General features: G+C 71.3%; 40 protein-coding genes. 29 read left to right on the top strand and 11 right to left on the bottom strand.

Translation table 11 applies throughout. From position 1 onward, the window contains the following. Positions 1–152: 152 nt before the first annotated feature. On the bottom strand, positions 153–434 hold the full coding sequence (locus ACFWZH_RS33660) for an HPr family phosphocarrier protein (RefSeq protein WP_384440104.1): 282 nt from the start codon (positions 432–434) through the stop codon (positions 153–155). 135 nt (positions 435–569) lie between these two features. Between ACFWZH_RS33660 and ACFWZH_RS33655 the strand changes: the two genes are divergently transcribed. The 4 genes from ACFWZH_RS33655 to ACFWZH_RS33640 all read left to right on the top strand — a co-directional run bounded on the left by ACFWZH_RS33655 (position 570) and on the right by ACFWZH_RS33640 (position 6,269). Next, positions 570–3,629, top strand: a complete 3,060-nt coding sequence (locus ACFWZH_RS33655) for a GNAT family N-acetyltransferase (protein ID WP_384440101.1) — start codon at positions 570–572, stop codon at positions 3,627–3,629. 59 nt (positions 3,630–3,688) lie between these two features. After that, positions 3,689–4,282, top strand: coding sequence for a DUF5998 family protein (locus ACFWZH_RS33650; RefSeq protein WP_384440098.1), 594 nt, complete (start codon positions 3,689–3,691; stop codon positions 4,280–4,282). Next, entirely contained in the window at positions 4,282–5,472 is a 1,191-nt protein-coding gene (locus ACFWZH_RS33645; RefSeq protein WP_384440095.1) for an alkaline phosphatase family protein, read from the top strand. Before ACFWZH_RS33650 ends, ACFWZH_RS33645 begins: the two co-directional genes overlap by 1 nt. Positions 5,473–5,609: 137 nt before the next feature. Next, positions 5,610–6,269 (top strand): thymidine kinase, encoded by a 660-nt coding sequence (locus ACFWZH_RS33640; protein ID WP_384440092.1) that lies wholly within the window; start codon positions 5,610–5,612, stop codon positions 6,267–6,269. Positions 6,270–6,353: 84 nt separating this feature from the next. On the opposite strand, the gene ACFWZH_RS33635 is transcribed toward ACFWZH_RS33640, so the two are convergent. Beyond that, positions 6,354–7,427: a ScbA/BarX family gamma-butyrolactone biosynthesis protein gene (locus tag ACFWZH_RS33635; RefSeq protein WP_384440090.1), complete on the bottom strand. Its 1,074-nt coding sequence runs from the start codon at positions 7,425–7,427 to the stop codon at positions 6,354–6,356. Between the two features lie 31 nt (positions 7,428–7,458). Here ACFWZH_RS33635 and ACFWZH_RS33630 point away from each other — a divergent pair, with 31 nt between their 5' ends. Then, positions 7,459–8,103: a ScbR family autoregulator-binding transcription factor gene (locus ACFWZH_RS33630; RefSeq protein WP_384440087.1), complete on the top strand. Its 645-nt coding sequence runs from the start codon at positions 7,459–7,461 to the stop codon at positions 8,101–8,103. 350 nt (positions 8,104–8,453) lie between these two features. Here the strand turns inward: ACFWZH_RS33630 and ACFWZH_RS33625 are convergent, their stop codons facing one another. Beyond that, positions 8,454–9,239, bottom strand: coding sequence for a VOC family protein (locus ACFWZH_RS33625; protein ID WP_384440084.1), 786 nt, complete (start codon positions 9,237–9,239; stop codon positions 8,454–8,456). A gap of 259 nt (positions 9,240–9,498) precedes the next feature. On the opposite strand from ACFWZH_RS33625, the gene ACFWZH_RS33620 reads away from it, so the two are divergent. Then, the gene (locus ACFWZH_RS33620) at positions 9,499–10,338 is read left to right on the top strand and encodes a sulfurtransferase (protein ID WP_384440081.1); all 840 of its coding nucleotides are present in this window, start codon (positions 9,499–9,501) and stop codon (positions 10,336–10,338) included. Positions 10,339–10,425: 87 nt separating this feature from the next. On the opposite strand, the gene sepH is transcribed toward ACFWZH_RS33620, so the two are convergent. Continuing rightward, entirely contained in the window at positions 10,426–11,478 is a 1,053-nt protein-coding gene (sepH, locus tag ACFWZH_RS33615) for a septation protein SepH (RefSeq protein ID WP_384440078.1), read from the bottom strand. 497 nt (positions 11,479–11,975) lie between these two features. Here sepH and ACFWZH_RS33610 point away from each other — a divergent pair, with 497 nt between their 5' ends. Next, positions 11,976–13,076: a hypothetical protein gene (locus tag ACFWZH_RS33610; RefSeq protein ID WP_384440075.1), complete on the top strand. Its 1,101-nt coding sequence runs from the start codon at positions 11,976–11,978 to the stop codon at positions 13,074–13,076. A 65-nt stretch (positions 13,077–13,141) separates the two neighbouring features. On the opposite strand, the gene ACFWZH_RS33605 is transcribed toward ACFWZH_RS33610, so the two are convergent. Together ACFWZH_RS33605 and ACFWZH_RS33600 are read right to left on the bottom strand one after the other, a co-directional pair. Further along, complete coding sequence (locus ACFWZH_RS33605) at positions 13,142–14,485, bottom strand: D-arabinono-1,4-lactone oxidase (RefSeq protein WP_384440072.1); 1,344 nt, start codon at positions 14,483–14,485, stop codon at positions 13,142–13,144. Between the two features lie 179 nt (positions 14,486–14,664). Further along, positions 14,665–15,930, bottom strand: coding sequence for an MFS transporter (locus ACFWZH_RS33600; RefSeq protein ID WP_384440069.1), 1,266 nt, complete (start codon positions 15,928–15,930; stop codon positions 14,665–14,667). A gap of 181 nt (positions 15,931–16,111) precedes the next feature. Between ACFWZH_RS33600 and ACFWZH_RS33595 the strand changes: the two genes are divergently transcribed. Together ACFWZH_RS33595 and ACFWZH_RS33590 are read left to right on the top strand one after the other, a co-directional pair. Then, positions 16,112–17,266 (top strand): ferrochelatase, encoded by a 1,155-nt coding sequence (locus tag ACFWZH_RS33595; RefSeq protein ID WP_384440066.1) that lies wholly within the window; start codon positions 16,112–16,114, stop codon positions 17,264–17,266. A gap of 80 nt (positions 17,267–17,346) precedes the next feature. Beyond that, positions 17,347–18,177, top strand: a complete 831-nt coding sequence (locus ACFWZH_RS33590; protein ID WP_384440063.1) for an inositol monophosphatase family protein — start codon at positions 17,347–17,349, stop codon at positions 18,175–18,177. An 81-nt stretch (positions 18,178–18,258) separates the two neighbouring features. Here ACFWZH_RS33590 and ACFWZH_RS33585 read toward each other — a convergent pair whose 3' ends face one another. Further along, positions 18,259–18,435: a hypothetical protein gene (locus ACFWZH_RS33585; RefSeq protein WP_384440060.1), complete on the bottom strand. Its 177-nt coding sequence runs from the start codon at positions 18,433–18,435 to the stop codon at positions 18,259–18,261. A 321-nt stretch (positions 18,436–18,756) separates the two neighbouring features. Here ACFWZH_RS33585 and ACFWZH_RS33580 point away from each other — a divergent pair, with 321 nt between their 5' ends. The 4 genes from ACFWZH_RS33580 (at position 18,757) to ACFWZH_RS33565 (ending at position 22,328) form a co-directional block, all read left to right on the top strand. Next, positions 18,757–19,410, top strand: coding sequence for a response regulator transcription factor (locus tag ACFWZH_RS33580; RefSeq protein WP_006602630.1), 654 nt, complete (start codon positions 18,757–18,759; stop codon positions 19,408–19,410). A gap of 6 nt (positions 19,411–19,416) precedes the next feature. Continuing rightward, on the top strand, positions 19,417–20,679 hold the full coding sequence (locus ACFWZH_RS33575; RefSeq protein WP_384440057.1) for a sensor histidine kinase: 1,263 nt from the start codon (positions 19,417–19,419) through the stop codon (positions 20,677–20,679). A gap of 525 nt (positions 20,680–21,204) precedes the next feature. Continuing rightward, on the top strand, positions 21,205–21,507 hold the full coding sequence (locus ACFWZH_RS33570; RefSeq protein WP_003982531.1) for a DUF4193 domain-containing protein: 303 nt from the start codon (positions 21,205–21,207) through the stop codon (positions 21,505–21,507). 14 nt (positions 21,508–21,521) lie between these two features. Continuing rightward, positions 21,522–22,328, top strand: coding sequence for a hypothetical protein (locus ACFWZH_RS33565; protein WP_384440054.1), 807 nt, complete (start codon positions 21,522–21,524; stop codon positions 22,326–22,328). A gap of 21 nt (positions 22,329–22,349) precedes the next feature. Here the strand turns inward: ACFWZH_RS33565 and ACFWZH_RS33560 are convergent, their stop codons facing one another. Further along, positions 22,350–22,793, bottom strand: a complete 444-nt coding sequence (locus ACFWZH_RS33560; protein ID WP_384440051.1) for a DUF3093 domain-containing protein — start codon at positions 22,791–22,793, stop codon at positions 22,350–22,352. 58 nt (positions 22,794–22,851) lie between these two features. On the opposite strand from ACFWZH_RS33560, the gene ACFWZH_RS33555 reads away from it, so the two are divergent. From ACFWZH_RS33555 to ACFWZH_RS33515, 9 genes are all read left to right on the top strand, one after another. Then, positions 22,852–23,454, top strand: a complete 603-nt coding sequence (locus ACFWZH_RS33555; RefSeq protein ID WP_384440048.1) for a PaaI family thioesterase — start codon at positions 22,852–22,854, stop codon at positions 23,452–23,454. Next, entirely contained in the window at positions 23,451–23,972 is a 522-nt protein-coding gene (gene dut / locus ACFWZH_RS33550; protein ID WP_128506666.1) for a dUTP diphosphatase, read from the top strand. The genes ACFWZH_RS33555 and dut overlap by 4 nt, the downstream gene beginning before the upstream one ends. A gap of 1 nt (position 23,973) precedes the next feature. After that, positions 23,974–24,741, top strand: coding sequence for a DUF3710 domain-containing protein (locus ACFWZH_RS33545; protein ID WP_384440044.1), 768 nt, complete (start codon positions 23,974–23,976; stop codon positions 24,739–24,741). 327 nt (positions 24,742–25,068) lie between these two features. After that, complete coding sequence (kdpF, locus tag ACFWZH_RS33540; protein ID WP_016575741.1) at positions 25,069–25,158, top strand: K(+)-transporting ATPase subunit F; 90 nt, start codon at positions 25,069–25,071, stop codon at positions 25,156–25,158. A 31-nt stretch (positions 25,159–25,189) separates the two neighbouring features. Continuing rightward, positions 25,190–26,866 carry a potassium-transporting ATPase subunit KdpA gene (kdpA, locus tag ACFWZH_RS33535; RefSeq protein ID WP_384440122.1) on the top strand — a complete coding sequence of 559 codons (1,677 nt, stop codon included), beginning with the start codon at positions 25,190–25,192 and terminating at the stop codon, positions 26,864–26,866. Between the two features lie 32 nt (positions 26,867–26,898). After that, a complete protein-coding gene (kdpB, locus tag ACFWZH_RS33530; protein WP_384440040.1) occupies positions 26,899–29,004 on the top strand; it encodes a potassium-transporting ATPase subunit KdpB in 2,106 nt (701 codons plus the stop codon). A 20-nt stretch (positions 29,005–29,024) separates the two neighbouring features. Continuing rightward, complete coding sequence (kdpC, locus tag ACFWZH_RS33525) at positions 29,025–29,687, top strand: potassium-transporting ATPase subunit KdpC (protein ID WP_384440119.1); 663 nt, start codon at positions 29,025–29,027, stop codon at positions 29,685–29,687. A gap of 281 nt (positions 29,688–29,968) precedes the next feature. Then, complete coding sequence (locus ACFWZH_RS33520; RefSeq protein WP_384440037.1) at positions 29,969–31,147, top strand: alginate lyase family protein; 1,179 nt, start codon at positions 29,969–29,971, stop codon at positions 31,145–31,147. A gap of 293 nt (positions 31,148–31,440) precedes the next feature. Then, positions 31,441–32,148, top strand: a complete 708-nt coding sequence (locus tag ACFWZH_RS33515) for an ABC transporter ATP-binding protein (protein WP_384440034.1) — start codon at positions 31,441–31,443, stop codon at positions 32,146–32,148. 404 nt (positions 32,149–32,552) lie between these two features. Here ACFWZH_RS33515 and ACFWZH_RS33510 read toward each other — a convergent pair whose 3' ends face one another. After that, entirely contained in the window at positions 32,553–33,125 is a 573-nt protein-coding gene (locus ACFWZH_RS33510; RefSeq protein WP_384440031.1) for a GNAT family N-acetyltransferase, read from the bottom strand. Between the two features lie 868 nt (positions 33,126–33,993). Here ACFWZH_RS33510 and ACFWZH_RS33505 point away from each other — a divergent pair. From ACFWZH_RS33505 to ACFWZH_RS33490, 4 genes are all read left to right on the top strand, one after another. Continuing rightward, entirely contained in the window at positions 33,994–36,549 is a 2,556-nt protein-coding gene (locus ACFWZH_RS33505; RefSeq protein ID WP_384440028.1) for a DUF4118 domain-containing protein, read from the top strand. A 153-nt stretch (positions 36,550–36,702) separates the two neighbouring features. After that, entirely contained in the window at positions 36,703–37,386 is a 684-nt protein-coding gene (locus ACFWZH_RS33500; RefSeq protein ID WP_384440025.1) for a response regulator, read from the top strand. 197 nt (positions 37,387–37,583) lie between these two features. Then, positions 37,584–37,982: an OB-fold nucleic acid binding domain-containing protein gene (locus ACFWZH_RS33495; protein WP_351274426.1), complete on the top strand. Its 399-nt coding sequence runs from the start codon at positions 37,584–37,586 to the stop codon at positions 37,980–37,982. A gap of 3 nt (positions 37,983–37,985) precedes the next feature. Continuing rightward, positions 37,986–38,858 (top strand): DUF3159 domain-containing protein, encoded by an 873-nt coding sequence (locus ACFWZH_RS33490; RefSeq protein ID WP_384440021.1) that lies wholly within the window; start codon positions 37,986–37,988, stop codon positions 38,856–38,858. Positions 38,859–39,001: 143 nt separating this feature from the next. On the opposite strand, the gene ACFWZH_RS33485 is transcribed toward ACFWZH_RS33490, so the two are convergent. Then, a complete protein-coding gene (locus ACFWZH_RS33485; protein WP_238575713.1) occupies positions 39,002–39,673 on the bottom strand; it encodes a TrkA family potassium uptake protein in 672 nt (223 codons plus the stop codon). Then, positions 39,670–40,338 carry a potassium channel family protein gene (locus ACFWZH_RS33480; RefSeq protein ID WP_384440018.1) on the bottom strand — a complete coding sequence of 223 codons (669 nt, stop codon included), beginning with the start codon at positions 40,336–40,338 and terminating at the stop codon, positions 39,670–39,672. Before ACFWZH_RS33480 ends, ACFWZH_RS33485 begins: the two co-directional genes overlap by 4 nt. Before the next feature lie 328 nt (positions 40,339–40,666). On the opposite strand from ACFWZH_RS33480, the gene ACFWZH_RS33475 reads away from it, so the two are divergent. The 3 genes from ACFWZH_RS33475 to ACFWZH_RS33465 all read left to right on the top strand — a co-directional run bounded on the left by ACFWZH_RS33475 (position 40,667) and on the right by ACFWZH_RS33465 (position 46,378). Then, entirely contained in the window at positions 40,667–42,664 is a 1,998-nt protein-coding gene (locus tag ACFWZH_RS33475; RefSeq protein WP_384440116.1) for an NAD-binding protein, read from the top strand. A 188-nt stretch (positions 42,665–42,852) separates the two neighbouring features. Next, complete coding sequence (locus tag ACFWZH_RS33470) at positions 42,853–44,904, top strand: APC family permease (protein WP_384440015.1); 2,052 nt, start codon at positions 42,853–42,855, stop codon at positions 44,902–44,904. A 145-nt stretch (positions 44,905–45,049) separates the two neighbouring features. Next, positions 45,050–46,378: a class I SAM-dependent RNA methyltransferase gene (locus tag ACFWZH_RS33465; protein ID WP_384440011.1), complete on the top strand. Its 1,329-nt coding sequence runs from the start codon at positions 45,050–45,052 to the stop codon at positions 46,376–46,378. Positions 46,379–47,149 lie beyond the last annotated feature (771 nt).

Raw genomic sequence — 47,149 nt, 5'->3', positions numbered from 1 at the left:
CCTGGCGGGGCGGCGCTGGGGGCCGTGTTTGGTAATTCCCGGGGGGACCCGGGCGGGGGTTTTTACCCGCGACCGCCCCACACCGCCCCCGCGGGGGCGACGGTTCCCGGACCCCGGGGGGGGGGCCGCCGCATGCAGAGGGTCCTGGGGACTCAGACGGTCTCGGGGAGCTCCTCGAGACCGTCGGCGACGAGCTTCGCCAGGCGGTCGAGCGCGGCCTCGGCGCCCTCGGCGTCGGAGGCCAGCACGATCTCCTCGCCGCCCTGCGCGCCCAGGCCCAGCACCGCGAGCATGGAGGCCGCGTTGACGGGGTTGCCATCAGCCTTGGCGATCGTCATCGGGACGCCGGAGGCGGTGGCCGCACGGACGAAGATCGACGCGGGGCGGGCGTGCAGGCCCTCGGCCCAACCGACATTGACGCGGCGCTCTGCCATGGTGTTGCCCTTCAAAGTCGTGACAGTTGTCTAGACCAGTCTCTCACGCGGTCGGGAGTGCTCCAGCAGCCCCGAGTCCTGTCCCGAGCGTACGCGCGCGGGCCGGTTGTCAGTGCCCGGCCGTACTCTGTCCGCATGCAGAAGCCGCCGGATCATGCATACCCGACCCACTGGGAAGCCGACGTGGTGCTGCGCGACGGCGGCACGGCGCGGATCCGCCCCATCACCCCCGATGACGCCGAGCGGCTGGTCTCCTTCTACGAACAGGTCTCGGACGAGTCGAAGTACTACCGCTTCTTCGCCCCCTACCCGCGGCTGTCCGACCGCGATGTGCACCGCTTCACCCACCACGACTACGTCGACCGCGTCGGACTGGCCGCCATGGTCGGCGGCGAGTTCATCGCCACCGTCCGCTACGACCGGATCAACGACCAGGGACTGCCCGCCAAGGACCCCGAGGACGACCAGGCCGAGGTCGCCTTCCTCGTCCAGGACGCCCATCAGGGGCGCGGGGTGGCCTCCGCACTCCTGGAGCACATCGCGGCGGTCGCCCGTGAGCGCGGCATCAGGCGGTTCGCCGCCGAGGTGCTGCCCGCCAACTCCAAAATGATCAAGGTCTTCACGGACGCCGGGTACACCCAGAAGCGGACGTTCGAAGACGGCGTGGTCCGGCTGGAGTTCGACCTGGAGCCCACCGAGCAGTCCGTGGCCGTGATGCGCGGCCGCGAGCAGCGCGCCGAAGCCCGCTCGGTGCAGCGGCTGCTGGCCCCCGGCTCGGTCGCCGTCATCGGGACCGGCCGCGCCCCCGGCGGCATCGGCCGCACCGCGCTGCGCAACATCCTCACCTGCGGCTTCACGGGCCGGGTGCACGCCGTCAACCACGCCTTCCCCCAGGACATGCGGCGGCTGGACCCCGAAGGGGTGCCGGCGGTCCGTGCGCTCGCCGAGATCCACGAGCCGGTCGACCTCGCGGTCATCGCCGTCCCCGCCGACAGCGTCCCCGACGTCATCCGGGACTGCGGCGAACACGGCGTCCAAGGGGTGCTGATCCTGTCCTCCGGCTACGCCGAGTCGGGCCCCGAGGGCAGGGAACGGCAGCGCGCCCTGCTCCGGCAGGCCCGCTCGTACGGCATGCGGCTCATCGGGCCGAACGCCTTCGGCCTGATCAACACCGCTGCCGACGTCCGGCTGAACGCCTCCCTCGCCCCCCGGATGCCCGGCTCCGGCCACATCGGCCTGTTCACCCAGTCCGGCGCCATCGGCATCGCCCTGCTCAGCGGACTGCACGCACGCGGCCCCGGTGACGGCGGCATCGCCGGCATCTCCGCCTTCGTCTCGGCCGGCAACCGCGCCGACGTCTCGGGCAACGACCTGCTCCAGTACTGGCACGACGACCCGGACACCGATGTCGTCATCCTCTATCTGGAGTCCATCGGCAACCCCCGCAAGTTCGCCCGGCTCGCCCGCCGCACCGCCGCCGTCAAGCCGGTCGTGGTCGCCAAGGGAGCCCGGCACAACGGCACCGCCCCGCTCGGCCACGCCGTCCCCACCGTCCGCGTCCCCGACAGCACGGTCGCCGCCCTGATGCGCCAGGCCGGGGTGATCCGCGTCGACACGGTCACCGAGCTGATCGACGCCGGGCTGCTGCTGGCCTCCCAGCCGCTGCCGGCCGGCCCGCGCATCGCCATCCTCGGCAACTCCGAGTCGCTGGCGCTGCTGGCCTACGACGCCTGCCTGACCGAGCGGCTGCGTCCGCTGCGCCCCCGCGTGCTGGCCTCCGCGGCCACGCCGGAGGACTTCCGCGTGGCGCTCGCCGAGACGCTCTCCGGCGACGGCTGCGACGCCGTGATCGTCACGGCCATCCCCTGGGTGGGGGAGCAGGACGGCGCCTCCCCGGGCGCCGGCGAGGGCATCGCGCTCGCCGCCGCCCTGCGGAGCGCGGCCGCGGCCCATCCGCACAAGCCCGTCACGGTCGTCCACCTGGCGATGGACGACCTGGCCGAGACGCTGGCGGCACCGGCGGCGTCCCCCGAGCCCCATGAGCCCCCGGCATCCGCCGCCCCCGCCTCCCAGGCTGCCGGCCCCCAGGCCCCGCCCCCGGACGCCGCCCTGGCCGAGCCCCGCCCCGCACCGGCCCCGCCGAACCCGCCAGCCCCACCGATCCCACCGATCCCATCGGCCCCGCCCGCCCCGGCGCACCGGGTGGGCTCCACCCGCCCCCCGATCCCTCCTGGCCCGCCCCCCGCCGCCCGCACCGCGCCTGCGCCGCCCGCCCGCGTCGCCGAGACCGAGGCCGCACGCCGCACCGCCCCGCTCCGCATCCCCGCCTACCCCGCCGCCGAGCGCGCCGTACGCTCCCTCGCCGAGGCCGTGCGCTACGCCGCCTGGCGCCGCGAGGCCGCCGAGCCGGGCCGGGTGCCCGAGTACGACGACATCCAGGAGGCGGCGGCCGGCGCCGACATCGAGCGCCTCCTCGACCGGCTCGCCCCCGACGTCCCCAGCGGCCGTTCGGTCCCGGTGCCGCCCGAGGACGCCGCCGACCTCCTCGCCCGCTACGGCATCCACACCCGCCCCGTCCTGCCGGCCCCCGACCCGGACGCCGCCGTGCGCGCGGCCGCCCGCCTCGGCTACCCGGTGGCCCTCAAGACCACCGCCCCTCATCTACGCCACCGCGCCGACCTCGGCGGGGTCCGCCTGGACATCGCGGGCGAGGCCGAACTCCGCCGCACATACGCCGAGTTGACCGATTTCCTCGGCTCTCCCGAGGAGCTGCGCCCGGTCGTGCAGGCGATGGTGCCGCGCGGTGTCGACACGATCGTCCGCGCCGCCATCGACCCGGCCGCGGGTGCCGTGCTCTCCTTCGGCCTGGCCGGCGCGCCCTCCCAGCTGCTCGGCGACATCGCCCACCGCCTCATCCCCGCCACCGACAAAGAGGTCGCCGAGCAGATCCGCTCGATCCGCGCCGCCCCGCTGCTGTTCGGCTGGCGAGGCTCCCAGCCCGTCGACACCGCCGCGCTGGCGGACCTGCTGCTGCGGGTCTCCCGGCTCGTCGACGACCACCCTGAGGTCGTCGGCGTGGACCTCGAACCGGTCGTGGTCGCCCCGCAGGGCCTCTCCGTCCTGGGAGCCGCCGTCCGCCTGGCCCGGCCCCCCGCCACCACCGACCTGGGCCCGCGCCGTCTGCCCGCGTACTGAGCGGCCCCTCGGCCCCCACTGGGCCCGTGGCGCCCGGCAGGCCCCGTAGGATGGACCCCATGGCGAAGACCGGTACGACGACCCAGGGGCTGCGCGCGGCGATCGAGCGCAGTGGCTACTACCCGACGCTCGTGGCCGAGGCGGTGCAGGCAGCAGTCGGCAGTGAGCCGGTGGTGTCGTACCTCGTCCATCAGGAGACGACCTTCGACGCCAACGAGGTCCGCCGCCATGTCACGGTCCTGGTCCTGACCGGCACCCGCTTCATCGTCAGCCACACCGACGAGCAGGCCGCCGACGCCACCTCCCCCTCGCCGTACGCCACCACCTCCACCGAGTCCGTCAAGCTGGGCCGGATCTCCTCCGTGGTGCTCAGCCGCGTGGTCGCCAACCCCGAGTCCTACACCCCGGGCCAGCTGCCCCGCGAGGTCGTGCTGACCATCGGCTGGGGTGCCGTCGCGCGCCTGGACCTGGAGCCCGCCGCCTGCGGCGACCCCAACTGCGAGGCCGACCACGGCTACACCGGCTCCTCCACCGCCGACGACCTCTCGCTGCGGGTCAGCGAGGCCGGCGACGGTCCGGACTCGGTCCGCGAGACGCTCACCTTCGCCCAGGCGCTCTCCGAGGCCACCGCGGCCACCACGAACCCGCGCTGATGGTCGACATCGCCCCCGTCTGGCCGGAACCCGAACCGCTCGACCCGCTCGGCGCCCCGGTGCCCCTCTACGGCACCGGATCGCTCGCCGATCTGCTGCCCACCGTCGCCGCCGGCCTCGGCGTTCCCGGCCTCGCCTCGACCATGGAGCTGGCCCCCGCCGACCGGGTCTGCGTCTTCCTGATCGACGGCCTGGGCTGGGAGCTGCTGCGGGCCCACCCGGAGGAGGCGCCGTTCCTCACCTCGCTCCTGGGCACGTCGTTCAACGGCAGCGGCCGCCCGCTGACCGCGGGCTTCCCCTCCACCACCGCCACCTCGCTCGCCTCGGTCGGCACCGGCCTGCCGCCGGGCGCCCACGGCCTGCCCGGATACACCTGTGAGGACCCGGCCACCGGCGAGCTGATGAACCAGCTGCGCTGGTACCCGTGGACCGACCCGTATGTCTGGCAGCCGTACCCGACGGTCTTCCAGCTCGCCGACGCCGCCGGCGTCCACACCTGCCAGGTCTCGGCGCCGAACTTCGAGCAGACACCGCTCACCAAGGTCGCGCTCAGCGGCGGCACCTTCCACGGCCGGCTCTCCGGCGAGGACCGGATGGACCTCGCCGCGGAGCAGCTCGCCGCCGGCGACCGCTCGCTGGTCTATACCTACTACTCCGAGGTGGACGGCAAGGGGCACCGCTACGGCGTCGACTCCGACGCCTGGCGCGGCCAGTTGATGTACGTCGACCGGCTCGCCCAGCGGCTGGCCGAGCAGCTGCCGCCGCGCAGCGCCCTCTACGTCACCGCCGACCACGGCATGATCGACATCCCCTTCGACCCCGAGTCCCGGATCGACTTCGACGAGGACTGGGAACTGCGCGCCGGCGTACGCCTGTTGGGCGGCGAGGGCCGGGCCCGGCATGTCTACGCACACCGGGGCGCGGCGGCCGATGTGCTCGCCGTATGGCGCGAGGTGGTCGGCGAGCAGATGTGGGTCGCGAGCCGCGAAGAGGCCATCGCGGCCGGATGGTTCGGGCCGCATGTCGACGACCGGGTGCGGGCCCGGATCGGCGATGTCGTCGCGGCCGCGCACGCCGACATGGTGATCATCGCGAGTGAACGAGAGCCCCGTGAATCGGAGATGGTCGGGATGCACGGCTCGATGACCCCCATGGAGCAGCTGGTACCGCTCCTGGAAGTCCGTACCTGACCCGTACGTCCGCACCCCGTACCGCAAGCACCCCGTACGTCCGCACCCCGTACCCGACCCGCACGCCCGACGGCGCCGCCTGCGGCTCCGTGCCCGCTGCCACGCCTCCGACCGCCACGAAAGGCCACCCCACAGCCGTGTCCGAATTGGTATTTTTCTCCGGAACCATGGATTGCGGGAAGAGCACTCTGGCCCTGCAGATCGGGCACAACCGCTCGGCCCGGGGCCTGCAAGGAGTGATCTTCACCCGCGACGACCGGGCGGGCGAGGGCCGGCTGTCCTCGCGGCTGGGGTTGGTGACCGACGCGGTGGAGGCCGACGAGGGGATGGATCTCTACGCCTACCTCGTCGACCACCTCTCCCAAGGAGGCCGGGCGGACTACGTCATCGTCGACGAGGCCCAGTTCCTCGCCCCCGAGCAGATAGACCAGCTCGCGCGGATCGTCGACGATCTCGACCTGGACGTCTTCGCGTTCGGGATTACCACCGACTTCCGGACACATCTGTTCCCCGGCTCCCGGCGCCTGATCGAGCTGGCCGACCGGATCGAGTCGCTTCAGGTCGAAGCGCTGTGCTGGTGCGGTGCGCGGGCCACGCACAACGCCCGTACGGTGGGCGGGGAGATGGTGGTCGAGGGCGCCCAGGTGGTGGTCGGCGACGTCAACCACGCGATGGGGGAGGTGGGTTACGAGGTGTTGTGCCGGCGCCACCATCTGCGCCGGATGACCAGTGCGACGGCCCACGCCGGTGCGCTGTCGCCGGATGTCCTGCCGGTGTCGGCCGACACCCCCGGGTAGGCGGGGCCGGCGTCAACGCGCGGGCGTTCACCTCACCCCTTCGCGTCATCGCGCCGGCTGTCCGGTGGACGGGGGACCGGTCGATCAGTGACCTTCCGGGGCTTGTTCGCGTCGAACGGCCCCCGGAAGCGGCGCCCCGCTCAGTCCCGCGCGGAAGACGGTCCGCCCGCCCTGGACTCCGGTGACCTGGACCGCGAGCGGTCCGGCCGCGGAACGGGGCAGCAACTCGGTCTCGATCCAGCAGGGTTCGTCGAACTCGACATAGCGCGCGAAACTGCTGGTGAAGACGGCGGGGTCGAACCCCGCGGGCGCGATGGTGGCATGGGCGGCCTGGTAGGCGGCCTCCAGCAGCGCCAGGCCCGGTACATGGTCGACCGGGTGGTCGAAGAGCAGGGTGTTGCCGGTGTCGTTGCGCAGCTGCCAGCGGCGCGGTCGGTCGCTCGCTGCGAGCACCACATCGGCCGCGCTGGACCGTCCGACCAGCTCGGGGGCGACCGGCGCGGGGAGCGTCCAACTTCCCCAGTCCACGCCGAGGTGCGCGCCGCGCAGCCGCCGGTACGCCGCCGGCGAGGACCATGCGCACTGGAAGTCCGCGTGCGCCACGGTGGTCTGGCCCTGGCGGATGTGCAGTTTCATGTCCAGTGCGCTGCCGACGCGTCCGCTGGGTCCGGTGCCCGAGACCGTGACATCGATGTCCAGATCCGTAGGCCGATTCTGCGGAAGGTTGAATTCCGGATTGACGGTGAAGTTGAAGTCATGCAACAACATCTGATGGGACAGCGGCACGCCGTACTCGGCATGGGTGATGACCAGACCGCTCTGCCGGATGGTCTGGGCGAGCACCCGGGGGTCGCACCGTCGCCCGCCGTGGACGGCAGGCCACTGGGCGGTGAGCGAGAATTCGCCGGATCCGCGACTGTTCCAGCCGGTGACGAAGAGCCTGTCCGAGTTCTTGAGGTGAGCGTATTCCTGGAGATTCCCGCCCGGTGAGTCGGGCAGGGCACCGGAAGAGCCATCGGATCGAAGCGGGGACCTGCGGTCATGTTGCGGCGTATCTATGCGTGCGGCGGCTTCGGCCATCAAGTCCCCCTGGGTGCGGCCCATCTGACAGAAGTTGACGCTGATAAAATAAACCGGGTCCGCGGTCTTTTTCAACATAGCCGTAAATACTTGGCACGGGAGACGTGAGTTGGCGAAACAGGAACGGGCGATCCGGACGCGCAGGGCCTGCCTGGTGGCTGCCGCAGAGATTTTCAACGAATGCGGCTACGAGGCCGCCACGATCGCCGCCATCATCGACCGCGCCCAACTCACCCGTGGGGCGCTGTACTTCCACTTCACGTCGAAGGAGGAGCTGGCGCGCGGAGTGCTCGCCGAGGCGGTGACCACCGAAGGTCTGGTGCCGCAACCGCTCAAACTCCAGGAGTGGGCGGACATAGCGCTCCTGTTGGCGCACCGGCTGCCCAGAGAGCCACTGCTCAGCGCCTCCATACGACTGTCCGTCGACTCCAAGGCGCGCCGCATGTTCGGCACCCGCTGGCCCGACTGGATCGAGCTGGTCGGCAAGGTGCTCCTGGAGGCCAAGGAGCGCGGGGAGCTGTTACCGCATGTCGACCCGGCCGACACCGCCCGGCTGTTCGTCGGCGCCTGGACGGGTGTCCAGCTCGTGTCCGAGGTCATGCCGGAGGGGCGGGACCTGTCCCGCGAAATCTCCCGGCTCCTGGAGCTGATACTCCCCAATATCGCCGTTCCCGGTGTGCTGGCGAGGCTGGACACCTCGCCCTTCCGCGCCGAACGCCTCCTGGGAGCGGAACGCTCCACCGCGGTCTCGTAGGCGTCGCGGGCGTCACGTTTCTCCGTGCCGGTGAATGCCGGCGGGTATTACGCGGGCAGCCCCGGCCTGTACCCCACTAACAAGTGGACCGTTCGGTATGTTTTGCCTTGGCGGCACACCTCCCGGCCCCGAAATCCCTTTTCGTCGACGGTTTTGTCGCCGATGTGCACCGAATTCCGCAGAAGCCCCCGCGAGAAACAGGGCGGGTGGTTTCCCGGAGCAATCGGAAAACGCACCAAAAGTGCACCGAACGCACGCCGGGGCCCGCGCCGCAGCGGGATTGCGTCCCGTGCGCCTCGACTTCCGCGGAAATCCGGGGCGCACCCGCGGGGCGGGGTGAGCGGAGGCGCTCAGCCCCGTTCGACGATGCTGAAGACCGCCCCCTCGGTGTCCGCGACCGTCGCCTCGCGGCCGTGGAGCGCATCGTGGGCCGGCTGGAGCACATGGCCGCCCAGATCGGTGACCCGTCGGGCGGCCGCGTCCGCATGGGGCACGGCAAAGTACGTCATCCAGTGCGGGCCCCGGTCACGGGGCAGCGCGCTGCCCACGCCGTGGATGCCGGCCACCGCTTGGCCCTTGAGATGCAGCGTCAGATAGTCGGCGCCGGACGGGTCGGACGAGGGCGGGGCCTCCGCCTCGAAGCCGAAGACATGCTCGTAGAACGGGCCGACGGACTCGGTGTCCTGGGTGACCAACTCGTTCCACACCGGAGTGCCCGGTTCGCCGGTGATCGCGGTGCCCATCATCGACTTGCCCTGCCAGATACCGAAGATCGCGCCCTGCGGGTCGGAGGCGATCGCCATCCGCCCCGCGTCGTCGTCCGCGTCCAGCGGTCCGACGCCCACCGTCCCTCCGCAGCAACGAATCTGCTCCGCGGTCACATCCGCGTCGTCGCTGGCCAGATAGGTCGTCCAGGCGACCGGCAGGTTGCGGTCGGGCGCCAGCTCGCCGAGCCCGGCGACCTCCCGGCCGTCGAGGAAGGCCCGGGAGTACGGACCGAAGTGCTGCGGCCCCGGGCGGAACTCCCAGCCGAACAACGCACCGTAGAACTCCTGCGTCACGGGCAGGCTGTGGGCCAGGAGGCTCACCCAGCAGGGCGCCCCGGGCTTCCGCCGAGTCGCGGCCTCGGTCGTCATTGTCACTCTCTCCTCGGAGCGTCGGTGTGCGGACCCTGTGCGCTGTGTGCGGTACGGGCGCGGGTCCCGAGCAGATGCTCGCACCCGGTGACCTGGTGTGCGCCCCGGCCGCGCCGTCCACGGCGCGTTCGCGAGGGAGAATGCCCGTTTTGATGTTTCTCATCCGTTTCGGCGACGTTGCGGCAGGCAGCAACTGCGCCATACGGAGGGTGGGCACCCGCCTTCTGTACGTAGTCATCGCTACGCAAGGATGAGTCCCATGAATGCCATCATCACCGCTACCGAACTCGCGAGCGAGTTGGCGAAGCCCACCCCTCCGGTGCTCCTGGACGTCCGCTACCAGCTCGGTGGTCCGCCCGGCCGCCCCGAGTACGCGGCCGGCCATCTGCCCGGCGCGGTCTATGTCGACCTCGACAGTGAGCTGGCCGCACCCCCCGGCAAGGCCGGCCGGCACCCGCTCCCCGACCTCACGGTCTTCGCCGAGGCCATGCGGGCCGCCGGCGTACGGACGGACCGCCCCGTGGTCGTCTACGACGGCGGCCAGGGCTGGGCGGCCGCCCGCGCCTGGTGGCTGCTGCGCTGGAGCGGTCACCCGGACGTGCGGGTGCTGGACGGCGGCCTCGCCGCCTGGCGGGCGACCGGCGGCGCCCTGAGCACCGACCAACCACAGCCGCCGGCGGGTGACTTCACTCCGGTGCCCGGCGCACTGCGGCTGCTGACGGCCGACGACGCCGCCGCGCTCGCCCGTCGGGGCGTTCTGCTGGACGCGCGGGCCGGCGAGCGCTACCGGGGCGAGGTCGAGCCCATCGACCCGGTCGCCGGCCATATCCCCGGGGCGGTCTCCGCGCCGACGACCGAGAACGTCGCCGAGGGCGGCACGGTCTTCCGCGCCGCCGGGGAGCTGGCCGAGCGGTTCGCGGCGCTGGGTGCCACGGCGGACGCGGAGGTGGGCGTCTACTGCGGCTCCGGGGTCTCCGCGGCCCATGAGGTGCTGGCCCTCGCGGTCGCGGGCGTCCCCGCCGCGCTCTACGTCGGCTCCTGGAGCGAATGGACCGCCGACCCGTCCCGTCCGGTCGCCACCGGCCCGCAACCCGGCTGAGCCCCCGCCACGGGGCCGTACGACGCCGTCCGCCCGCCCCCTGGGAGCCAGGGAGCGGGCGGACGGATGGTGTGCGTGGCCGGAGCGTTACTCCGGCTTCTTCCTCCGGGTGCCGAAGACGATCTCGTCCCAGCTGGGCACCGCCGCCCGGCGCCCGGGCCGTACGCCGTCCGCCTCGGCCTGCCGGTCCGTCGTCCCGGTCAGCCGGTCGCGGTGGCCGGCCACGGCACGCGGCATCAGCACATCGGCGTACGCGGAACCCGCGCCTGCGCTGGCGGCCGGTGCCGGCGGCTCCTCGACCTCGGCCTCCGGCTCCTCGTCGACCTGCGGTGCCTTGGCGCTCTCGGGGACGACCATGTCGCCGCGGAAGCTGGGCACCGCCTCCAGCAGGCTGGTCAGCGAATCCCGCTCCCGCTCGCCGACGGCCTCCTCGTTGCCGCGCTGCTCGCTGTCCTCACCACCGGACTGCGCGCGCTCGGACGTCTGCCGGTCCAGCGTGCGGTCCAGCGGCCGGTCGCGCGGCAGCCGGGCGATGCGCGGGACGAACGGGAAGCTCGGCTCGGGCGTGTCGTCACTCTCGCCGATCAGCGCACGGGCCTCGTCGTCCACGGCCTGCACCAGGCGCCGCGGCGGGTCGTAGGTCCAGCTCGCCGAGTGCGGCTCGGTCGCGACGCGGTAGACCAGCAGCACCTCCCAGGTGCCGTCGTCCCGGCGCCAGGAGTCCCACTGGACGCTCTCCTTGTCGGCGCCGCGCAGCAGCAGCCGCTCCGCGACCGCCTCGCCGAGCTGCGGACCGGTGTTCTCGCCGGGGCGCCGTACGGGTGTCTTGCGGGCCCGCTCGGCCATGAAGGCGCGCTCGGCGAGGACCGGGCCCTCGAAGCGGCGCACCCGGTCGACGGGGATGCCGGCGAGCTGGGCGACCTCTTCGGCGGAGGCACCTGCTCTTATCCGCGCCTGGATGTCCCGCGGCCGCAGATGGCTCTCGACCTCGATCTCGATCTGGCCGAGCCGTGCGCGGTCATTGCGGACGGCGGCGCGCAGCCGTTCGTCGATCGGAAGCGTGTACTCGGTGCTGTCCGCAGCTTTGAGCACCAGCCGTGTGCCGTCGTTGGAGACGGCCACGACACGCAGTTCGGGCATGGGGACCTCCCGGGTGGTGCCTGCCGACGTCACGTGCGTCGCTGCTTCCGCTAGTCGAGTGTGGCCTGCCCGGGTGCAGCCTGCCACAACATTGCCGAGTTGCCCGGCGTGTCGAGGCTTGGCCCTCAAACGCCGTTATGACACGGTTACCAGTTTGCAACGCTCAGTGACCATGCCGCTTGCCCTGTCGCCGATCACCCGTGCCGAGCGGCGGCGCCCCAGGGTGAGTGCCGCCTTGAAGGCCCCTCCCGCGGGTTCCGGGCAGCCGGACGGGAACCGGGGCCAGGGTTCGCCACAGTACTCCATTCGGGCCACTGAGGTGGACCGCCGCGCCGCTGAACTTCTGGGCGGTCAGCGGAGTTCGGTCGCCTTGTCGATCTCTCTACCTGCCGCGCGGGTGGCGAGTTTCACAGATTCCCCAAATTCGGAACTGTTGACTCCGCCAATTGGTCACTTCTCCATGCAAGATGGATCGAAGGGGCTACCAAAGGTTGGAGATGGACGAAGAAACCGAAACCGCCACGAAGAAGAAGGAGAAGCGGATCGACCTGAGCATCGCTCAGGTGGCCGGCAGCGCACTCGCTGCGGCCGTCGCCGCGTACCTCGCGGGGCAGCTCGGTGTTTACGGAACCATCATCGGCGCGGGTGTGGTCAGTGTCGTGGCCACGACCGGCGGTTCGATATTCCAGCACCTGTTCCGGCGCACCGGCGAACAGATCAAGGAGGCATCGGTCGCCACCCGGCCGAAGCCGCGCCGTTCTTCTCTCCACGCTCGATCCACCACCCAGCAGGCACGGCAGGCCGACCCGACCATGGTGCTGCCGACCTTCGACAAGCAGGGCACGGAGGACAAGGTCACCTCCGTCGCCGCCAGAACCCCCGGGCCCGCCACGGCCCGTACCCAGCTGGTCCCGCGGGCCGAACAGGCCCGGCGCCGCGACCCGGCGAGCGCCCACCCGGCGGAGCGGACCCAGCTCGTACCGCGGCTGGAGCAGCCGACCATGGCGCCGGGCCGGGTGGACGCCCGCCCCGCCGAGGCCCCTTTCGCGGCACCCCGCCCGGCCGGGCGGCCCGAGGAAGTCAGCAGCACGACGTACGGCACCCGGCTGCGCGGCTGGAAGCGGCCGGCGCTGGGCGCGCTCGTGGTCTTCGTGCTCGCCATGGGCGGGGTCACCGCCACCGAGCTGCTGGCCGGGCAGACGGCGAGCGGCGACAAGGGCACCACGCTGGGCAACATCACCCACACCGGTGGCGCGAGCCGGCACCGGCCCGATACCCCGCAGTCGCCCGGGACCGGCCACTCACCCGGTGACGGCGGCCAGAAGGGCGGCGACGAGCCGACCCCGCCTCCGGGGAAGTCCGACGAGGACCGCACCGGCGAGGGCGCGGACAACGGCACCCCCGCGCCGACCCCGAGCCCGTCCGACGGCGGCCAGACCTCGCCGGACCCGGACACGTCACCGTCCACGAAGCCGTCTCCCGACGGCTCCACCGGCAGCGACGGCGACACCGGCTCCGGTGACGGCTCGACCGGTGGTGAACACCAGGAGAGCGGGCAGCGGCCCGAAGGACAGACGCCCGCCCCGGGCGCTTCCTGACCCCGGCGGACCCGTGACGGCCGCGCCCGGTGCCCGAAGACGGCCACCGGGCGCGGCCGCCGAGGTCAGTCGCCCAGGACCCGCCGCAGGTACGCGTTGGTGAACCGGCGTTCCGGGTCCAGCCGGTCGCGTACCGCGGTGAACTCGCCGAACCGCGGATAGACGTCGGCGAGATAGGCGGCGTCGCGGGTGTGCAGCTTGCCCCAGTGCGGGCGCCCCTCGTGCGCCGTCATGATCCGCTCGGCGGCCGCGAAGTACGCCTCGTACGGCGTCCCGCGGTACATGTGCACGGCGATGTAGACCGTGTCCCGGCCCGACGCGGTGGACAGCGCGAGGTCGTCGGCCGGCGCGGTGCGCACCTCCACCGGGAAGCTGACCTTGAAGCCCGCGCGTTCCACCTGCGCCTTCAGCTCACCCAGCGCCGTGACCGCGGCCGCGCGGGGCAGGGCGTACTCCATCTCCACGAACCGCACCCGCCGCGGCGAGGTGAACACCTTGTAGGGGATGTCGGTGTACGTACGGGCCGACAGTGCGCGGCTGGAGATCTTGGCGATGCCCGGTACCGCGGCCGGCACCGCCCGCCCGACGGCGCAGGCGACCTGGAAGACCCCGTTGGACAGCAGCTCGTCCTCGACCCAGCCGCTGACCCTGCCGGGGGGCGCCGCCGGGCCCTGGCTGCGGTTGTTGCGCTTGGTGTTGCAGCTGCCGGTGTGCGGGAACCAGTAGAACTCGAAGTGCTCGTTCTCGGTGACCAGCTCCTCGAACCGGTCGGTCACCTCGTCGAAGGGCATCGGCTCCTCGCGGGCGGTCAGCAGGAACTCCGGCTCCACGGCGAAGGTGAGTTCGCTGATCACGCCCAGTGCGCCCAGGCCCAGCCGGGCCGCGGCGAAGACGTCCGGGTTCTCCTCGGCGGAGCAGGTCAGCACCGAGCCGTCCGCGGTGACCAGTTCCAGGGCGGTGATCTGGGCGGCGGTCGACGCCGAGTCGCGGCCGGTGCCGTGGGTGCCGGTGCTGGTCGCCCCGGAGACCGTCTGCTCCATGATGTCGCCCATGTTGGTCAGCGACAGCCCGTGCGCGGCGAGCGTACGGTTCAGCTGCTTGAGGGGCGTACCGGCGGCGACCGTCACCGTCCCGGCCTCGCGGTCGATCCCGCGGACGCCGGTCAGCCGCTCGGGGCGGATCAGCAGCCCGTCGGTGGCGGCCGCCGGGGTGAAGGAGTGGCCGGTGCCGACCGCCTTGACCGTCAGCCCGTCCGCGGCGGCGGCGCGGACCGCGGCCGCCAGCTCCTCGGTGTTCGCCGGGGCCACGCTCCGGGCGGGGCGGGCGGTGACGTTGCCCGCCCAGTTGCGCCACGGTCCGGTTGCCGTGCCGCGCCCTCCCGAGCCGCCGACGGCGCTGCTGACTGCCATGGTGACGCCCCCTCCCTCCACGCCCGGCCGGGCGTCGGTGTGAGCGCATGATGTCAGTCGCCGACGCGTCGTCCACAGGGGGTGACGGGAATCACATGATCAAGGAATCGGCCGGAATCGCCCGACTCCCGGACAACTCGTACCGGCGGTAACAGTGTGGGGTCGCGGCCGGCGGCGCCTCACGCGACGCTCTCCTCGTCCCGGCGCTCCACGGGTGCGACAACATGGCCCGCCGTGCCGGTCCCGCCCGCCGCCGCGGGAGCCGACTGCGGACGGAGCCTGCGGTAGCCCGCGAACGCGACGAGCATGGCCAGCACTCCCGCCGCCCCCGGCACCAGATAGCCCCGGGCGGCACCGGCGGCGTCCACCACCCAGCCGGCCGCCGACGAACCCAGCGCGACCCCCACCGCCAGTCCGGTGCTGGTCCACGTCATGCCCTCGGTCAGCTTCGCCCTCGGCACATGCTCCTCGACCAGCGCCATCGTGGTCACCATCGTCGGGGCGATGGACAGCCCCGCGAGGAACAGCGCGCCGGCCAGCAGCGGCAGCGAACCCACCAGCTGCAGCGGCACCATGCTCACCGCCATCGCGCAGACCCCCACCGTCCAGCGCCGGGCGGGGTGGCCCTTGAGGTGCAGCAGCCCGAAGACGGCGCCGGCCACGCACGAGCCGAGCGCGTAGACCGCCAGCACCAGGCTGGCCGCGGCCTTGTGCCCCTCCTCCTCGGCGAACGCCACGGTCACCACGTCGATCGCCCCGAAGATCGCCCCCGTCGCCACGAACGTCACCACCAGCACCTGTAGCCCCCGCGAGCGCAGCGCCGAGCCCTTCGCCTCGTGCTCCCGTGGGTGCGGCACCGGCTCCGTCGTACGCTGCGCCGTCAGCCAGAAGACACCGACCGCCAGGAAACCGCCGGCCAGCAGCGGGCCGGCCTCCGGGAACCATGCGGTGGACAGCCCGATCGACAGGATCGGGCCGACGATGAAGCACATCTCGTCGACGATCGACTCCCACGAGTACGCGGTGTGCAGCTCACGCGGGGAGCCCCGGTAGAGCTCGGCCCAGCGTGCCCGGATCATCGAGCCCACGCTCGGCACACACCCCACGCAGGCCGCGAAGACGAACAGGATCCAGTCCGGCCAGCGCTGCTGCGCGCTCAGCAGCAGACCGGCCACCGCGGCGAGCGACACCAGCGTGGCCGGGCGCATCACCCGGCGCTGGCCGTGCAGGTCCACCAGCCGGGAGATCTGCGGGCCGATGACCGCGGCGGACAGCGCGAGGGTCGCCGACAGCGCGCCCGCCAGGCCGTAGCGTCCGGTCAGCTGGGAGATCATCGTGACGACGCCGATGCCCATCATCGACAGCGGCATCCGCCCCAGCAGGCCGGCGGCGGAGAAGGACTTGGTGCCGGGCCGGCCGAATATGGCGCGGTAGGGACTGGGCAACGGGGGCGCTCCGCCGGATGAGGACCGAAGATCGGTAAGGAATGTATGTGGCCGATACAGCTTACGGCGGGTGCGGTGCCGTCCGCCTCCGGATTTTCGCCGGCGCCGAAGCGACCCGGTGGCCCCCTGTGCACACCGGGCCTGCCCGCCGCATCCGGACGGAGGGTGGCAGGATCGACGCATGCCCGAACAGTGCGATCCCAGCCCCTATGACGCCCTGCTGCTGCTGTCCTTCGGAGGCCCCGAAGGCCCCGACGACGTCGTCCCGTTCCTGGAGAACGTCACCCGCGGCCGTGGCATCCCCCGCGAGCGGCTCAAGGAGGTGGGTCAGCACTACTTCCTCTTCGGCGGCGTGAGCCCCATCAACGCCCAGAACCGCGACCTGCTGGACGCGCTGCGCGCGGACTTCGCCGACCACGGCCTGGACCTGCCCGTCTACTGGGGCAACCGCAACTGGGCGCCCTACCTGACCGACACCCTGCGCACGATGGTGGGCGACGGCCACCGCCGGATCGCCGTCCTGGCGACCAGCGCCTACGCCTCGTACTCGGGCTGCCGGCAGTACCGGGAGAACCTCGCCGACGCGCTCGCCGTCCTGCGGGCCGAGGGACTGCCGGTGCCGCGGGTCGACAAGCTGCGGCACTACTTCAACCACCCCGGCTTCCTCCGCCCGATGATCGACGGTGTGCTGGCGTCGCTGGAGGCCCTGCCCGCGGCGGTCCGCGACGGCGCCCACATCGCCTTCACCACCCACTCCATCCCCACCGCCGCCGCCGACACCTCCGGCACGCCCGCGGACCACACCCAGGACGGCGAGGGCGGCGCCTATGTCGCCCAGCACCTCGACGCGGCCCGGGTGATCGCGGACGCGGTACGCGAGGAGACCGGTGTGGACCACCCCTGGCAGCTCGTCTACCAGTCCCGCAGCGGCGCCCCGCACATCCCCTGGCTGGAGCCGGACATCTGCGACCACCTGGAGGAGCGGCACGCGGCCGGCGTCCCCGCCGTGGTCATGGCCCCCATCGGGTTCGTCTCGGACCACATGGAGGTCAAGTACGACCTGGACACCGAGGCCACCGCCAAGGCCGCCGAGCTGGGCCTGCCGGTCGCCAGGTCGGCCACCGTCGGCGCCGACCCCCGGTTCGCGGCCGCCGTCCGCGACCTCGTCCTGGAGCGCGCGGCGACCGAACGGGGCGGCACCCCGGAGCGCTGCGCCCTGGGCTCCCTGGGCGCCGGCCACGACCTGTGCCCGGTCGGCTGCTGCCCGGCGCGCGCCCCGCGCCCGGCCGCCGCCGGCGCCGACTGGCGCGGCCCCGTCGCACAAGCCCCCGCGTAGACCCCGCACGCCCGCCCGGCCCGTACGCCCGCGCAGGCCGTACGCCCGACCGACCACCGCTCGTTCGAGCAAGGAGCATCGTGCCCGACCCGCTGCACCCCGACCCGACGCCGACCGACGCGCTCCACGACGAGCTTCTCGGACTCGCCCTGGAGGCGGCCCGCCGCGCAGGAGCGCTGCTGCGCGACGGCCGGCCCGCCGACCTCGGCGTGGCCGCGACGAAGACCAGTCCCATCGACGTCGTCACCGAGATGGACATCGCCTCCGAGAAGCTGATCACCGCCTTCATCGGGGAGGCCCGACCCGACGACGGCTTCCTGGGGGAGGAGGGCGCCAGCATCGAGGGCACCAGCGGTATCCGCTGGGTCATCGACCCCGTCGACGGCACCGTCAACTACCTCTACGGCCTGCCGTCCTGGGCGGTGTCCATCGCGGCGGAGCAGGACGGCGAGGCGGTCATCGGGGTGGTGGCCGCCCCGATGCGCGGCGAGACCTACCAGGCCGTCCTGGGTCGTGGCGCGTTCAACAACGGCGAGCGCATCCGCCACCGGCCCGCACCGCCGCTCTCCCAGGCGCTGCTGGGCACCGGCTTCGGCTATCTGGCCGAGCGCCGGGCGGCCCAGGCGGAGGTGGTGCGCACCCTGCTGCCGCAGGTGCGCGACATCCGGCGCGGCGGCTCGGCCGCGATCGACCTGTGCGATGTGGCCTGCGGCCGGCTCGACGCCTACTTCGAGCGGGGCCTGAACCCCTGGGACCTGGCCGCCGGGGCCCTGATCGCCCGCGAGGCCGGCGCGCTGACCGGCGGCCGCCCCGGCGAGGCCGCCTCCCACGAGCTGACCCTCGCGGCCTCCCCGGCCCTCTTCGCCGAGCTCCAGCCGCTGCTGGACGAGCTCGGGGCCTGGCACGACTGATCCGCGCCGGAAACGGACACGGCAGCGCCCCGGCACCCTTGAGGGGGTGCCGGGGCGCTGCCGTCGTACGCCGGCGCGGGGTCAGGCGTTGCTGACCGCCCCGTAGCGCACACCGTGCTCGTTCGCCAGTCGTTGCAGGTCCTCGAGCTCGGCCTGCTCGACCTCGGCGAGGAAGTCATCGCCCGCAGCGCGGGCCTGGTCCAGATCCTCTTCGGTCTTCTCTATGCGCTGCAGAATGCCTGCGGTGAACGCGTCCATGTGCGCCCCCTCGTCGTGGGTCGGTGGCACGGGGGTGTGCCGACGGGTGGGTGATCACGGCGTGGTCCCTGCGATGGAACAGTTCATGGCGGGTCGCCGAAGAAACAGGGCGTGATCGCGGGTGTGCAGTCGTCCTCCCCACGAGCAACCTCAGGGAAACCTCAACCCGCCCGGGAATCCTGCCCGTAGGGCTCCGCGGGCCCCCTCGCCGCCGCCCGGCACCCCGTCTTACCTCCGGTTTATGGCTCTTCGGGGCAGGATGGAAGGGCTCCCAGACATTGTTTGTGCTGCCCGAAAGGGCCCTGAGGAAGGACTAGCGACGTGCGTGTTCTCGTCGTCGAGGACGAGCAGCTGCTCGCCGATGCGGTGGCCACCGGACTGCGCCGGGAGGCCATGGCCGTCGACGTGGTCTACGACGGCGCTGCCGCCCTGGAACGGATCGCGGTCAACGACTACGACGTCGTCGTGCTCGACCGCGACCTGCCGGTCGTCCACGGCGACGATGTCTGCCGCAAGATCGTCGAGCTGGGGATGCCCACCCGCGTCCTGATGCTCACCGCCTCCGGCGACGTCAGCGACCGCGTCGAGGGCCTGGAGATCGGCGCCGACGACTACCTCCCCAAGCCGTTCGCCTTCACCGAGCTCACGGCCCGGGTACGGGCCCTGGGGCGGCGTACGACCGTCGCGCTGCCGCCCGTCCTGGAGCGGGCCGGCATCAAGCTCGACCCCAATCGCCGCGAGGTGTTCCGCGACGGCAAGGAGGTCCAGCTCGCCCCGAAGGAGTTCGCGGTGCTGGAGGTCCTGATGCGCAGCGAGGGCACGGTCGTCTCGGCCGAGCAGCTCCTGGAGAAGGCCTGGGACGAGAACACCGACCCGTTCACAAACGTCGTACGGGTCACCGTCATGACCCTGCGCCGCAAGCTCGGCGAGCCCGCGGTGATCGTCACCGTCCCCGGCTCGGGATACCGGATCTGACCGGCGATGCCTTCCCTGCCCTCGTTCTCCAAGCCGGCGACCCCACCGCCGCCGATGCCTCCCAAGCCCACCTGGGACCCCCGGCCGGTCAACATCCGGCCGTTCCCGTGGCTGCGGCCGACCATCCGGATACGGCTGACGCTGCTGTACGGCGGCATGTTCCTGATGGCCGGGATCGTGCTGCTGACGATCATCTACATGCTGGCCGCGGACGCCCTGCACGACGGCAGCGCGCTGCCGCTGAAGATCCTCGGCGGCAAGTTCGAGTCGACCAGCGACATCTGCGACCTGCCCACCCAGACGTCCGGGCCGCTGCTCCAGGAAGCCGTCAACCAGTGCCTCCAGCAACAGCGCGCGGTGGCCCTCAACAGCCTCCTCAACCGCTCCCTGCTGGCCCTGCTGGGTCTGACGGTGGTGGCGTTCGCGTTCGGTTATGCGATGGCGGGGCGGGTGCTGGCGCCGTTGGGGCGGATCACGCGGACGGCGCAGCGGGTGGCGGGTTCGGATCTGCATCGCAGGATCGAGTTGGGTGGGCCGGATGACGAGCTCAAGGAGCTCGCGGACACCTTCGATGAGATGTTGGACCGGTTGGACCGGGCGTTTGAGTCGCAGCGGCGGTTCGTGGCGAATGCGTCGCATGAGTTGCGGACGCCGCTGGCGATCAATCGGACGTTGTTGGAGGTGCAGCTGGCCGATCCGGAGGCGTCGGCGGAGTTGGCGCAGCTGGGCAAGACGTTGCTGGCGACCAATGAGCGCAGTGAGCAGTTGGTGGAGGGGCTGTTGTTGCTGGCTCGCAGTGAGAACAAGGTCGTGGACAAGCGGCCGGTGGATCTGTCGGAGGTGGCCGCGCAGGCGGTGGATCAGATGCGGGGGGAGGCGCAGGCCAAGGGCGTTGCGCTGCGGGGGGTGCGGCAGCAGGTCTTCGTGCAGGGCAATGGTGTGCTGCTGGAGCGGATCGCGCTGAATCTGGTGCAGAACGCGGTGCGCTACAACGTCGCCGAGGACGGCTGGGTGGAGGTCACCACCGAGCCCGGTCCGGGGTGTGCGGTGCTGGTGGTGGCCAACACCGGGCCGGTGGTCCCCGCCTATGAGGTGGAGAACCTCTTCGAGCCCTTCCGGCGGCTGCGCACCGAGCGCACCGGCAGCGACAAGGGCGTCGGTCTGGGCCTGTCCATCGTCCGCTCGGTGGTGCGCGCCCACGACGGCAGCATCACCGCCGAACCCCGCGAGGGTGGCGGCCTGACCATGCGCGTCGTCCTGCCGCTCTGACGCCGGCCGCAGGGCGGTTGTACGGCCGCTGGAGCGACGGGCACCCCCGTCGGCGACGGTCGGACATCAGTGCGTACGATCGCCCGTCTCGCGGCCGTACACCGTCTCGCCTCCCGGTTTGACGAAAAGGGGGTCGGGCGGGGATCCTTCGCCAAGTTCGCTTTGCGCGGAATTACACCGGTCCGACCGCCGGTCTGCGCGTGTGTGATCGCTCACAGGCGCGAATTTCCAGCCATCTACGCTCCGTGATCGAAATGCCATGCGGAATGCCGGGGAAGTCCGGGTTTCCGGGGGGCCGGATTACGGGAAGTACAGGTGATGGGCTGCGCGAGGTGCGACATTCGGACCGTGTACGGTCCTGATCGCCATCCAAACCGATCACCTCTTCAGGGGTGCGGTTGGGTGTCGATTGAGTAACAGACCTTGATGTGAGGCAAAATCTCCGCCTCAGGTCGGGCACAAGTCCGGCCTCTCACGCGTTACGAGCGCTGAGACACCGCAGACACCCAGAGGGGGAGAGCGAAAATGGCTACGGATTACGACACTCCACGCAAGACCGATGACGACCTCAACGAGGACAGCATCGAGGAACTGAAGTCGCGGCGGAACGACAAGTCCGCCTCTGCCGTCGACGTCGACGAGTTCGAGCAGGCCGAGGGCCTGGAGCTGCCCGGCGCCGACCTGTCCAACGAAGAGCTCGCCGTGCGCGTGCTGCCCAAGCAGCAGGACGAGTTCACGTGCATGAGCTGCTTCCTGGTGCACCACCGCAGCCAGCTCGCCGCGGAGGACAAGAACGGGCAGCCGATCTGCCGCGACTGCGCGGCCTGAGACCGGCCTACGCCGTGGCAGGCGTGAACCCGTTCCGCAAGGGCCCCAAGGGCGACAGCGGCCCGGCGGCCGGCGCACGACCACGCGAGGAAACCGCGCCCGTGCCCGCCGATCCGACCGCCCTTCCCACGGAGCGGACGACCGGTGCACCGCGGGAGCGAGGCCGCAGGGCCTCGCTCGCGGCCCTGGCCGGCCCCGCGGGCCGAGCAGGCGGCCGGCTGCGGCTGGGGATCGCCGCGATCGCCGATCGCCTCATCGCCACCGCCCCGCGGATCCCGGTCCGCGACCTCGCCACGCTGCGCGCCCAGTTCCCCGGCCTGACCCCCGAGGAGCTGGCCGACAAGCTGGTCGCGGGCGCCTGCGCGGGCACCGCCGCCGTCGGCGCGGGCGTCGGCGCGGCGGCGATGCTGCCCGCTCCGCCCGCCATGCCGGCCGAGCTGGCCGCCGAGATCACCGGCGTGGCCTCGGTCGAGATCAAACTGATCGCCGAGCTGCACGAGGTCTACGGGCTGCGCCCCGCGGGCAACCTCCGGCAGCGCGCGACGGCCTGTCTGACGTCCTGGTCCGAGGAGCGGGGCATCGACATCGCCGCACCGGCCTCACTGAACATCGCGCTCGGCGGTCAGATGAGACGCGAACTGCGCCAGCAGATCATGAAGCGCACGCTGCGCAACCTGCCCAACCTCATGCCGTTCATGATCGGCGCCGCCGTCGGCGCGTTCATGAACCGCCGCGCCACCAGAAGACTCGCCGAGAAGATTCGCCGGGACCTGCGCGCGAAGCAGGTCCCCTGGGACGCCCTTCCCACGCCTGACGGCTGACGGGGCGCCCCGCGGCGCCGGTCAGCCCCGTACGGCCGTCAGCGCCGCCACCAGACGCTCCGGCTGCCGCGTCGAGAGGTACGCGTAGGGCGTCGGGTCGTCCGGATCCGTGATCTCCACCCGCACCGCGGTGCGGACGTAGCTGCGCAGCAGCATGAACGCGCGGGCGTCGGCCTTGTGCGTACGCCACGCCAGCGCCTCGTCCGCGTCCAGCGCCCTGGCCTCGCCCAGCGCCGCCGCCGGGATCTTCGCGTCGCCGGCGATCAGCGCGCCGCCCACCACCCGGATCCGCGCCGAGCCGTACGAGCTCACCGCCACCGCGGACAGCGCCGCACCGCCGATCAGCCCGCCGAGCATCGGGAGCGTCCCCAGGGGGAGCAGCATCAGTGCGCAGGCGATGCCGATCAGCGCGGCGATCACCCACCAGGACCGGGGCGCGGTGAGACGTTCTTCGTACGACTGCATGAACCCAGCTTGGCACGGCGGCGCGGGCCCCTTACGCGCGCGGGTAGGGTCTGCACTCGTGAGTGGAACTGACAGAACGAGGACGGAGTCGCCGCGGCTGACGCCGCCGAAGGACGCCGTCGCGCCGGTCCGGCACCCCGACGGTCCGGCGCCCGGAGAACTCCTCGGCGCGCACTACGACCGGTGCTTCGGCTGCGGCACGGGCCAGCCGCACGGTCTGCACCTGGAGGCGCGGGCCGGGGACGGCGTCAGCGTACGGGCCGAGTTCACCGTCAAGGAGGCCCACCAGGGCGCGCCCGGTCTGGCGCACGGCGGAGTGCTGGCCACCGCGCTGGACGAGACGCTCGGCTCGCTGAACTGGCTGCTGCGGGTGATCGCGGTGACCGGCCGGCTGGAGACCGACTTCCTGCGACCGGTGCCGCTCGGCACGGTGCTGCATCTGGACGCGCGGGTCACCGCGGTGCACGGGCGGAAGATCTACTCGACGGCCGTGGGCCGGATAGGCGGCCCGGACGGCCCGGTCGCCGTACGCGCCGAGGCCGTCTTCATCGAGGTGAAGGTCGACCACTTCATCGACAACGGAAGGACCGAGGAGATCCAGGCGGCGATGGCCGACCCGGACCAGGTCAAACGAGCGCGTGCCTTCGAGGTGAACCCGTGAGTCAGGTACGGAATCCGGTGGATGTACTGCTGCGGCGGCTGGACCCGGACGTGCCCGTTCCGTCGTACGGACATCCCGGCGACGCGGGCGTGGATCTGGTGACCACCGAGGCCGCCGAGCTGGCGCCGGGGGAGCGCGCCGTGCTGCCCACCGGGGTGTCGATCGCGCTGCCCGACGGGTACGCGGCGTTCGTGCACCCGCGGTCCGGGCTCGCAGCGCGCTGCGGACTGGCGCTGGTCAATGCCCCCGGGACGGTGGATGCCGGGTACCGTGGAGAGATCAAGGTGATCGTGGTCAATCTGGACCCGCGCGAGAGCGTGCGGTTCGAGAGGTTCGACCGGATCGCCCAACTGGTCGTCCAGCAGGTCGAGAAGGTGCGCTTCCACGAGGTGGCGGAACTTCCCGGCTCGGCGCGGGCCGAGGGGGGATTCGGTTCCACCGGCGGTCATGCGGCGGTGGGCGGCTCCACGGGCGGGAATGAATACGCATCGGTCGGTGCCGACCGGGAAGGACAGTGACGTGTTCGGACGTCGCAAGAAGAACGAGGCTCCTGAAGAGTCGGCCAAGGACACCACGCTCGCCGGCGAGCACGCGGTGAACGGTGCCGACGAGGGCGAGGCGACGCCGGCGCGGCTCAACCTTCCGCCCGCGCCGCGCCCCGACGGCCCCTGGGACTCGTCGGAGGTCAAGGAGCCCGGTGAGGGCCGGGTGGACCTCGGCGGCCTGTACGTGCCCGGTGTCGAGGGCATGGAGCTGCGGGTGGAGGTCGCCGGTGACGCGATCGTCGCCGCGACGGTGGTGCTGCAGGACAGCGCCGTACAGCTGCAGGCCTTCGCCGCTCCCAGGAACGAGGGCATCTGGGGCGAGGTGCGCGAGGAGATCGCCGCCGGCATCACCCAGCAGGGCGGGGTCATCGACGAGGTCGAGGGCCCGCTGGGCTGGGAGCTGCGCGCCCAGGTACCCGTACAGCTGCCGGACGGCACCAACGGTGTGCAGGTCGTGCGCTTCGTCGGTGTCGACGGCCCCCGGTGGTTCCTGCGCGGGGTGATCTCCGGCCAGGGCGCGGTGCAGCCGCAGGCCGCGGGCGTGCTGGAGCACATCTTCCGGGACACCGTCATCGTCCGCGGTGACGGCCCGATGGCGCCGCGTGACCCGATCGTGCTGAAGCTGCCGGACGACGCCCAGATGGTGCCGGACGGCGTGCAGCAGGAGTCGGCCGAGCAGTCCCGCTTCGGCGGCGGTGTGGAGCGCCTGGAGCGCGGACCGGAGATCACCGAGATCCGCTGACCGGATCGCGCGGCGAAGCGGCGCGAAGACGTCCGCATCTCGGCCGGATCGCGAGGGTCGAAAGGGCCCGGACCCCCTGTGAGGGGGTCCGGGCCCTTGGCGTTTGCGCAGGTCACAAACGGGCGCGTATGAGTTCCGTCAACGGAGCGCTAATGGCCGTAAGGGAGGCGTCAACAGAGTTCGAGCCGCGGGGGAAGGACGCTTTGCTGTGGAGGTCCTCATCTCCCCAGTCATCTAGGAGCACACGATGGCCGACGTGGCCTTCGTCGTCGTCACGATCGCGGTCTTCGCGTTGGTGGCCCTCGTCGCCAAGGGGGTGACGAAGCTGTGACCATCGAGAACATCGTCGGCCTGATCGTTGCCGTCGCCCTGCTCGGATACCTGGTCCTCGCGCTCGTCTTCCCGGAGAGGTTCTGACGTGTCCATAGCTGCTGCCGCAGCGGGCGACATGAGCCCCATCCTCGCAGGCGTGCTCCAGTTGATAGCGCTCATCGCGGCGCTGGCCCTGGCGTACCGGCCCCTCGGCGACTACATGGCCGCCGTCTACAGCTCCCCCAAGCACCTCCGGATCGAAAAGGTCGTCTACCGCTGCATCGGCGCCAACGCGGACGCCGAGATGCGCTGGCCCGCCTATCTGCGCGGCGTCCTGGCGTTCTCCGCGGCGGGTGTGCTCCTTCTGTACCTGCTACAGCGCGTCCAGGGCGGTATGCCGCTGTCCCTCGGGTTCGCGTCGATCAGCCCCGACCAGGCGTTCAACACCGCGGCGTCCTTCGTCGCCAACACCAACTGGCAGTCCTACAGCGGCGAGCAGGCCATGGGCCACGTCGTGCAGACCGCCGGCCTGGCGGTGCAGAACTTCGTCTCCGCCGCCACCGGCATGGCCGTGGCCGTCGCCCTGGTCCGCGGCTTCGCCCGGTCCCGCACCGGCGACCTCGGCAACTTCTGGGCCGACCTGGTCCGCGGCACCATCCGGGTGCTCGTCCCGATCGCCGTCGTCGGCGCCCTCGTCCTGGTCGCCTGCGGCGCCGTGCAGAACTTCTCCGGCATCCACGAGGTCGGCCAGTTCATGGGCGGCTCCCAGCAGACCAACGGCGGCGCGGTGGCCTCCCAGGAGGTCATCAAGGAACTGGGCACCAACGGAGGCGGCTACTTCAACGCCAACTCCGCCCACCCCTTCGAGAACCCCGACGCCTTCACCAACCTCTTCGAGATCTTCCTGATCCTCGTCATCCCGTTCGCGCTGACCCGCACCTTCGGCAAGCTCGTCGGGAACGTGAAGCAGGGCCACGCGATCCTGGCCACGATGGGCGTCATCTGGCTCGGCTTCACCGCGCTGATGATGTGGACCGAGTTCGCCCACGGCGGCCCGGCCCTGCAGGCCGCGGGCGCCGCCATGGAAGGCAAGGAGACCCGCTTCGGCGTCGGCTCCTCGGCGATCTTCTCGGTGGCCACCACCCTGACCTCCACCGGAGCCGTGGACTCCTTCCACTCCTCCTTCACCGCGTTCGGCGGCGGCATCCAGCTGCTCGGCATGATGCTCGGTGAGATCGCACCCGGTGGAGTGGGCTCCGGCCTCTACGGCATGCTCGTGATGGCGATCATCGCGGTGTTCATCGCCGGCCTGATGGTGGGCCGTACGCCCGAGTACCTCGGCAAGAAGATCGGCACCCGCGAGATCAAGCTCGCCGCCTGCTACATCCTCATCACCCCGACGCTGGTCCTCGGCTTCACCGCCGCCTCGATGGTGCTGCCGGACGCACTGGGCTCGATGCTCAACACCAAGGCGCTGGGCGCCGGTTCGCACGGCTTCTCCGAGGTGCTGTACGCGTTCACCTCCGGCGCCAACAACAACGGCTCCGCCTTCGGCGGCCTGAACGCCAACACGCCCTGGTACAACACCGCGATCGGTCTGGCCATGCTGCTCGGCCGGTTCCTGCCGATGGTGTTCGTGCTCGCGCTGGCCGGCTCGCTCGCCGAGCAGAAGCCGGTCCCGGAGACCGCGGGCACCCTGCGTACCGAGAAGCCGCTCTTCGCCGGGCTGCTCGTCGGCACGATCCTGATCATCACCGGTCTGACCTACTTCCCGGCGCTGGCCCTCGGGCCGCTGGCGGAGGGCCTGTCATGACCGCCCCCGTGAAACCGGAGGAGCCCGGCTCCATGTCCACCGCCACTCCGACTCGCGCTCCGCACCAGGACGTCCCCAGCGGGCACAAGCCCGGCGACGGCCGCGTGGGCGGCGGTCTCTTCGACCCCAAGCAGCTGGTCAAGTCCTTCCCGGACGCGATACGCAAGCTCGACCCGCGGGTGATGGTCAAGTCCCCCGTGATGTTCGTGGTCGAGGTCGGCTCCGTCCTGACCACGGTCTTCGCCCTCATGTCGCCCTCGGACTGGTTCGGCTGGGCGATCGCCGCCTGGCTGTGGCTGACCGTCGTCTTCGCCAACCTGGCGGAGGCGGTCGCCGAGGGCCGCGGCAAGGCGCAGGCCGACACCCTGCGCAAGGCCAAGACGGACACGGTGGCGCGCCGCCTGTCCCAGGACGGCACGACCGAGGAGCAGGTCCCCGGCACCGAACTGCGCATCGGCGACCTCGTCGTCTGCGAGGCCGGCGACATCATTCCCGGTGACGGCGATGTCGTGGAAGGCGTCGCGTCGGTCGACGAGTCGGCCATCACCGGTGAGTCGGCGCCGGTGATCCGCGAGTCCGGCGGTGACCGCTCCGCCGTCACCGGCGGTACGAAGGTGCTCTCCGACCGCATCGTCATCAAGATCACGACGAAGCCCGGTGAGACCTTCATCGACCGGATGATCAACCTCGTCGAGGGTGCCGCACGGCAGAAGACCCCCAACGAGATCGCGCTGAACATCCTGCTCGCGTCGCTCACCATCGTCTTCCTGCTGGCGGTCGTCACCCTCCAGCCGTTCGCGATCTACGCGGGCGCCGAACAGCCCATGATCGTGCTGCTGGCGCTGCTGGTCTGCCTGATCCCGACGACGATCGGTGCGCTGCTCTCGGCCATCGGCATCGCCGGTATGGACCGGCTCGTCCAGCGCAATGTGCTGGCCATGTCCGGACGCGCCGTCGAAGCGGCAGGCGATGTATCGACATTGCTGCTCGACAAGACCGGCACCATCACCCTCGGCAACCGCCAGGCAGCCGAGTTCGTCCCCGTACGCGGCACCACCGAGGCCGAGGTCGCCGACGCGGCCCAGCTGTCCTCCCTGGCCGACGAGACCCCCGAGGGTCGCTCCATCGTCGTCCTCGCCAAGGAGAAGTACGGGCTGCGCGAGCGCCACCAGGGTGAGCTGACCGGCGCCGAATGGGGACCGTTCACCGCCCAGACCCGGATGTCGGGTGTGGACGTCGACGGCCGGAAGGTCCGCAAGGGCGCGACCGGCTCGGTCATCGCCTGGGTCCAGGAGCGCGGCGGTGAGGTCGCCGCCGACGCCCAGCAGCTCACCGACGCCATCTCGCAGGCCGGCGGCACCCCGCTGCTGGTCGCCCTCGAAGACGAGCGCGGCCCGCGCGTCCTGGGCGTCATCCACCTCAAGGACGTCGTCAAGGAGGGCATGCGCGAACGCTTCGTCGAGCTGCGCAAGATGGGCATCAAGACCGTCATGATCACGGGTGACAACCCGCTGACGGCCAAGGCCATCGCCGACGAGGCGGGCGTGGACGACTTCCTCGCGGAGGCCACGCCCGAGGACAAGATGGCGCTCATCAAGCGCGAACAGGCCGGCGGCAAGCTGGTCGCGATGACCGGCGACGGCACGAACGACGCGCCCGCGCTGGCCCAGGCGGACGTCGGCGTGGCCATGAACACCGGCACGTCGGCCGCCAAGGAAGCCGGCAACATGGTCGACCTCGACTCCAACCCGACCAAGCTCATCGAGATCGTCGAGATCGGCAAGCAGCTCCTGATCACTCGTGGCGCGCTGACGACCTTCTCGATCGCCAACGACGTCGCGAAGTACTTCGCGATCATCCCGGCGATGTTCGCGGTGGCCTACCCGGGCCTGGACACCCTCAACATCATGCGGCTGTCCAGCCCCAACTCCGCGATCCTCTCGGCCATCATCTTCAACGCGCTGATCATCGTCGCGCTGGTGCCGCTCGCCCTCAAGGGCGTGCAGTACCGCCCGGTCAGCGCCGACAAGATGCTGCGCCGCAACCTGGCCGTCTACGGACTCGGCGGCCTGATCGCCCCGTTCATCGGCATCAAACTCATCGACCTGCTCATCTCCCTCATCCCCGGGCTGCACTGATTTAGGAGCTGGTGACCGATATGAACAACTCGGTACGCAACACCGCCCGGTTGCTGGGCGCGGGGCTGCGCGCCCTGCTGGTACTGACCGTGGTCTGCGGCGTCGTCTACCCGCTGCTGGTCACCGGAGTGGCGCAGGCCGCCTTCCACGACAAGGCCAACGGATCCGAGGTGAGCTCCCAGGGCAAGGTCGTCGGTTCCTCGCTGCTCGGACAGCGCTACGACAAGGGCAAGGACAAGGAAGGCAACCCGGTTCCGGACCTGAGGTTCTTCCAGCCGCGCCCCTCGGCCGGACTGGGCAGCAACAAGACCAACGGCGTCAACACCCAGTACGACCTCCAGGTTTCCGGCGCCTCCAACCTGGGCGCCACCAACACCGACCTCGTCAAGGCGGTGAACGAGCGCAAGAAGTGGGTCTCGGAGACGTACGGCGTCGCCGAGTCGAAGGTGCCGGCGGATGCCGTCACCTCCTCCGGCTCCGGCCTCGACCCGCACATCTCCCCGGAGTACGCCGAACTACAGGCCGCCAGGGTCGCCAAGGAGAACCACCTGCCCGCAAACACGGTGCGTCAGCTGGTCGAGGACCACGTCGACGGTCGCGTCCTCGGCTTCATGGGGGAGCCGCGGGTGAACGTCCTGAAGCTGAACATCGCCCTGAAGGACCTGGTGAAGGGCCGGGGGTAGAGCCGGAGCGGAGCCGGAGCGGAGGGGGCGGCCCCGGGGAGAGGACTCCCCGGGGCCGCCCTCTGCCTGTCTCCCTTCCTCCCGCTCTTCTTCTTCGAAGACTGAAGTGCCCGCTGGGACAAGGTGGTTGATTCCGCATCGCCTCCGGCGCCAGGTCTTGACGGTGTCCTGGCTTCCCTTTACCTTCCCCAGCCATCGCAGGTGTTCATATCAACGCTTGCCGTTCATGTACGAGAACCGCTCTCATCCATCGAGCATCTCTACAGGAAGGCACACCCCCCATGCGCAGAAAGCTCACCCTCGTCGTCGGCGTCCTGCTCGGCGCCCTGACGGCAGGCCTCCTCATAGGAGCCCCGTCCACCGCGGCGCCGGCCGCCTTCACCCACCCCGGCGTCCTCGTCGGCACCGCCCAGCTCGACCTCACCCGAAGTGAGGTCAACTCCGGCTCCCAGCCCTGGAAGAGCGCATTCGACGCGATGTCGGCGAGCAAATACGCCTCGCTGACACGCACCCCCAAGCCCCGTGCCGTCGTCGAATGCGGCTCGTACTCCGACCCCAACTACGGCTGCACCGACGAACGCGAGGACGCCCTCGCCGCCTACACCCTCTCGCTGGCCTGGTACATCACCCGCGACAGCAAGTACGCGGACAAGGCGATCCAGATCATGGACGCCTGGTCCGGCACCATCAAGGACCACACCAACAGCAACGCGCCGCTGCAGACCGGCTGGGCCGGCTCCTCCTGGCCCCGCGCTGCCGAGATCATCCGCTACACCTACGACGGCTGGCCCAAGGGCCGCGTCGACCGCTTCGCCGGAATGCTGCGCGACGTCTACCTCCCCGAGGTCATCAACGGCTCCAACAGCAACGGGAACTGGGAGCTGAGCATGATGGAGGCCGCCGTCGGCATCTCCGTCTTCATCGAGGACAAGGCCTCCTACGACAAGGCCGTCGCCACCTTCCGCGCCCGGGTTCCCGCGTACATCTATCTGAAGTCCGACGGTGACCTACCCAAGACCACGCCGGGCAGCGGCCTGAACACCCGCGACAAGATCATCAAGTACTGGCAGGGGCAGACCACCTTCGTTGACGGCCTCACCCAGGAGACCTGCCGCGACTTCACCCACACCGGATACGGCCTGTCGGCCATCTCGCACATCGCCGAGACCAGCCGCCTCCAAGGCAACGACCTCTACCCGGAGGTCGCCGAACGCCTGCGCCACGCACTCGGCTTCCAGGCCACCTATGAGCTGGGTACGGCCCCGCCGTCATGGCTGTGCGGCGGCAGCGTCAAGCGCGGCTTGGGCCCCGTCACCGAGGTCGGCTACAACGCACTGCACAACCGGATGCACCACGAGATGGCCAACACCCGGAAGCTGACCGAAAAGCAGCGACCGGCCGGCTCCAACAACCTCTTCGTCGGCTGGGAAACCCTGACCCATGCGGAGAACCCCAGCTAGGCGGACGTGGCCTGCGGTGACCGGGGCTGATCCAGAGTTATCCACAGGCGTTGCCTGCCGAACTGCGCGGTACGCATACTGACGCCATCGGCAGGCGGCGCGGGGTTTCGATGATCGGAGCGCTCAACGGGCCTGGGAGTTTGGGGAGTTGGCGGAGTTGGCGGGGTTGGAGGAGCTGGGTGCGAGTAGTTGCCACTTAGCGGTTGGTGTCTGTCGGAGGCCGGCGATCGATCGTCGTGGGTCGGTGGCGGAGCAAGAGTGATGTGGGGGAGCGGGGAAGTGGGGGAAGAGCGATGAACGACGGGGGAAGCGGGGCAGGTGCGATGGTCGTCGTCGAGGACCTGCACCGCAGTTACGGCAGCGGCGCCGGCGCTGTGCACGCCCTGCGCGGGGTGTCGTGCAGCGTGCCGCGCGGTGAACTGGTCGCCCTCCGTGGCCGTTCCGGATCCGGCAAGACGACGCTGCTCAACCTCATAGGTGGTCTGGACACCCCGGACTCGGGAGGGGTCACCGTCGACGGCACGTCACTCGCCGAACTCGGTGAGAGCGGGCTGCTGGAGATGCGGCGCGATCGCATCGGCTTCGTGTTCCAGTCCTTCGGGCTGATACCGATACTGAGCGCCGCCGAGAACGTCGGGGTGCCGCTGAGGCTGCGCAAGGTCCCACCGCGGGAGCGCGATGAGCGTGTCGCACTGCTGCTGTCCCTGGTGGGCCTCGCCGACCATGCCGAGCAGCGGCCCGGCGAACTCTCCGGTGGTCAGCAGCAGCGCGTCGCCATAGCCCGCGCGCTCGCCAACCGCCCCGCCCTGCTCATAGCCGATGAGCCGACCGGACAACTGGACGCCGAGACCGGCATGGAGGTGATGGAACTGCTGCGCGCCGTGGTCCGCAGCGAAGGTGTCACGGCCCTGGTCGCCACCCACGACTCCAACCTTCTCGGCCTTGCCGACCGTGTCCTGGCGCTGAACGACGGCCTGATCACGGAGCAGGGCGAGGGCTGACGGGGCGGGATTACCCCCTTGCTGCTTCCTCCGCCTCACCGGGCTGCAGCGAGGAGGAGCTGCAGCCGTGGCCAACGACTGCAGTGGGCATGAGCTGAGCTGCAGTGGGCGCCAGTTGGGCTGCAGTGAGCACCAGTTGAGCTGCAGGGGCACTGGCTGAGGTCGGCACCGGGCGGGGAGCCAAGACTGAGGTGCGCGACGGCTGAAGTGAGTAACAGGTGTCGCGAGTAACGGGTGTCTCGTGAGCGAGAGCTGAGGTGGGGTGGGGTTGGGTGGGGTGAGCTGAAGCGAGTAGAGGCTGAACTGGGGAGGGGCGAGGGGAGGAGGGGGAGGGGGGGAGCCCCCCCCGGTGGGGCTGTGGGGCTGAGGGTGGTGTGTGGCGGCGGTCCGTATTCAGCCTTCTGTCACCAGAGGTCGCCGTCGCGCCAGTCGCAGGTGAGGTCGGTGTCGAGGTCAAGGGGAGTGGACGTGGTGGGGAGGACGTAGATGCAGCCGTCCTCGTCGGGGGTGCGCTGGAGGCCGTCCGGGGTGAGGGCCCATGAGCGGCCGCGCCACAGTTGCCAGCCGCGGGAGGCGTAGAAGTCCGCGGCCTCGTCGGAGGCGCCGAGCGCTCCGAGGTCGTAGCCGCCCCGGATGACGCGCTCCAGGGCCGCCATCATCGCCGCCCCATGTCCACGACCGCGCCGGTCCGCACGTACCCCGACGCCCTCCACGTATCCGCAGCGCAGCGCCCGGCCGCCGTGCAGCAGGCGGCGCTGGACCACGGACGCATGCCCGATCAGGTCGCCGTTCTCGTGGACCAGGGCGTGCAGGCCGCCGAGTGCGTGCTCCCAGTCTTCGGTGGTCATGTCGTCGAAGACGTCGTAGAGGAGGGTGCGGGCCGCCTTGAGGGTGGTGGTGTCCAGGTCCGAGGTGTGGGCGATACGCACTTCGGTCATGGGGGGCGTCGTCGACGCGTTCGGAGGTGCCTCGGTCATGTGGGGCATGGTCGCACCGGGGACGCGTCCGAGCCACGGCATTTTTCACTCACTCTGCCTCCCACCCTCCCGATCCCCATCCGCTCTGCCCCGCCGCCCCCGCCCAGGCTGCCCACCCCTCTCCACCCTCCCCTTCACCTCATCCCTCCCCGCCCCATCAGCGACGCGTCAGAAGAGGAGCGTTGGCCTGGTGTCCCGACGGTCCGGTCGCCGTCATGGGCGGGTGACGGGTGACGGGTGACGGGTGGCGGTGGCGGTGGCGGATAAGGGATTAAGGGATAAGGGGTGACCGGTGACGGCTGACGGGGCCGGTGGCCGCGTGACCGCCCGACCGGGTGATCCGTGCCGCCGGAACCAGCTGCCAAGTCGTGGTGTGCGGTGTGCGACATCTAGATCGGCCGCTTGATCGGCCCTTCGGCCCTTGGACCGTTCTCGCCCTATCGGCCCTCACCCCCGTCGCCCCTTCACCCCTCGCCCCTTCCCCCCATCGCCCGATCAGCCGACTCTCGCGGAGGGGCCCTAAGGGCCGCCACGCACCTCCCTCTTCGCGCGGCGCCCATCCCCATCCCCCCATCCCCAGGGCGCCAAGGCGCCGGTACCCGTACGGGTGGTCTTCGCAGCTCCCCTGCCTCTCACCAGCCTCTCCCTCGCCCCTCACCCGCCCCTCACTCACCTTCCGGCGGCCTCGGCGGAGGGGCCGTCCGCCGCCCGTACCCCCGCCGTTGCCGGGGTCGCGGGGTCCCGTATCAGAGTCGCGTCAAGACCGGGCCTGAAGTCGTTACCTGGGGCTTTTGTTCCCTTGGGGGGTCGGTAGGGTCGCAGCAGGTACAGCCCGGTGGGGGCAGCCTTCACGTAAGACAATGAGGCCATGGCACGCGGCAAGCTACGGATATATCTCGGTGCGGCACCGGGCGTCGGCAAGACGTACGCGATGCTCTCCGAGGCGCACCGGCGCGTGGAGCGGGGCACGGACGTCGTCGTGGGGTTCGTCGAGCACCACGGCAGGCCCCGTACCGAGGTCATGCTGCACGGCCTCGAGCAGATCCAGCGCCGGGAGCTGGACTACCGCGACGCGGTTTTCACCGAGATGGACGTGGACGCGGTACTGGAACGCAAGCCGGCCGTGGCGCTGGTCGACGAGCTGGCGCACAGCAACGTCCCCGGTTCGCGCAACGAGAAGCGCTGGCAGGACATCGAGGAGCTGCTGGACGCCGGGATCACGGTGATCTCGACGGTGAACATCCAGCATCTGGAGTCGCTCGGGGACGTCGTCGAGTCGATAACGGGTGTGCGGCAGCGTGAGACCGTGCCGGACGAGGTCGTGCGGCGGGCCGATCAGATCGAGCTTGTCGACATGTCGCCACAGGCGATCCGCCGGCGCATGGCGCACGGCAACATCTACAAGTCCGACAAGGTCGATGCCGCCCTCTCCAACTACTTCCGGCCGGGCAACCTCACGGCGCTGCGCGAGCTGGCGCTGTTGTGGGTCGCCGACCGGGTGGACGAGTACCTGCAGGAGTACCGGGCGGAGCACTCCATCAGCTCCACCTGGCAGGCGCGTGAGCGCATCGTCGTCGGGCTGACCGGCGGTCCGGAGGGGCGTACGCTCATCCGCCGCGCGGCCCGGATGGCGGCCAAGGGGTCGGGCAGCGAGGTACTCGCCGTCTACATCGCCCGCAGCGACGGGCTGACCTCGGCCTCGCCCAAGGAGCTCGCCGTCCAGCGCACCCTGGTGGAGGACCTGGGCGGGACGTTCCACCACGTCATCGGCGACGACATACCGAGCGCGCTGCTGGAGTTCGCCCGCGGGGTGAACGCCACCCAGATCGTGCTGGGGTCGAGCCGGCGCAAGGCCTGGCAGTACGTCTTCGGGCCCGGGGTGGGCGCGACGGTCGCCCGTGACTCCGGGCCCGACCTCGACGTGCACATCGTCACCCATGACGAGGTCGCCAAGGGCCGGGGGCTGCCGGTGGCGCGCGGTGCGCGGCTGGGCCGGGCCCGGATCATCGCCGGCTGGCTCGTCGGCGTGGTCGGTCCCGTGCTGCTGTCGCTGCTGCTGACCAGCATCGAGAACGGTCCCGGGCTGGCCAACGACGTGCTGCTGTTCCTGTTCCTGACGGTCATGGCGGCGCTGCTCGGCGGGCAGCTGCCGGCGCTGGCGTCGGCCGCCGTCGGCTCGCTGCTGCTGAACTTCTACTTCACGCCGCCCACCCACACCCTCACGGTGAGCGACCCCAAGAACATCGTCGCCATCGTGGTCTTCTTCGCGGTGGCGGTGTCCGTCGCCTCGGTGGTGGACCTCGCCGCGCGCCGTACACATCAGGCCGCCAGGCTGCGCGCCGAGTCGGAGATTCTGTCGTTCCTGGCGGGCAGCGTGCTGCGCGGCGAGACGACCCTGGACGCCCTGCTGGAGCGGGTGCGGGAGACCTTCGGCATGGAGACGGTGGCGCTGCTGGAGCGCACCAGCGACGTCGACCCGTGGACCTGCGCGGGCCGGGCCGGCGACGCCGACAACGGCAGGCCGCTGCTGCGCCCCGAGGACGCGGACGTCGACATGCCGGTGGGCGACCACATGGCGCTGGCGCTGACCGGCCGGGTGCTGCCCGCCGAGGACCGCCGGGTGCTGGCGGCGTTCGCCGCCCAGGCCGCCGTCGTACTCGACCGGCAGCGGCTGGTGGGCGAGGCGGCGCGCGCCCGGGAGCTGGCCGAGGGCAACCGCATCAGGACGGCGCTGCTGGCCGCGGTCAGCCACGACCTGCGGACCCCGCTCGCGAGCATCAAGGCCTCCGTGACCTCCCTGCGCTCCGACGACGTGGCGTGGTCCCCGGAGGACGAGGCGGAGCTGCTGGCCGGTATCGAGGCCGGCGCGGACCGGCTGGACCACCTGGTGGGCAACCTCCTGGACATGTCCCGGTTGCAGACCGGCACGGTCACGCCGCTGATCCGCGAGATCGATCTCGACGAGGTGGTGCCGATGGCGCTGGGCGGCGTGCCGGAGGGGAGCGTCACCCTCGACATCCCCGAGGAGCTGCCGATCGTGGCGGTCGATCCGGGGCTGCTGGAACGTTCGGTCGCCAACCTCGTCGAGAACGCCGTGAAGTACAGCCCGGACGGCGAGGCGGTGCTGGTCGCGGCCAGCGCGCTGGGCGACCGGGTGGAGCTGCGGATCGTCGACCGCGGTCCGGGTGTCCCCGACAGTGCCAAGGGCCGGATCTTCGAGCCGTTCCAGCGTTACGGGGACGCCCCGCGCGGGGCGGGCGTGGGCCTGGGCCTCGCCGTGGCGCGCGGCTTCGTGGAGGCGATGGGCGGCACGCTCGCCGCCGAGGACACCCCCGGAGGCGGGATGACGATGGTCCTCACCCTCCGGGCCGCGCCCGGCCGGCCACCGGTCAGGCCCGACCTTCCTGCCCAGGCCACGACGTGAGCGAGCGGAGCGGGCCAACCATCGAAAGGCGCGCCCGGCGGATGCCGGCCGGGCGAAGCGAGGTCTCGGCGTGAGCCGGGCCGTAGGGACCACATTCAGCACACACCCCGCGGGTCCGGCCCGCGGAACGACGACACCACGAGGAGAACGCCAGTGAACCGGGTGCTTGTGGTCGATGACGAGCCGCAGATCGTCCGCGCCCTCGTGATCAACCTGAAGGCGCGCAAGTACGAGGTCGACGCCGCCCCCGACGGGGCGACCGCCCTGAAGCTCGCCGCCGCCCGCCACCCCGATGTCATCGTGCTCGACCTCGGGCTGCCCGACATGGACGGCGTCGAGGTGATCAAGGGGCTGCGGGGCTGGACGCGGGTGCCGATCCTGGTGCTCTCGGCGCGGCAGACCTCCGACGAGAAGGTGGAGGCGCTGGACGCGGGCGCGGACGACTACGTCACCAAGCCGTTCGGCATGGACGAACTGCTGGCCCGGCTGCGGGCGGCGGTGCGCCGGGCCGAGCCGACCGGGCCGGCCGAGGACGAGGTGATCGTGGAGACCGAGGGGTTCACCGTCGACCTCGCCGCCAAGAAGGTCAACCGCGGCGGCCGGGACATCCGGCTGACCCCCACCGAGTGGCATCTGCTGGAGGTCCTGGTCCGCAACGCCGGCCGGCTGGTCAGCCAGAAGCAGCTGCTCCAGGAGGTCTGGGGCCCGTCGTATGGCACCGAGACCAACTATCTGCGGGTCTACATGGCCCAGCTCCGCCGCAAGCTGGAGGGCGACCCTTCGCACCCGAAGCACTTCATCACGGAGCCGGGGATGGGCTACCGGTTCGAGCAGTAGGGCCCGCGCGGGTCCGAGCGGTACGCCGCGGTCGGTGTTCGGACAGTTCGGCCTGTGCGGTGGGGGACGGGGCCCGGCCGGTTGCGTACGGAGTACGAAGTTCCCCGCCCCGTGCGGGGTGGCGGGCCGGTGACGTGCGTAGGGAGTCCCTGTGCGGGCCGTGATTCCGGGGCCCGGCCACCGGTACGCTGGGTTTCATGAGTGCAGGTACCCGACCCGAGAAGCCGGCCGGTCGCTTCCGCCGGCTGCTCGACAGGCTGTCCTCCTCCGAGGAGGAGCTGCAGTCCGCCGAGCTGCAGCAGGATGCGCAGGACGCGGGGTGCACCCGTATCTGCGACTGCGACGACCGGCAGATAGTCAAGGTCACCGGCACCCTGCGGCATGTCACGCTGCGGCCGCGCGCCGGTGTGCCCGCGCTCGAGGCGGAGCTGTTCGACGGCTCCGCCGCCCTCGACGTGGTGTGGCTGGGCCGCCGCTCCATCGTCGGGATAGAGCCGGGCCGCAAGCTCATCGCCTCGGGCCGGGTCTCGCTGAGCCACGGACGCCGGGTGCTCTTCAACCCGAAGTACGAACTCCGACCGCTGGGACAGGAGTAGCCGGTGACGTCTTACGACCGACCGACCACTGACGCGGATGCCGACAGCCCCCACGACGCCTCCGCACCACCCCCGACCCAGACCGGCGCCGACGGGGCGGCCGACGGCAGACAGGTGACCGAGGCGGCGCTGTTCGAGGCGTTCGGCGGGGTACGCGGCATGGTGGAGACCGTTCTCCCCGGCCTGCTGTTCGTCGCGATCTTCACGGTCAACAAGGACCTGCACATCTCGGCGATCGCCGCGCTGGCCGTCTCGCTGGTGCTGGCGGCCGTCCGCCTGATCCGCAGGGACACCGTCAAGCACGCCTTCAGCGGTGTCTTCGGGGTGGCCTTCGGCGTGGTCTTCGCGATGATGACCGGCAACGCGAAGGACTTCTATCTGCCGGGCATGCTGTACACCCTCGGGCTGGCCCTGGCGTACATCATCACCACGCTCGCCGGAGCCCCGCTGATCGGGCTGATCCTGGGCCCGGTGTTCAAGGAGAACCTCTCCTGGCGCACCCGCAACCCGGAGCGGAAGAAGGCGTACGCCAAGGCCAGCTGGGCCTGGGGCCTGATCCTGCTCGCCAAGTGCGCGATCCTCTTCCCCCTGTACTGGTGGGCGGACACCGCTCAGCTCGGCTGGGTGCTGATCGCCCTGAAGATCCCGCCGTTCCTGCTCGCGGTCTATCTGACCTGGGTCTTCCTGGCGAAGGCGCCGCCGCCGATCGATGTCTTCGCCGAGATGGAGGCGAAGGAGAAGGCCGAGGAGGAGGCCAAGGAGCGGCGCCGCGCCGAGCGCGAGACCCTGGACGGGGCCGCCGACGACCTGTACAAGGACGCGGTGGCCGAAGCGGCCACCGAGCACCGGCCGGGGGCGCCGCGGCACCGCCGCTGACGCACGGCCGCCAGGGCGTACAGCCGTCAGGCTCTCCAGCCACCGGGGCGGCAACAGGAGCAACGCCAGGGGCCCGGGAACCGCACATGGTTCCCGGGCCCCTGGCGTCGTTCGGCGTCGCTACGGGCGCGTCGACGGCGGTGCTACGCCTCTTCGCGCCGCACCGACAGCAGGTCCTCCAGCTGCTCCTCACGCGACTGGGCCGCGACGAACAGCAGCTCGTCGCCCGCCTCCAGCGCGTCCTCCTTGTTCGGCGTGAGCACCCGCGTGCCGCGGATGATCGTGACCAGGGAGGTGTCCTCGGGCCAGTCCACATCGCCGACGCGGGTACCGGCCAGCGCGGCCTCGGGGGGCAGCGTCAGCTCGACGAGGTTGGCGTCGCCGTGGCTGAAGCGCAGCAGCCGTACGAGGTCGCCGACGCTCACCGCCTCCTCGACCAGGGCCGACATCAGGCGCGGCGTGGAGACCGCGACATCGACGCCCCAGGCCTCGTTGAACAGCCACTCGTTCTTCGGGTTGTTCACCCGGGCGACCACCCGGGGCACGCCGTACTCGGTCTTGGCGAGCAGCGAGACGACGAGGTTGACCTTGTCGTCGCCGGTCGCGGCGATCACGACGTTGCAGCGCTGCAGGGCCGCCTCGTCGAGCGAGGTGATCTCGCAGGCGTCGGCCAGCAGCCACTCCGCCAGCGGCACCCGCTCGACCGAGATGGCGGTCGGCGCCTTGTCGATCAGCAGGATCTCGTGACCGTTCTCCAGGAGCTCACCGGCGATGGAACGGCCCACCGCGCCGGCGCCTGCGATAGCGACCCTCATGCGTGCGCCCCCTCGGGACCGGTGGCGAATGCCGCCTCGACCTTCTCGACCTCGTCGCTGCGCATCATCACATGCACCAGGTCGCCCTCCTGCAGCACCGTCTGCGAGGTCGGCAGCATCGCCTCGCCCAGCCGGGTGAGGAAGGCCACGCGGACGCCGGTCTCCTCCTGCAGGGTGCTGATCTTGTGCCCGACCCAGGAGGCGGCGGTGTGCACCTCGGCGAGCTGGACGCCGCCGCTGGGGTCGCGCCACAGCGGCTCGGCGCCCGACGGCAGCAGCCGGCGCAGCATCTGGTCGGCCGTCCAGCGGACGGTGGCGACGGTGGGGATGCCCAGGCGCTGGTAGACCTCGGCGCGGCGGGGGTCGTAGATACGGGCCGCGACGTTCTCGACGCCGAACATCTCGCGGGCCACCCGGGCGGCGATGATGTTGGAGTTGTCGCCGCTGGAGACGGCCGCGAAGGCGCCCGCCTCCTCGATGCCCGCCTCACGCAGGGTGTCCTGGTCGAAGCCGACGCCGGTGACCCGGCGGCCGCCGAAGGCCGAGCCCAGGCGCCGGAACGCGGTCGGGTCCTGGTCGATCACCGCGATGGTGTGACCCTGGCTCTCCAGGGTCTGCGCGAGCGCGGAGCCGACGCGCCCGCACCCCATGATGACGATGTGCATGCTGATTACCCCGTGCCCTGTACTAGCGCGTTGTCCTGCACAAACACCCTGCTCACTACTTTCTTCTCCCAGTACCGGCGACACGAAGCCACGGCTCGCGTTACGGACCGGGTACGGCAACGGGAGCGCCGGGCGCACCACGGTCCGGTACAACCGTAGCCGTAATGCCGCTCCTCGTAGGGGGCGCGGTGGGCCGCGGACGGAAGCGGGCCGGCCGGTCCCGCGGCGGTGTGCCGCGCCGGGCTGCGCCGTGCCGCGCCCGTAAGGCACGCTACGAGGTGTGTCCAACCTGCCTCTGCCACCCCAACAGGCCCCCGCCACCCCGCACATGGTCGTCTGCGGCGACGATGCGCTCGCGCACCGGCTCGCCGCCGAGCTCCGGGACGTCTACGGCGAACGGGTGACGCTCGTCGTCCCCTCCGCCCGCGAGACGCACCGGCCGCGGATCCCGCCGCCGGCCCGCGCGCTCGACCGGGCGACCGCGCTGCTCGGCCGGATGTCGGCGGCGATGTCGCGGACGGCGCTGCTGCCGCCGGAGGAGCCCGGGGACGGCGAGCCGGCGACGGAGGAGGGCACGTTACGGGTGCTGGAGTCGGCGCAGCCGGACGATGCGGCGCTGACCGCGGCGCGCATCGTCGAGGCGGAGGCGCTGGCGCTGGTCTACGACGACGACGAGCTCAACATCCACGCCGCGCTGCGCGCCCGCCGGCTCAATCCCCGGCTGCGGCTGGTCATCCGGCTCTACAACCGCAAACTCGGTCAGCACCTGGCGGAGTTGCTCGACCAGGCCGCGGCGGTTGCCGCCCAGGCCACCGGGGACACGGCGGGCGGCGCGGACACGGGGGTCGACGCCTCCACGACCGTGCTGTCGGACGCCGACACCGTGGCGCCGGCGCTGGTGGCCACCGCGGTCGCCGGGACCAGCAAGGTCATCGAGGCGGACGGGCTGTTGCTGCGGGCCGTGGAGCGTGCGCCGGCGCCTCCCGGCCGGCCCGGCGATCCCGGGTTGTGCACCCTGGCGCTGCTCTCCGCGTCCGCCGGCGACCCCGCGTCCGTCGCCGAGGGCACCGCGGGCGTGCCGGGTGCGGCGGCCGGCGACGAGGGGCCCGTCCTGCTGCCGGACGAGGCCGTCGCGGGGGCCGCGTCCGGCTGCGGCACCGTGGTCCTGGAGACCGTCTCCTATACGGGGCGGCCGGTGCGCCGCCACTGGCTGCGCGGCCGGGGTGCGCCGGTCGCCTCGCTCTTCTCCCGGCGGCTGCGCTGGTCGCTGGCGGGCATCGTCGGCGCGGTGGTGGCGCTGGCCGTCGCCTCGTGGCTGACCGTGGGCGAGAACCCGGTGCACGCCGCCTATCTCACGCTGCTGGACCTCTTCGCGATCAACGATCCGGCGGTCGACGCGCCGCTGCCCCGCAAGATCCTTCAGCTGCTGTCCGGGCTGACCGGTCTGCTGCTGCTTCCGGTGCTGGTCGCTGCGGCGTTCGAGGGGCTGGGCACCTTCCGCAGCGCCTCGGCGCTGCGGCGGCCGCCGCGCGGGCTGTCGGGGCACGTGGTGCTGCTGGGCCTGGGCAAGGTCGGCACCCGGGTCCTGGCCCGGCTGCACGAGATGGGCATCCCCGTGGTGTGCATCGAGGGGGACCCGGAGGCGCGGGGCATCGCGCTGGCCCGGCGGCTGCGGGTGCCGACCGTCCTGGGGGACGTCACCCAGGAGGGCGTCCTGGAGGCCGCGATGATCGACCGGGCGGCCTCGCTGCTCGCGCTGACCAGCGAGGACACCACGAATCTGGAGGCCGCTCTCTACGCCCGCTCGGTCACACCGCAGCTGCGGGTGACGCTGCGGCTGTTCGACGACCGGTTCGCCACCGCCGTCTACCGCACCCTGCGCGCCGCGCACCCCGGGGCGCGGACACGCAGCCGCAGCACCTCCTTCCTGGCCGCGCCCGCCTTCGCCGGCGCGATGATGGGGCGACAGATCCTGGGGGCCATCCCGGTCGAGCGCCGGGTGCTGCTGGTCGCCCGGGTCGAGGTACGCGGCCATGCCGCGCTGGAGGGCCGTACGGTCGCCGAGGTGCTGCGCCCGGGGCGGCTGCGGCTGCTGGCGGTCGACACCTCCGCGCCGGACGACCCCGAGCCGGACGCCCCGGCCACCGCCCCACCCGCGGACGGCGGGGGCGGGGAGCGGGGGCCGGCGCACCTGGTGCACGAGCTGGGTGACGGCTATGTGCTGCGGCCCCAGGACCGGGTGCTGCTGGTCGCCACCCGGCAGGGTCTGGGCGATCTGCACTCCCGGCGCTCGCGGGCGGCCGGGGCCGGGACGCGCCCGGGCTGACGACGTGACGAACGCCACGGGGGCCGCCCCGCGGCGGGGGCGGCGTGCACACGACGTGCGGATCTTGTGGAGGCGGCGGTCCGGGGCGGGCCCATGAGCAGGGCGGGTGTGAACCGCCCCACGCCGCGCCGCTCGCCCGTGCGGGTGGCGGGTGGGCATGGGCCTTGACGAAGCCTTAGCATCCTCGGGTGTCCAAACTGACCGACGTGCCCAAACGGATCTTGATCGGGCGCGCACTGCGCAGCGACAAGCTGGGGGAGACCCTGCTTCCCAAGCGCATCGCACTCCCCGTCTTCGCCTCCGACCCGCTCTCCTCCGTGGCCTACGCGCCGGGCGAGGTGCTGCTCGTCCTGTCCGTCGCGGGTGTCTCTGCGTACACCTTCAGCCCCTGGATCGCGGTCGCGGTCGTGGTGCTGATGTTCACCGTCGTCGCGTCGTACCGGCAGAACGTGCACGCCTACCCGAGCGGCGGTGGTGACTACGAGGTCGCCACCACCAACCTCGGCCCCAAGGCCGGTCTCACCGTCGCCAGCGCCCTGCTGGTCGACTATGTGCTGACCGTCGCGGTCTCGATCTCCTCCGGGATCGAGAACCTGGGCTCCGCGGTCCCGTTCGTCGTCGAGCACAAGACGCTCTGCGCGGTCGCCGTGATCGTCCTGCTGACGCTGATGAACCTGCGTGGCGTCAAGGAGTCCGGCAAGCTCTTCGCGATCCCGACGTACGTCTTCGTCGCCGGCGTCTTCATCATGATCGCCTGGGGCGTGATCCGCGCCGTGGTCATGGGCGACACCATGAAGGCCCCCACCGCCGACTACACCATCCACGCGGAGCAGGGCGGCCTGGCCGGCTTCGCGCTGATCTTCCTTCTCCTGCGGGCCTTCTCCTCCGGCTGCGCCGCGCTGACCGGCGTCGAGGCGATCTCCAACGGCGTGCCCGCCTTCCGCAAGCCGAAGTCGAAGAACGCCGCGACCACCCTCGCCCTCATGGGCGGCCTGGCCGTCACGATGTTCTGCGGCATCATCGGCCTGGCCATGGCCACCAACGTGCGGATGGCGGAGAACCCCGCCAAGGACCTGCTCGACCACGGCACGCCGCTCGGCTCCGGCTACACCCAGAACCCGGTCATCTCGCAGGTCGCCGAGGCGGTCTTCGGCAAGGGCAGCTTCCTGTTCGTGGTCCTCGCCGCCGCCACCGCCCTGGTCCTCTTCCTCGCCGCCAACACCGCCTACAACGGCTTCCCGCTGCTCGGCTCGATCCTCGCCCAGGACCGCTATCTGCCGCGCCAGCTGCACACCCGCGGCGACCGCCTGGCGTTCTCCAACGGCATCGTGCTGCTGGCCGGTGCCGCCGCGATACTCGTCTACCTCTACGGCGCCGACTCCACCAAGCTCATCCAGCTCTACATCGTGGGCGTCTTCGTCTCCTTCACGCTCAGCCAGACCGGCATGGTCCGCCACTGGAACCGCCACCTGCTGACCGAGAAGGACCCGGCCAAGCGCCGCCGGATGCACCGCTCGCGCGCCATCAACGCCTTCGGTGCCTTCTTCACCGGCCTGGTCCTGGTCGTCGTCCTGCTGACCAAGTTCACCCACGGCGCCTGGGTGGCCCTCCTCGGCATGGTCATCTTCTTCGTGACGATGTCCGCGATCCGCCGCCACTACGACCGGGTCGCCGACGAGATCGCCGCCGAGGACACCCCCGACGACGACGTCGTACGGCCCTCCCGGGTCCACTCCATCGTCCTGGTCTCCAAGGTCCACAAGCCCACCCTGCGCGCCCTGAACTACGCCAAGCTGATGCGCACCGACACGCTCGAAGCGGTCAGCGTGGACGTGGACCAGGCCGACACCCGGGCCCTGCGCGAGGAGTGGGAGCGCCGCGGCATCGAGGTGCCGCTGAAGGTCCTGGCCTCCCCGTACCGCGAGATCACCCGGCCGATCATCGACTACGTCAAGTCGCTGCGCCGGGAGAGCCCCCGCGACGCCGTCTCCGTCTACATCCCCGAGTACGTCGTCGGTCATTGGTATGAGCACCTGCTGCACAACCAGTCCGCGCTGCGCCTCAAGGGGCGGCTGCTGTTCACCCCCGGCGTCATGGTCACCTCCGTGCCCTGGCAGCTGGACTCCTCCGAGGCCGCCAAGCTGCGGGCCCGCAAGCGCGCCGAGTGGAACGCTCCGGGTGCGGTGCGCCGCGGGCCGGTCGCCCAGCCGAAGAAGGAGAAGGCGGCCACGAAGAAGTAGCGGACGACGAGGGCTCGCGGGGGCCGGCGCAGGCCGCCACGGGTCCGGGCCATCACACGGCGGGACGTAGAATGGACGGCTGGCGTCCCGCCGTCCCGTCCCGCCGTACCGCCCGGCACCACCCCACCTCAGGAGCCCTCCCGCCATGCAGGCAGAACCCAAGAAGTCGCTGGTCGGCGAGGAGTACGAGGTCGAGGTCGGCCCGGTCGCGCACGGCGGGCACTGCATCGCCCGCACCGACGAGGGCCAGGTGCTCTTCGTACGCCACGCCCTGCCCGGTGAGCGCGTCACCGCCCGCGTCACCGACGGCGAAGAGGGCGCCCGCTTCCTGCGCGCGGACGCCGTGCAGATCCTGACCGCGTCCAAGGACCGGGTCGAGGCCCCCTGCCCGTTCTCCGGCCCCGGCCGCTGCGGCGGCTGCGACTGGCAGCACGCCGCGCCCGGCGCCCAGCGCCGCCTGAAGTCCGCGGTCATCGCCGAACAGCTCCAGCGCCTGGCCGGGCTCTCACCCGAGGACGCCGGCTGGGACGGCACCGTCGAGCCCGCCCCCGGCGACAAGGTCGCCAAGGGCGAGGTACCGGCCTGGCGCACCCGCGTCCAGTACGCGATCGACGCCGACGGCCACGTCGGCCTGCGCAAGCACCGCTCCCACGACGTCGAGCCGATCACCCACTGCATGATCGCCGCGCCCGGCGTCTCGGAGCTCGGCGTCGAGCAGCGCGACTGGCCGCAGATCGCCACCGTCGAGGCGATCGCCGCCACCGGCTCCCACGACCGTCAGGTCATCCTCACCCCGCGCCCCGGCGGCCGCCTCCCGATCGTCGAACTCGACAAGCCGGTCTCGGTCATGAGGGTGGGGGAGAAGGACGGCGGCGTGCACCGCGTCCACGGCCGCCCCTTCGTCCGCGAACGCGCCGCCGGCCGCACCTGGCGGGTCGGCAACGGCGGCTTCTGGCAGGTCCACCCGAAGGCCGCCGACCTCCTCGTCGAGGCCGTCATGCAGGGCCTGATGCCCAAGAAGGGCGACATGGCCCTCGACCTGTACTGCGGCGTCGGCCTGTTCGCCGGTGCCCTCGCCGAACGCGTCGGCGACAAGGGCGCGGTCCTCGGCATCGAATCCGGCAAGCGCGCCGTCGAGGACGCCCGCCACAACCTCGCCGACCTCGACCGTGTCCGCATCGAACACGGCAAGGTCGAGTCCATCCTCCCCCGCACCGGCATCACCGACGTCGACCTCGTCGTCCTCGACCCACCCCGCGCCGGCGCCGGCAAGCAGACCGTCCACCACCTCGCCTCCCTCACCCCCCGCCGCATCGCCTACGTCGCCTGCGACCCGGCGGCCCTGGCCCGCGACCTGAAGTACTTCGCGGAGGCGGGGTACACCCCGCGACGGATGCGGGCGTTCGATCTGTTTCCGGTTACGCATCATGTGGAGTGCGTGGTGATCCTGGAGCGGGCAGAGAAGCAGCGCTGAGCCGGCAGGCTCCTCTGGATTGCCCTGGCGCGGCCGTGTGTGCCCGACCTGCTTCTCAGGAGTGCGCCCTGCCTCGCCACCGTGAGGGGCGGTCGGGAACATCGTCACGCTCGTTCGACGCCGACTCTGGCGGAGCGTCATGACGCTCACCCGCCGGCTGACGAGCCCACGCCGAAGCTCCTTGCCGGTGCCCCGCGGTCTCGAGGCGGCCACCACTGCGAGTGTGCCGCCCGGGGCCAGACCATCGGCATACGCCTGCCCCTTGGGAGCCCCGGTGAGCAGGTGGTCCGGCAAGCTAGCGGGCCCGGAAGAGCTCGAAGCGCCGCGAACCTACCCCCAAGTCGTGCCGCACCCACAGCATCGTGTAAGTTCTTCGAGTTGCCCGGAGTCGACAGGCCCCGGACAACCATCCCGCCGCTTCGCGGCACACCACTACTGCACGACTCCTCACCGGGAACAATTTCGGCATGCCGAAATTCGGACCGTGGCGCGATTATGCGTCGACGAGGAATTCCGCTAACGTAGTGATCACGCCGAAAGGCGCGAACAAACCCCCTCCGACGGGGAATCGGAAACGAATTCGGACCGGCAACGGAACGAAACGGATCTGATAGAGTCGGAAAAGCCGAAAAGCGAAAGCCGAACGGCCGACCCCGCTCCAACAGGGGGCCAGAGGCGGAAACGGATCTGGTAAGGTTGGAAACGCGAAGAAGCCGAAAGGCCGAAACGCACCGGCGAAAATCGGAGCCGCAAGGATCTGATAGAGTCGGA

The sequence above is a fragment of the Streptomyces sp. NPDC059008 genome (assembly GCF_042749045.1).
GTDB lineage: Bacteria > Actinomycetota > Actinomycetes > Streptomycetales > Streptomycetaceae > Streptomyces.
The sequence above is the reverse complement of the archived record's forward strand: the minus strand, read 5'-3'. Positions and strand labels throughout refer to the sequence as shown.

Excerpts from the sequence above, each read along its gene's own strand:
- ACFWZH_RS33660 (WP_384440104.1), bottom strand. The coding sequence starts at position 434 with ATGGCAGAGCGCCGCGTCAATGTCGGTTGGGCCGAGGGCCTGCACGCC.
- ACFWZH_RS33655 (WP_384440101.1), top strand. The coding sequence starts at position 570 with ATGCAGAAGCCGCCGGATCATGCATACCCGACCCACTGGGAAGCCGAC.
- ACFWZH_RS33650 (WP_384440098.1), top strand. The coding sequence starts at position 3,689 with ATGGCGAAGACCGGTACGACGACCCAGGGGCTGCGCGCGGCGATCGAG.
- ACFWZH_RS33645 (WP_384440095.1), top strand. The coding sequence starts at position 4,282 with ATGGTCGACATCGCCCCCGTCTGGCCGGAACCCGAACCGCTCGACCCG.
- ACFWZH_RS33635 (WP_384440090.1), bottom strand. The coding sequence starts at position 7,427 with ATGTTGAAAAAGACCGCGGACCCGGTTTATTTTATCAGCGTCAACTTC.
- ACFWZH_RS33625 (WP_384440084.1), bottom strand. The coding sequence starts at position 9,239 with ATGACGACCGAGGCCGCGACTCGGCGGAAGCCCGGGGCGCCCTGCTGG.
- ACFWZH_RS33620 (WP_384440081.1), top strand. The coding sequence starts at position 9,499 with ATGAATGCCATCATCACCGCTACCGAACTCGCGAGCGAGTTGGCGAAG.
- sepH (WP_384440078.1), bottom strand. The coding sequence starts at position 11,478 with ATGCCCGAACTGCGTGTCGTGGCCGTCTCCAACGACGGCACACGGCTG.
- ACFWZH_RS33610 (WP_384440075.1), top strand. The coding sequence starts at position 11,976 with ATGGACGAAGAAACCGAAACCGCCACGAAGAAGAAGGAGAAGCGGATC.
- ACFWZH_RS33605 (WP_384440072.1), bottom strand. The coding sequence starts at position 14,485 with ATGGCAGTCAGCAGCGCCGTCGGCGGCTCGGGAGGGCGCGGCACGGCA.
- ACFWZH_RS33595 (WP_384440066.1), top strand. The coding sequence starts at position 16,112 with ATGCCCGAACAGTGCGATCCCAGCCCCTATGACGCCCTGCTGCTGCTG.
- ACFWZH_RS33585 (WP_384440060.1), bottom strand. The coding sequence starts at position 18,435 with ATGGACGCGTTCACCGCAGGCATTCTGCAGCGCATAGAGAAGACCGAA.
- ACFWZH_RS33575 (WP_384440057.1), top strand. The coding sequence starts at position 19,417 with ATGCCTTCCCTGCCCTCGTTCTCCAAGCCGGCGACCCCACCGCCGCCG.
- ACFWZH_RS33570 (WP_003982531.1), top strand. The coding sequence starts at position 21,205 with ATGGCTACGGATTACGACACTCCACGCAAGACCGATGACGACCTCAAC.
- ACFWZH_RS33560 (WP_384440051.1), bottom strand. The coding sequence starts at position 22,793 with ATGCAGTCGTACGAAGAACGTCTCACCGCGCCCCGGTCCTGGTGGGTG.
- kdpA (WP_384440122.1), top strand. The coding sequence starts at position 25,190 with ATGAGCCCCATCCTCGCAGGCGTGCTCCAGTTGATAGCGCTCATCGCG.
- kdpB (WP_384440040.1), top strand. The coding sequence starts at position 26,899 with ATGTCCACCGCCACTCCGACTCGCGCTCCGCACCAGGACGTCCCCAGC.
- kdpC (WP_384440119.1), top strand. The coding sequence starts at position 29,025 with ATGAACAACTCGGTACGCAACACCGCCCGGTTGCTGGGCGCGGGGCTG.
- ACFWZH_RS33520 (WP_384440037.1), top strand. The coding sequence starts at position 29,969 with ATGCGCAGAAAGCTCACCCTCGTCGTCGGCGTCCTGCTCGGCGCCCTG.
- ACFWZH_RS33515 (WP_384440034.1), top strand. The coding sequence starts at position 31,441 with ATGAACGACGGGGGAAGCGGGGCAGGTGCGATGGTCGTCGTCGAGGAC.
- ACFWZH_RS33510 (WP_384440031.1), bottom strand. The coding sequence starts at position 33,125 with ATGACCGAGGCACCTCCGAACGCGTCGACGACGCCCCCCATGACCGAA.
- ACFWZH_RS33505 (WP_384440028.1), top strand. The coding sequence starts at position 33,994 with ATGGCACGCGGCAAGCTACGGATATATCTCGGTGCGGCACCGGGCGTC.
- ACFWZH_RS33495 (WP_351274426.1), top strand. The coding sequence starts at position 37,584 with ATGAGTGCAGGTACCCGACCCGAGAAGCCGGCCGGTCGCTTCCGCCGG.
- ACFWZH_RS33485 (WP_238575713.1), bottom strand. The coding sequence starts at position 39,673 with ATGAGGGTCGCTATCGCAGGCGCCGGCGCGGTGGGCCGTTCCATCGCC.
- ACFWZH_RS33480 (WP_384440018.1), bottom strand. The coding sequence starts at position 40,338 with ATGCACATCGTCATCATGGGGTGCGGGCGCGTCGGCTCCGCGCTCGCG.
- ACFWZH_RS33475 (WP_384440116.1), top strand. The coding sequence starts at position 40,667 with ATGGTCGTCTGCGGCGACGATGCGCTCGCGCACCGGCTCGCCGCCGAG.
- ACFWZH_RS33465 (WP_384440011.1), top strand. The coding sequence starts at position 45,050 with ATGCAGGCAGAACCCAAGAAGTCGCTGGTCGGCGAGGAGTACGAGGTC.